General features: G+C 72.0%; 46 protein-coding genes and 2 pseudogenes (1 of these 48 only partly in view). 27 read left to right on the plus strand and 21 right to left on the minus strand.

Translation table 11 applies throughout. The features are described from left to right. Nucleotides 1-683, minus strand: partial view of an ATP-dependent RecD-like DNA helicase gene (locus AB0M11_RS11375; RefSeq protein ID WP_365703866.1) — the start only. Its footprint begins 1588 nt before the window's first position; only the first 683 of its 2271 coding nucleotides appear in the window; the start codon lies at nt 681-683; its stop codon lies off the left edge, out of view. Between the two features lie 117 nt (nt 684-800). On the opposite strand from AB0M11_RS11375, the gene AB0M11_RS11380 reads away from it, so the two are divergent. Together AB0M11_RS11380 and AB0M11_RS11385 are read left to right on the plus strand one after the other, a co-directional pair. Beyond that, nucleotides 801-1475 carry a DUF402 domain-containing protein gene (locus AB0M11_RS11380; protein ID WP_365703868.1) on the plus strand — a complete coding sequence of 225 codons (675 nt, stop codon included), beginning with the start codon at nt 801-803 and terminating at the stop codon, nt 1473-1475. A 57-nt stretch (nt 1476-1532) separates the two neighbouring features. Beyond that, a complete protein-coding gene (locus tag AB0M11_RS11385; RefSeq protein WP_365703870.1) occupies nt 1533-2120 on the plus strand; it encodes a DUF4328 domain-containing protein in 588 nt (195 codons plus the stop codon). Here the strand turns inward: AB0M11_RS11385 and AB0M11_RS11390 are convergent. From AB0M11_RS11390 to AB0M11_RS11400, 3 genes and pseudogenes are all read right to left on the minus strand, one after another. Continuing rightward, entirely contained in the window at nt 2068-2229 is a 162-nt protein-coding gene (locus AB0M11_RS11390) for a DUF397 domain-containing protein (RefSeq protein ID WP_365703987.1), read from the minus strand. The genes AB0M11_RS11385 and AB0M11_RS11390 overlap by 53 nt on opposite strands. Before the next feature lie 54 nt (nt 2230-2283). After that, a pseudogene (locus tag AB0M11_RS11395) lies at nt 2284-2451 on the minus strand (DUF397 domain-containing protein); the annotation flags it as partial. Between the two features lie 7 nt (nt 2452-2458). After that, a complete protein-coding gene (locus tag AB0M11_RS11400) occupies nt 2459-3295 on the minus strand; it encodes a helix-turn-helix transcriptional regulator (protein WP_365703872.1) in 837 nt (278 codons plus the stop codon). Between the two features lie 180 nt (nt 3296-3475). Between AB0M11_RS11400 and AB0M11_RS11405 the strand changes: the two genes are divergently transcribed. Continuing rightward, nucleotides 3476-3880, plus strand: a complete 405-nt coding sequence (locus AB0M11_RS11405) for an ATP-binding protein (RefSeq protein WP_365703874.1) — start codon at nt 3476-3478, stop codon at nt 3878-3880. Between the two features lie 70 nt (nt 3881-3950). After that, nucleotides 3951-4274 carry a hypothetical protein gene (locus tag AB0M11_RS11410; RefSeq protein WP_365703989.1) on the plus strand — a complete coding sequence of 108 codons (324 nt, stop codon included), beginning with the start codon at nt 3951-3953 and terminating at the stop codon, nt 4272-4274. On the opposite strand, the gene AB0M11_RS11415 is transcribed toward AB0M11_RS11410, so the two are convergent. Together AB0M11_RS11415 and AB0M11_RS11420 are read right to left on the minus strand one after the other, a co-directional pair. Continuing rightward, complete coding sequence (locus tag AB0M11_RS11415; RefSeq protein WP_365703876.1) at nt 4268-5008, minus strand: SDR family oxidoreductase; 741 nt, start codon at nt 5006-5008, stop codon at nt 4268-4270. The two genes, AB0M11_RS11410 and AB0M11_RS11415, sit on opposite strands and share 7 nt — an antisense overlap. A gap of 156 nt (nt 5009-5164) precedes the next feature. Beyond that, nucleotides 5165-5752 carry an NAD(P)H-dependent oxidoreductase gene (locus tag AB0M11_RS11420; protein WP_365703878.1) on the minus strand — a complete coding sequence of 196 codons (588 nt, stop codon included), beginning with the start codon at nt 5750-5752 and terminating at the stop codon, nt 5165-5167. A gap of 91 nt (nt 5753-5843) precedes the next feature. On the opposite strand from AB0M11_RS11420, the gene AB0M11_RS11425 reads away from it, so the two are divergent. From AB0M11_RS11425 to AB0M11_RS11445, 5 genes are all read left to right on the plus strand, one after another. Next, nucleotides 5844-6332 carry a MarR family transcriptional regulator gene (locus AB0M11_RS11425; RefSeq protein WP_365703880.1) on the plus strand — a complete coding sequence of 163 codons (489 nt, stop codon included), beginning with the start codon at nt 5844-5846 and terminating at the stop codon, nt 6330-6332. Between the two features lie 75 nt (nt 6333-6407). Then, nucleotides 6408-7241, plus strand: a complete 834-nt coding sequence (locus tag AB0M11_RS11430; RefSeq protein WP_365703882.1) for a helix-turn-helix transcriptional regulator — start codon at nt 6408-6410, stop codon at nt 7239-7241. Between the two features lie 139 nt (nt 7242-7380). Further along, entirely contained in the window at nt 7381-8109 is a 729-nt protein-coding gene (locus tag AB0M11_RS11435; RefSeq protein WP_365703884.1) for a VOC family protein, read from the plus strand. 128 nt (nt 8110-8237) lie between these two features. Further along, a complete protein-coding gene (locus AB0M11_RS11440; RefSeq protein WP_365703886.1) occupies nt 8238-9020 on the plus strand; it encodes a VOC family protein in 783 nt (260 codons plus the stop codon). Nucleotides 9021-9151: 131 nt separating this feature from the next. After that, the gene (locus AB0M11_RS11445) at nt 9152-10060 is read left to right on the plus strand and encodes an MBL fold metallo-hydrolase (protein WP_365703888.1); all 909 of its coding nucleotides are present in this window, start codon (nt 9152-9154) and stop codon (nt 10058-10060) included. A 131-nt stretch (nt 10061-10191) separates the two neighbouring features. On the opposite strand, the gene AB0M11_RS11450 is transcribed toward AB0M11_RS11445, so the two are convergent. After that, complete coding sequence (locus tag AB0M11_RS11450) at nt 10192-10383, minus strand: hypothetical protein (RefSeq protein WP_365703890.1); 192 nt, start codon at nt 10381-10383, stop codon at nt 10192-10194. A 166-nt stretch (nt 10384-10549) separates the two neighbouring features. Here AB0M11_RS11450 and AB0M11_RS11455 point away from each other — a divergent pair, with 166 nt between their 5' ends. The 7 genes from AB0M11_RS11455 to AB0M11_RS11485 all read left to right on the plus strand — a co-directional run bounded on the left by AB0M11_RS11455 (nt 10550) and on the right by AB0M11_RS11485 (nt 18209). Further along, the gene (locus tag AB0M11_RS11455; RefSeq protein ID WP_365703892.1) at nt 10550-11593 is read left to right on the plus strand and encodes a LacI family DNA-binding transcriptional regulator; all 1044 of its coding nucleotides are present in this window, start codon (nt 10550-10552) and stop codon (nt 11591-11593) included. Then, nucleotides 11590-13152 carry a sugar ABC transporter ATP-binding protein gene (locus AB0M11_RS11460; protein WP_365703894.1) on the plus strand — a complete coding sequence of 521 codons (1563 nt, stop codon included), beginning with the start codon at nt 11590-11592 and terminating at the stop codon, nt 13150-13152. Before AB0M11_RS11455 ends, AB0M11_RS11460 begins: the two co-directional genes overlap by 4 nt. After that, entirely contained in the window at nt 13142-15088 is a 1947-nt protein-coding gene (locus AB0M11_RS11465; RefSeq protein ID WP_365703896.1) for a substrate-binding domain-containing protein, read from the plus strand. Before AB0M11_RS11460 ends, AB0M11_RS11465 begins: the two co-directional genes overlap by 11 nt. Before the next feature lie 83 nt (nt 15089-15171). Then, nucleotides 15172-16074 (plus strand): ribokinase, encoded by a 903-nt coding sequence (locus AB0M11_RS11470; protein ID WP_365703898.1) that lies wholly within the window; start codon nt 15172-15174, stop codon nt 16072-16074. Beyond that, the gene (rbsD, locus tag AB0M11_RS11475; protein ID WP_365703899.1) at nt 16071-16460 is read left to right on the plus strand and encodes a D-ribose pyranase; all 390 of its coding nucleotides are present in this window, start codon (nt 16071-16073) and stop codon (nt 16458-16460) included. The genes AB0M11_RS11470 and rbsD overlap by 4 nt, the downstream gene beginning before the upstream one ends. Before the next feature lie 219 nt (nt 16461-16679). Further along, complete coding sequence (locus tag AB0M11_RS11480) at nt 16680-17195, plus strand: peptidase inhibitor family I36 protein (RefSeq protein WP_365703901.1); 516 nt, start codon at nt 16680-16682, stop codon at nt 17193-17195. Between the two features lie 39 nt (nt 17196-17234). Then, nucleotides 17235-18209: a hypothetical protein gene (locus AB0M11_RS11485; protein ID WP_365703903.1), complete on the plus strand. Its 975-nt coding sequence runs from the start codon at nt 17235-17237 to the stop codon at nt 18207-18209. Nucleotides 18210-18241: 32 nt separating this feature from the next. Here AB0M11_RS11485 and AB0M11_RS11490 read toward each other — a convergent pair whose 3' ends face one another. From AB0M11_RS11490 to AB0M11_RS11500, 3 genes are all read right to left on the minus strand, one after another. After that, nucleotides 18242-19255, minus strand: coding sequence for a winged helix-turn-helix domain-containing protein (locus AB0M11_RS11490; RefSeq protein ID WP_365703905.1), 1014 nt, complete (start codon nt 19253-19255; stop codon nt 18242-18244). 384 nt (nt 19256-19639) lie between these two features. Continuing rightward, complete coding sequence (locus AB0M11_RS11495; protein ID WP_365703907.1) at nt 19640-20707, minus strand: MerR family transcriptional regulator; 1068 nt, start codon at nt 20705-20707, stop codon at nt 19640-19642. A 46-nt stretch (nt 20708-20753) separates the two neighbouring features. After that, nucleotides 20754-20948, minus strand: coding sequence for a hypothetical protein (locus tag AB0M11_RS11500; RefSeq protein ID WP_365703909.1), 195 nt, complete (start codon nt 20946-20948; stop codon nt 20754-20756). Here AB0M11_RS11500 and AB0M11_RS11505 point away from each other — a divergent pair. Then, nucleotides 20929-21084: pseudogene (locus AB0M11_RS11505) on the plus strand (transcriptional regulator); the annotation flags it as partial. The gene AB0M11_RS11500 and the pseudogene AB0M11_RS11505 overlap by 20 nt on opposite strands. Further along, nucleotides 21071-21298 carry a DUF397 domain-containing protein gene (locus AB0M11_RS11510; protein WP_365703911.1) on the plus strand — a complete coding sequence of 76 codons (228 nt, stop codon included), beginning with the start codon at nt 21071-21073 and terminating at the stop codon, nt 21296-21298. The pseudogene AB0M11_RS11505 and the gene AB0M11_RS11510, both read left to right, overlap by 14 nt. Nucleotides 21299-21317: 19 nt before the next feature. On the opposite strand, the gene AB0M11_RS11515 is transcribed toward AB0M11_RS11510, so the two are convergent. From AB0M11_RS11515 to AB0M11_RS11535, 5 genes are all read right to left on the minus strand, one after another. Next, a complete protein-coding gene (locus AB0M11_RS11515) occupies nt 21318-21710 on the minus strand; it encodes a hypothetical protein (protein WP_365703913.1) in 393 nt (130 codons plus the stop codon). Next, complete coding sequence (locus tag AB0M11_RS11520; RefSeq protein WP_365703915.1) at nt 21707-21988, minus strand: Arc family DNA-binding protein; 282 nt, start codon at nt 21986-21988, stop codon at nt 21707-21709. Before AB0M11_RS11520 ends, AB0M11_RS11515 begins: the two co-directional genes overlap by 4 nt. Nucleotides 21989-22067: 79 nt before the next feature. Beyond that, on the minus strand, nt 22068-22865 hold the full coding sequence (locus AB0M11_RS11525; protein WP_365703991.1) for a sugar phosphate isomerase/epimerase family protein: 798 nt from the start codon (nt 22863-22865) through the stop codon (nt 22068-22070). A 32-nt stretch (nt 22866-22897) separates the two neighbouring features. Further along, nucleotides 22898-24052 carry a dihydrodipicolinate synthase family protein gene (locus AB0M11_RS11530; protein WP_365703917.1) on the minus strand — a complete coding sequence of 385 codons (1155 nt, stop codon included), beginning with the start codon at nt 24050-24052 and terminating at the stop codon, nt 22898-22900. After that, complete coding sequence (locus AB0M11_RS11535) at nt 24049-25206, minus strand: Gfo/Idh/MocA family oxidoreductase (protein ID WP_365703919.1); 1158 nt, start codon at nt 25204-25206, stop codon at nt 24049-24051. The genes AB0M11_RS11530 and AB0M11_RS11535 overlap by 4 nt, the downstream gene beginning before the upstream one ends. Before the next feature lie 251 nt (nt 25207-25457). Between AB0M11_RS11535 and AB0M11_RS11540 the strand changes: the two genes are divergently transcribed. Beyond that, nucleotides 25458-26504, plus strand: coding sequence for a LacI family DNA-binding transcriptional regulator (locus tag AB0M11_RS11540; protein ID WP_365703921.1), 1047 nt, complete (start codon nt 25458-25460; stop codon nt 26502-26504). A gap of 280 nt (nt 26505-26784) precedes the next feature. On the opposite strand, the gene AB0M11_RS11545 is transcribed toward AB0M11_RS11540, so the two are convergent. After that, nucleotides 26785-27183: a hypothetical protein gene (locus AB0M11_RS11545; protein ID WP_365703923.1), complete on the minus strand. Its 399-nt coding sequence runs from the start codon at nt 27181-27183 to the stop codon at nt 26785-26787. A 390-nt stretch (nt 27184-27573) separates the two neighbouring features. Between AB0M11_RS11545 and AB0M11_RS11550 the strand changes: the two genes are divergently transcribed. From AB0M11_RS11550 to AB0M11_RS11565, 4 genes are all read left to right on the plus strand, one after another. Further along, nucleotides 27574-28509: a bifunctional helix-turn-helix transcriptional regulator/GNAT family N-acetyltransferase gene (locus tag AB0M11_RS11550; protein ID WP_365703925.1), complete on the plus strand. Its 936-nt coding sequence runs from the start codon at nt 27574-27576 to the stop codon at nt 28507-28509. 17 nt (nt 28510-28526) lie between these two features. Next, complete coding sequence (locus AB0M11_RS11555; protein WP_365703927.1) at nt 28527-29327, plus strand: sugar phosphate isomerase/epimerase family protein; 801 nt, start codon at nt 28527-28529, stop codon at nt 29325-29327. A 497-nt stretch (nt 29328-29824) separates the two neighbouring features. Beyond that, nucleotides 29825-31615 carry a glycoside hydrolase family 3 protein gene (locus AB0M11_RS11560; protein WP_365703929.1) on the plus strand — a complete coding sequence of 597 codons (1791 nt, stop codon included), beginning with the start codon at nt 29825-29827 and terminating at the stop codon, nt 31613-31615. Between the two features lie 101 nt (nt 31616-31716). Beyond that, the gene (locus AB0M11_RS11565) at nt 31717-32325 is read left to right on the plus strand and encodes a hypothetical protein (RefSeq protein WP_365703931.1); all 609 of its coding nucleotides are present in this window, start codon (nt 31717-31719) and stop codon (nt 32323-32325) included. Between the two features lie 13 nt (nt 32326-32338). Here AB0M11_RS11565 and AB0M11_RS11570 read toward each other — a convergent pair whose 3' ends face one another. Next, nucleotides 32339-32734, minus strand: coding sequence for a hypothetical protein (locus tag AB0M11_RS11570; RefSeq protein WP_365703933.1), 396 nt, complete (start codon nt 32732-32734; stop codon nt 32339-32341). A gap of 125 nt (nt 32735-32859) precedes the next feature. Next, nucleotides 32860-36615 (minus strand): ABC transporter ATP-binding protein, encoded by a 3756-nt coding sequence (locus tag AB0M11_RS11575; RefSeq protein WP_365703935.1) that lies wholly within the window; start codon nt 36613-36615, stop codon nt 32860-32862. Nucleotides 36616-36852: 237 nt separating this feature from the next. On the opposite strand from AB0M11_RS11575, the gene AB0M11_RS11580 reads away from it, so the two are divergent. From AB0M11_RS11580 to AB0M11_RS11590, 3 genes are all read left to right on the plus strand, one after another. Continuing rightward, nucleotides 36853-37134 (plus strand): hypothetical protein, encoded by a 282-nt coding sequence (locus AB0M11_RS11580; protein ID WP_365703937.1) that lies wholly within the window; start codon nt 36853-36855, stop codon nt 37132-37134. Between the two features lie 119 nt (nt 37135-37253). Continuing rightward, on the plus strand, nt 37254-38099 hold the full coding sequence (locus AB0M11_RS11585; protein ID WP_365703939.1) for a serine hydrolase: 846 nt from the start codon (nt 37254-37256) through the stop codon (nt 38097-38099). A 111-nt stretch (nt 38100-38210) separates the two neighbouring features. After that, nucleotides 38211-39266, plus strand: coding sequence for an esterase-like activity of phytase family protein (locus AB0M11_RS11590; RefSeq protein ID WP_365703941.1), 1056 nt, complete (start codon nt 38211-38213; stop codon nt 39264-39266). An 85-nt stretch (nt 39267-39351) separates the two neighbouring features. Here AB0M11_RS11590 and AB0M11_RS11595 read toward each other — a convergent pair whose 3' ends face one another. From AB0M11_RS11595 to AB0M11_RS11605, 3 genes are read right to left on the minus strand one after another with little or no spacing between them, the layout of a single operon-like run. Next, the gene (locus AB0M11_RS11595; protein WP_365703943.1) at nt 39352-42669 is read right to left on the minus strand and encodes an N-6 DNA methylase; all 3318 of its coding nucleotides are present in this window, start codon (nt 42667-42669) and stop codon (nt 39352-39354) included. A gap of 31 nt (nt 42670-42700) precedes the next feature. Then, the gene (locus AB0M11_RS11600) at nt 42701-43381 is read right to left on the minus strand and encodes an RloB family protein (protein WP_365703945.1); all 681 of its coding nucleotides are present in this window, start codon (nt 43379-43381) and stop codon (nt 42701-42703) included. Beyond that, nucleotides 43381-44652, minus strand: coding sequence for an ATP-binding protein (locus AB0M11_RS11605; RefSeq protein WP_365703947.1), 1272 nt, complete (start codon nt 44650-44652; stop codon nt 43381-43383). The genes AB0M11_RS11600 and AB0M11_RS11605 overlap by 1 nt, the downstream gene beginning before the upstream one ends. Before the next feature lie 251 nt (nt 44653-44903). Here AB0M11_RS11605 and AB0M11_RS11610 point away from each other — a divergent pair, with 251 nt between their 5' ends. Then, nucleotides 44904-47288: a glycosyltransferase family 39 protein gene (locus tag AB0M11_RS11610; RefSeq protein WP_365703993.1), complete on the plus strand. Its 2385-nt coding sequence runs from the start codon at nt 44904-44906 to the stop codon at nt 47286-47288. Nucleotides 47289-47389: the final 101 nt, after the last annotated feature.

Consider the following 47389-nt stretch of genomic DNA (forward strand, 5'->3'; position numbering starts at 1 on the left):
GCCTTCACCCGCTCCGGACTGTCGTGCGGTATCCCCACGGACTGGGCGATCTTGTCGGCGGTGAGGAACCCGATGCCCCACACGTCGGCCGCGAGCCGGTACGGCTGGTTCTTCACCACGGAGATCGACGCGTCGCCGTACTTCTTGTAGATCCGCACGGCGATGGACGTCGACACCTCGACGGTCTGCAGGAAGAGCATGACCTCCTTGATCGCCTTCTGCTCCTCCCAGGCGTCGGCGATCTTCTTCGTCCGCTTCGGCCCGAGGCCGGGCACCTCGACCAGCCGCTTCGGCTCCTCCTCGATGATCCGCAGGGTGTCCACGCCGAAGTGCTGGGTGATCCGGTCCGCGAACACCGGCCCGATCCCCTTGACCAGCCCCGACCCCAGATAGCGCCGTATCCCCTGCACCGTGGCGGGCAGCACGGTCGTGTAGTTCTCGACGGTGAACTGCTTGCCGTACTGGGGGTGCGACCCCCAGCGGCCCTCCATCCGCAGCGACTCCCCCACCTGTGCGCCGAGCAGCGCACCGACGACCGTGAGCAGATCGCCGGCGCCTCTGCCGGTGTCGACGCGCGCGACCGTGTAGCCGTTCTCCTCGTTCGCGTACGTGATGCGTTCGAGCACGCCTTCGACGGTGGCGAGCCGTCGTTCGCCTGTGGGGGGTGCCGCCTGGTGAGCCATGATCCGACGGTACTGGCGGGGACTGACAGCCGGGGAGGAGGTGCGGAATTCAGCACGCCGCCCGGACGCAACCCCGGCGGCGGCACCACGCGTCATGATGCCGGGGGGGGGTGCGCCATGCGACGGTTCCGACCGGGTGAGACCGCTGTCCGGCGTGACGTGTTCCGCGGGAAGGTGTGGAGCGCACAAGCGCTGCATGTCGTCGAGGACAACGCCGAGGCACTTGTCGTGGGATGCCGGCCCGGCGCGGACGCGCTGGCCCCGACGACCTGGATCGAGTGGCTGCTGACCGGGGACGAGGAGACCAGGATCAGAGCCTTGCCCAACCTGGCCGACGGCAGCTGGCGGCTCGGCCGCTGGACATGGCGCGACACGGCACACCTGCAATGGGTCCCGCCGGACACCTGGTTCAGCGTGAACGCGTTCTACGACGTCTCGGACGGCCACCGGCTGACGCACTGGTACGTCAACTTCCAGCGGCCCATGCGCCGCACGGATCTCGGCTTCGACACCTTCGACCTCCTCCTGGACCTGGTGGTGGCGCCCGACCTGTCCCGGTGGGACTGGAAGGACGAGGACGAGTACGCCCACGGCCGCCGGCTCGGCGTGGTGAGCGAGGCGGATCACCGGGCCGTCGAGCAGGCCCGCGGGCAGGCGGTGGTCATGATCCAGGAGCGTGGCGGGCCGTTCGTCGCAGAGGCGAAGTGGCGGATCTGGCGCCCCGATCCCGACCGGCCGGCTCCGTCACTGCCGGCCGAAGCCCCGACTTTCGGTCTCGACCGGGCCCTATGATCACTCCGCCCCGGCGTCCGCCGCGGCGAAGGACACCACCGAGACAGGCCGAAGACGATGACGAGCGCTGCCCGCACGGCTCCCCGGTTCCTCGCCCGCTCCGCGCAGGCGCTGATCGCGGCGGCGGCCGTGGCGGACGTCTTCCGCGCGGTCGCCCTACGGGACCACTACCTGCACCCCACCGATGCGTCCCAGCACAGGTCCGGCCTCATCTCCATGGTCTTCGTCTATCTGATGACCCTCGCGACCGTGCTGTTCCTCGTCTGGCTCGCCCGTTCCCGGCGCAACGCCCACGAGTCGGCCCACGAGGCCGCGGTCCCGAGTACGGGCTGGATGATCGGCGCCTGGTTCATACCGGTGGTCAACCTCTTCGCCCCGCGCCGGATCGTGCTCGACATCGGGCGCGCCGGCTCTGTGTCGTGGGAGAAGCGGGAGACGACGCTGGTGAATCTCTGGTGGGCCGCCTGGGTCGCGCACGCGCTGGTGGCCTTGGTGGCCAGCCGAGTTGCCCCCGGCTCGATGCCCTGCCTCGTGGTGACGGAGACGCTGATGCTCGCGGCGGCCGTGCTGGCGGTGCTGGTCATCGAGCGCGTCACTGCGCTGCAGGCTGCGGCGCCTGACGTCCAGGTGAGCCTGCGCGCTTGATCTCCGCGAGGAAGGCGGCGAAGGCTCCCGCCGGGAAGGCGAGGGCGGCGCGGCCGGGGGCTTTGGAGTCGCGGACGCGTGTGTGGGTGGGGGCGGTGGCTATCTCCACGCATTCGTTGCCGTCACCCGGGCCTGAGTAGGACGACTTCCGCCAGCCGGACGTCTTGAGGTCATCGACGAAGGCGGCGAAGGCTTCGGAGGGGAAGGTGAGGGTGGCTCGGGTGGGGGCTTTGGAGTCGCGGACGGCCGCGTAGGTGCGGGTGGTCGCAATCTCCACGCAGTCGTTCCCGTCGTCCGGGCCCGAGTAGGACGACTTGCGCCAGTTGTCCATGGGTTCCTCACAGCTCTTTCGCCAGCCGGTTGACGAAGTCGCGCGACCGTTCGGGATCGAGTGATACAACTTCCACCTTACGGAAGCGGGTTCGAAAGGCGTTGAGTTGCGCTTCGGAATCGATGAAGGCTGAGCCGTGAGGCACATCGCGCACCACCGTGTCCAGTTTCGGCACGGGGCCGCCGACATACTTCATGGTGCTTGCCGCCTGAGTGAAACCGTCCAGGTCGAAGGGGATGACGCGCACGGCGATGTGGTCCGCGTCGGAGAGTTCCAGAAGCCTGTTGAGCTGAGCCAGAGATGCTGCGCGATCGCTGACCCTGATACGCAGGGCAGCCTCGTGGATCACCAATGCGTACGGAGTGGTGATCTGTTGACGCCTCAGCCGGTGATGCACCCGCAACTCAAGTTCTTCATGGGTGAGTTCGGGCACCCGGGAGGAGAAGACCGCTCGGGCGTAGTCCTCCGTCTGCAGCAAACCGGGAACGTACAGGACCGCGACCTCGTGCAGGTACGTGGCGTTGTACTCCAGTTCGGCGAGGTCTAGGAACGACGTGGGTAGCAGACCTCGGTACTCCTCCCACCAACCTTTCGTGCGATCGGCGGCCATCTCAACCAGGGCGTCGATGAACTCCCTGTCCGTACAGGCGTAATGGGACGCCAGTCGACGCACCCGTTCCTCACTCACACCCGTGAGTCCCAGCTCGATGTGGCTGATCTGGACCCTATTCGCCCCGAGAAGGGCCGCCGCCTGCGCCCCGGTCATGCCGGCCGCCTCACGGAGCCTGCGCAGCTCAACGCCCAGACGCACCTGACGGGCTGTTGGCTCACGCCTCTGGACCATGGGTTGCACTCCTCTTTCGGGGGCGGATCACACGATCAGCTTGCCACGGGTAACAGATTACCCCTACCGTCAGTGACGCAACGCACACGCAGCGGAAGTGCACCGCCTCGTCCTGCCACGACGGCCGCGGCAACGCCACCCTGCGGGAAACTCCCCCATAACCACCGGAGTTGATGACGCATGCCTGAAGCCTGGGAGTACACGCTTACCATCCCCAACGACCTCCGCGCGGTCACCGTCAGCCGACACACGCTCAGACTGGTCCTCACGGCGCATGAACTCGTCCCCTTCCTCGACGTCGCCGAACTCGTCGCCACCGAGCTGGTCTCCAACGCCGTACGGCATACGAACGGACCCGCCGCTCTCCGCATCCGCTGGTCACCGCCCGGCACCCTGCGGATCGGCGCGTGGGACGCGGACCCCGAACCGCCCGAGCCGCCGGTGCCGTTGGAGCGGCTCGGGGAGGTGGAGGAGGGGCGGGGGCTGGCGCTGGTGCGGGCCTGTTCGGATCTGTGGGGCTGGCAGCCGCTGTCGCGGTTCGGCAACCGGGGGAAGTACGTGTGGTGCGAGGTGGCCGCGGCGTAGGCGCACGGAAGCCCGTAAGGTCACCGGCATGTCTCTGCGTCTCCGTATGCGTCAGGCACTGCCCGAGGCGATGCGTGCCCGCGACAAGGTCGCGGTGAGTGCCCTGCGCGCGACGCTCGCCGCACTGGACAGCGCCGAGGCCGTGCCCGTGGGCGAGACGGAGCTGCGGGGCCTGGCCCTGGAGGCGTCGCCGGTCGGGGCCGGTGCCACCGAGGCGGCCCGGCGTGAGCTGAGCGAGCACGACGTGGTGCGTGTCGTACGGGCGGAGGCCGACGAACGGCTGGCGGCCGCGGCGCAGTTGACCGCCCCCGCGCACGCCGACCGGGCGGAGCGGCTGCGCGCGGAGGCCGCCGTACTGCTGCGCTTCGCCGACGGGGCCGCCGACGGCTACTGAGCGCTCGCGGCGGGACGGACCACGATCTCGTTGACGTCGACCTGAGGGGGCTGGGAGACCGCATAGGCGATGGCGTCCGCGATGGCGGTGGCGGGGAGTGCCACGGCACGGTAGGCCTTCATGGCCTCACGGGCGGCGGGATCGGAGATCGAGTCGGCGAGTTCGGACTCGGTGACGCCCGGGGAGACGAGGGTGACCCGGATGTCGCCGGCGGACTCCTGCCGCAGGCCTTCGGAGATCGCGCGGACGGCGAACTTCGTGGCGCAGTACACGGCGGCCGTGGGCGAGACCTCGTACGCCCCGACGGAGGCGATGTTCACGAAGTGCCCGCCGCCCTGGGCGTGCATCACGGGCAGGGCGGCGGCGACACCGTGCAGGACCCCCCGGACGTTGACGTCGATCATCCGGTCCCACTCGTCGGTCTTCAGCGCCGCCAGCGGCGAGAGCGGCATGACACCGGCGTTGTTGACGACCACGTCCAGGCGGCCGTAGCGCTCGCGGGCGGCGGAGACGAAGGCCCGGACGTCGGCGGCGTCCGTGACGTCGAGTCGGCGGAAGGCCGCGATGCCGCCCGCAGCGGTGATCTCCTTGGTGAGCATGTCGAGACGGTCGGTGCGGCGCGCTCCGAGGAGCAGACGGTGGCCCTCGGCGGCCAGCCGGCGGGCCGTCGCCTCGCCGATCCCGCTGCTCGCTCCGGTGACCGCCACGACCTTGGCTGTGTCTGTCGTTGTCATGCGGCCGAGTCTGCGCAGGTCGCAGGCGGCCGACCAGGGTGGCTGTCGCCTGGGTGCGGTACACCCAGGCAGCAGGCCGCCCGTACGGCCCGCTTCAGCTCCCCTCCCCGCGGCGTCCGTCCACGCCCTGTCACGTGTTCGGCCACGGACCGGGCCTCAGGCAGCCGTGGCCGTCGGCGCCTTGGCCTCCCGCACCCCGCGCAGCGCGCCGGACCAGGCGATCACCTGGTCGAGCATGCCGCTCACGGCGGTGTCGAGGCCCTCCTGGGGGACGAAGGTGCCGGTGTGGAACGAGGGGTGTGTCGAGATGGTGGGCTGGGCGCGGACCGTGGCCACCTGGAGTTCGGCGAGGACGAGCCGCAGCGCCTCGGCGGCCCGCGCCCCGGCGACCCAGCCGCCGTAGCTGATGATCCCGGCGGCCTTGTCGTTCCACTCCTTGTAGACGTAGTCCAGGGCGTTCTTCAGGGCTCCGGGGTAGGAGTGGTTGTACTCGGGGACGAGGAACACATAGCCGTCGAAGCTGTCGATGAGTGCACCCCAGGCGCGGGTGTGGTCGTGCCGGTACTGCTGGAAGTTCGGGTTGCCCGGCTCGTCGAGGTTGCCGAGGTCGTGGTCGGCGAGGTCGACGAGTTCGTAGGCGGCTCCCCCGTGGGCGCGGGCGGCCTCCAGCGCCCAGGCGGCGATCTGGTCGCCACGCCGTCCGGGGCGGGTGCTTCCGAGGATGAGCGCGATGCGGAGTGTCATGGTCCTCCTCCGAGGAGAGTTGATGCGTCAACTCTAGGCAGAATGGAGTTGAAGTGACAACTCCGCTGGTCGCTGCGGTATCGTGGGCGATATGACGGAGGCTCGATCACTGGATCCCGGGGAGTGGGAGTTCTGGGACATCTGGATGCGCGCGCAGCGCCTGCTCACCAGGGAGCTGGAACGTGGTCTGCAGCGTGACTGCGACATCTCGAAGGCCGAGTTCAGCGTGCTGGTGGTGCTGTGGCAGGCCGCCGGCCGCGAGATGCGTGTCGGCGAGCTCTCCGAGTCGCTCGACTGGGACAAGAGCCGCGTCGCCCATCAGCTGACGCGCATGGAGAAACGCGGCTTCGTCAGACGCACGCAGTACGGGGTCGACGGTCGCCGGGCGGGGATCGGGCTGACCGCCGAGGGGCGCCGCGCCGCCCAGAGTGCCGTCCTCGTGCACGGCGCCAACATCCGCCGCCACTTCCTCGACCACCTCACCCCCGAGCAGACATCGGTCATCCGGGCATGGAGCGAGCAGGCGGTCGATCGCCTCGAACCGCACCGCGGCGAGGCTGCCGGCGACGGCGCGTCCTAGACCACGCCCCGCACCGCGCTCAGGACGCCGCCGGTACGGCCCTGGGCAAGGTCGGACACGCCCTAGCCTGACGGCATGACCGAGAACCACCTGGGAGAGTTCCTGCGCGCACGCCGGGCGGCCCTGCGGCCGCGGGACGTCGGCATGGCGAGCCACGGTGTGCGCCGGGTCGCCGGGTTGCGCCGCGAGGAGGTCGCGGTGCTGGCGGGGGTGAACGTGGACTACTACACCCGCCTGGAACAGGGCCGCGAGCGCCACCCCTCGGCCTCCGTCGTCGACGCACTCGGCCAGGCCCTGCGGCTGGACGCCGACGCCCACGCCCACCTGCACCGGCTGGCCGGGACGGTGCCGGGCGACCGGTTCGGCCCCACCACGGACCGGGTCAGTCCCGCCCTTCGCCAGCTGCTGGACGGCTACCCGGGCGCCCCGGCGTTCGTCGTCGACCTGACCCTGGACATCCTGGCGGGCAACGCCCTGGCCGACGCCCTGCACTCCCCCTTCGAGCGGGCGGACAACCTGGCCCGCATGGTCTTCCTCGACCCGGCGGGGCGGCAGTTCTACACCCGGTGGGGCGACACGGCGCAGACCACCGCGGGCCACCTGCGCCAGGCTGCCGGACTCGCCCCCGACGCCCCACGGCTGCGGGCCCTCCTCCACGCCCTCACCGAACACAGCGCGGACTTCGCCCGCCTCTGGGACACCCACGCCGTGCACGGCAAGACCCTGGACGCCAAGCACCTGCTCCACCCCGACGTCGGCCACCTGACCCTCACGTACCAGGCCTTCGACGTGCGCGACGCTCCAGGCCAGCAACTCGTCGTCTACCAGGCCGCGCCCGGCAGCCCCAGCGCCGATGCCCTCGCACTGCTGGGCTCGCTCCACGCGACCTCGGACCGGACCGCCGGATAGCAGCGCCGGCACGCCCCACCGGCCGCCGAGACCGCCCGGCCGGAAATCCGGATGCGGGTGACGCGCGGCCGCCCCTACGCTGCCCCGCGGGAAGGGCAAGGCGACGTATCGGCCGTCAGTGGATCGGAGATGCCCCGACATGACCAGTCAGCTGTTGGCGATCTGCTTCAACGCGACCCGCCCGTCGGACCTGGCGCGCTTCTGGTCCGGGGTCCTCGGCTGGGAACCGGCCGACGGTCCGGACGACGACGTCGCGATCCAGTCCCCCGACACCACCGGGTTCCGCATCCGTTTCCTGCCCGGCGCACAGCCCAAGACCCGCCAGAACCGGGCCCACTTCGACCTGACGAGCGGCTCCCCTCAGGAGCAGCGGCAGACGGTGGCCAGGGTGTTGGAGCTCGGCGGCAGGCACATCGACGTGGGGCAGCTGCCGGAGGAGGAGCATGTCGTCCTCGCCGATCCGGACGGCAACGAGTTCTGCGTCATCGAGGCAGGCAACAAGTTCCTCGCCGACACCGGCTTCATCGGCGCGCTGGCCTGCGACGGCACCCAGGAGGTCGGCTACTTCTGGAGCGAGGCGCTGCGCTGGCCGCTGGTCTGGGACCAGGACGAGGAGACCGCGATCCAGTCGCCCGACGGCGGCACGAAGATCACGTGGGGTGGTCCGCCGGTGCCGCCGAAGACGGGTCCGAACAGGCTCTTCTTCGAGCTGGGCAGTCCCGCGGGCACCGACGGGGAGGCAGAGATCGACCGCCTGCTCTCCCTGGGCGCGACCCGCCCGGACGGCGCCGCGGGCGCCGGCGACCGCGACGCCGTGCTGCTGCTCGACCCCGACGGCAACGAGTTCCGCGTGCGGAGAACCCCGTAGCGGGACTCTGGCTGCCGGCCCCGCGCGGGTGAGCCGAGCGTAAGGGCCAGGTCGTTCCGGTGGCGGGAAATCGTCGATACGGTGATGGTGGGCGGCGGGGACTTCTTCGTGCGCAGGGAGAGCTGCAGATGCCCGAGATCACCACTCCGTACCCGACCGGCACCCCGTGCTGGGTCGATCTGATGGCGCAGGACCAGCAGGCGGCGCTGGACTTCTACCGTGACCTGTTCGGCTGGCAGGGCGAGGTCGGCGGGGCCGACTTCGGCGGGTACGCGGTCTGCACGCTGCACGGCAAGCCGGTGGCGGGCATCGGCGCGGCCATGGCGCCGGAGGGGCAGCCGGAGCCGCCGACCGTGTGGACCACCTATCTGGCCAGCACCGACGCCCAGGCCACCCAGGACACCATCGTCTCGGCCGGTGGCACGCTGATCGCCCCCGTGATGGACGTCGGCGGCATCGGCCGGATGCTGATCGCCGCCGACCCGCAGGGCGCGGTGTTCGGGGTGTGGCAGCCGGGCGAGTTCCACGGCGCCGGGGTGGTCAACGAGCCGGGCGCGCTGATCTGGAACGAGCTGAACACCAGCGACGTACCCGGCGCCACCGGCTTCTACGGCGAGGCCTTCGGGATCGAGATCGAGCCGATGGAGGGCGCCGACGGGACCTACTGGTCGCTGAACGTCGGCGGCCGGGGCGTCGGCGGCGCCGCCCGGCTCGGCGACGACCGGCCCGGCGTCCCCCCGCACTGGCTCACCTACTTCGCGGTCGACGACGTCGACTCGACCGTGGACGCCCTGGTCAAGCGGAACGGCACGGTCATCGCACCGCCGTTCGAGATGATGGCCGGCCGCATGTCCGTGGTCGCCGACCCGCAGGGCGCCACCTTCGCGGTCTTCAAGCCGAAGCCCATGTGAGCGGCCGGGCGACGTCCCCGGCAGAGCAGCCCCTTGCCGCGATCACCAGACCCTGGCCCCCTTCCGCTTTCCGTCCCGCTGGGGATACCCCTGAGGTGACCGGCGGTACGAGAGCGGAGGAGGACGGGGTCATGGGGACCGAAGAGGCCGCAGACGGCTGGCGGGTGGACGGGCGCTGCACGAACTGCGACGTGGCGCGGCAGCTCGCCCCGGGGCTCGTCGGGGAGGTGGCGGGGCGCTCGGCCGTACTGCGCCAGCCGCGCGACGACGCGGAGGCGGCACGGCTGCACGCGGCGGCGCACGCCTGCCCCACCCGGTCGGTCCGGCCCCCGGGCGGGCGGCTGGACCCGGCCCGGGATCCGTTCCCGATGCCGCTGGACGACGGTGCCGCCACCGGCACCGGCACCGTGCTGCTGTGCGGGCACAACTCCCCGCACACCGCCGGCGCCAACTCCTACCTGCTGCGCCGTCCCGACGGCACGTCGATGATGATCGACACCCCCCGGTGGAGCCCCGCGCTCGCCGCCCGCCACGAGGCGTCCGGTCCCGTCACCGACGTACTCCTCACCCACCGCGACCACGCCGCGCACGGCCGTCGCTACGCCGACCGGTTCGGTGCCCGGCTCTGGATCCACGAGGGCGACCTCGACGCCGCCCCGGACGCCGACCGGGTGCTGCGCGGCACCGAACCGGCCGAGATCGGCGCCGGTGTCCTCGCCCTCCCCTTTCCCGGGCACACCCGGGGCAGCGTGGTCTACCTGGCCGACGAGCGGTACTGCTTCAGCGGCGACAGCTTCTACTGGTCGCGCACGACCGCGGACATCGAGGTGGTGGACAGCGTCACCTGGTACTCCATCCGCGAACTGGCCGCCTCGCTGAACCGGGGCGCCGACCGGCTGCGCTTCGAGTGGCTGCTGCCGGGGCACGGCGACCGCCGCCGTCTGTCCCGCGCGGACATGACCGCCCGGCTACGGAACCTGGCGGCCCGCACGCGGGAACTCCCGCCCCGCCCGGTGGACTTCACCGCGGTGCGCTGGTGAGCCTCCTGCCCGGCCCGACAACCGGCCCGTCACGTCCGGTCCCGTTCCCCACCCCGCGGTACCCCGCGGTGACAGGACAGGGCTGCGACGAGAGGACCCTGGACGGCGCCGCGCAGGGAGCCGCCCGGTGATCAGTCCTCGCCGCCGCCCGCCCCGGGGCGGCGGCGCACCAGGCCCCTGACCCAGGCCGACAGGAACACCAGGTACGCGGCGGCGACGCCGAGCGTCCAGACCGGCGTGAGCCCGCCGCCCGTGATCACGGCCACCTCCGGCACGGCGACGAACAGCAGCAGCACGCCGTCGCGGATCTCCGTCCGGGTCATGCGGGAATTCCACAGGTCAGACCGCGAGTGAGCCGGTCCCGGCGGCGCGCCCATCGGTCACGATTGGATTTCGGCCACCTCCGGCCCCTTGCCCGTCCCCCGTGTAATCGATTCCAATCCTCCGTACACAATCGTGTAATCGATTCCACGAGGAGGTGGAGCGGCGATGGCGAGCATCAAGGACGTCGCTGCCGAGGCGGGGGTCTCCGTCGCCACGGTGTCGCGGGTCCTGAACGACCATCCGTCGGTCAGTGACGACGCCCGGACGCGGGTGCTGGCGGCCGTCGCCGTGCTGGGCTACCGCCCGAACGCCGTCGCCCGCTCCCTGCGCACCGACCAGACCCGCACCCTCGGCCTGGTCATCAGCGACGTGCTGAACCCCTACTTCACCGAACTGGCCCGCTCCGTCGAGGAGGCGGCCCGCGCCCTCGGCTACAGCGTCATCATCGGCAACGCCGACGAGCGGCCGGACCTCCAGGACCACCACGTGCGGACCCTGCTCGACCGGCGGATCGACGGACTGCTGGTCTCCCCCACCGACGGCGGCTCGCCGCTGATGCTGGAGGCGGCGCGGGCCGGGACGCCCATGGTGTTCGTCGACCGGTGGATCCCGGGCGTCGACGTGCCGGTGGTCCGGGCGGACGGGCGGGCCGCGATCCGCGATCTCGTCGCCCACCTGTGCGGGCTCGGGCACCGGCGGGTCGCGATCATCGCCGGGCCGGCGGCCACCACCACCGGCAGCGAGCGTGTCGAGGCCTTCCGGGAGGCGCTCGCCGAGTACGGCGTCCCCCTCCCCGACGCCTACATCGGCCAGGGCGACTTCCAGGCCGAGAGCGGACGGCGGGTCACCGAGGGGTTCCTCGACCTGCCCGAGCCGCCCGAGGCCGTGTTCGCCGCGGACAACCTGATGGCGCTGGGCGCGCTGGACGCGATCCGGGCGCGGGGGCTGCGGGTGCCGTACGACATGGCACTCGCCGCCTTCGACGACATCCCCTGGTTCGTGCACACCGACCCGCCCGTCACCGCCATCGCCCAGCCCACCGGCGAGCTGGGCCGCGCCGCCGTGCACGCGCTGATCGACCGGATCGAGGGGCGGCCCCCGCGGTCCGTCACCCTTCCCGCCCGGCTCGTCGTCCGCCGCTCCTGCGGCGAAGGCCGCGACGAGAACCGCGGCCAGAACCAGACCCCTGTGCAAAGGAGCACGTCGTGAGCGACCCGGACGAGTTGCTGCGCATCGAGGGCATACGCAAGTCCTTCCCCGGGGTGGTCGCGCTCGACGGCGTCGACTTCGACCTGCGCCGGGGCGAGGTGCACGTGCTCCTCGGTGAGAACGGCGCGGGCAAGAGCACCCTCATCAAGATGCTCTCCGGCGCCTACACCCCCGACGCGGGGCGGATCCTGGCCGGCGGCGAGGAGGTGCGCATCCATGGTGCGCAGGACTCCGAGCGGCTCGGGATCGCCACCATCTACCAGGAGTTCAACCTCGTGCCCGACCTCACGGTCGCCGAGAACATCTTCCTGGGCCGGCAGCCGCGCCGCTTCGGGATGATCGACCGCAAGCGGATGGAGGCCGACGCCGAGGTCCTGCTGCAGCGGGTCGGCGTCGACGTGCCGCCCCGCGCGCGGGTCCGTGACCTCGGCATCGCCCGGCTCCAGATGGTCGAGATCGCCAAGGCGCTCAGCCTGGACGCGCGGGTGCTCATCATGGACGAGCCGACCGCCGTCCTCACCTCGGAGGAGGTGGAGAAGCTCTTCGCGATCGTGCGGCAGTTGCGCGCGGACGGGGTCGGGATCGTCTTCATCACGCACCACCTGGAGGAGATCGCCGCGCTCGGGGACCGGGTGACGGTCATCCGGGACGGGAAGAGCGTGGGCCAGGTGCCCGCCACCACCCCGCAGGACGAGCTGGTGCGGCTGATGGTCGGACGCTCGATCGAGCAGCAGTACCCGCGCGAGCGGACCGAGGCCGGGGCCGCGCTGCTCTCCGTCCAGGGGCTGACCCGCGACGGGGTCTTCCACGACGTGAGCTTCGAGGTGCACGCGGGCGAAGTCGTCGGGATCGCCGGGCTGGTGGGCGCCGGTCGCACGGAGGTCGTCCGGGCGGTCTTCGGGGCCGACCCGTACGACAGGGGAGCCGTGCGGGTCGCCGGTACGGCGCTCAGGCGCTCCGACGTGAGCGCGGCCCTGGCGGCCGGGATCGGGCTCGTCCCGGAGGACCGCAAGGGCCAGGGGCTGGTGCTCGACGCCTCGGTCGAGGAGAACCTCGGCCTGGTGACCCTCCGGAAGGCGACCCGGGCCGGGATCGTCGACCTCAAGGGGCAGCACCTCGCCGCCGAGCGGATCGCCGGGCAGCTGGGCGTGCGGATGGCCGGGCTCGGCCAGCAGGTGCGCACCCTCTCCGGCGGCAACCAGCAGAAGGTCGTCATCGGCAAGTGGCTGCTCGCCGACACCAGGGTGCTGATCCTCGACGAGCCGACGCGCGGCATCGACGTGGGCGCCAAGGTCGAGATCTACCAGCTGATCAACGAACTCACGGCCGCCGGGGCCGCCGTGCTGATGATCTCCAGCGACCTGCCGGAGGTCCTCGGGATGAGCGACCGGGTGCTGGTGATGGCCCAGGGCCGGATCGCGGGCGAACTGGCCGCGGCCGAGGCCACCCAGGACGCCGTGATGGCACTCGCCGTCAGCACCCCCGCCGCCCTCGCCACCCCTGGCACCCCGGCCCCCACTTCCACCACAACCGACAAGGAGGCCGGACGTGGCCACTGACACGCTCAAGAACCAGAACGCGGGCGCCGGTGGCGTCTCCGGCGTGCGCCGGCTGCTCCTCGACAACGGCGCGCTCACCGCGCTGATCGTCCTGGTCATCGCCATGTCGGCGCTGTCCGGGGACTTCCTCACCACCGACAACCTGCTCAACGTCGGCGTCCAGGCGGCCGTGACGGCCATCCTCGCCTTCGGCGCGACCTTCGTGATCGTCGCGGCGGGCATCGACCTGTCGGTCGGCTCGGTGGCGGCCCTGTCGGCCACCGTGCTGGCGTGGAGCGCCACCTCGCACGGGGTGCCGGTGTTCCTGGCCGTCGTCCTCGCCGTGGCCACCGGCGTCGTGGCCGGTCTGGTCAACGGCTTCCTCATCGCGTACGGCAAGCTGCCGCCGTTCATCGCGACGCTCGCGATGCTGTCGGTGGGGCGCGGTCTGGCGCTGGTGATCTCGGCGGGCTCCCCCATCGCCTTCCCCGGCTCGGTCTCGCACCTCGGTGACACCCTCGGCGGCTGGCTGCCGGTGCCGGTGCTGGTCATGGTCCTCATGGGGCTGATCGCGGCCTTCGTGCTCGGCCGGACCTACATCGGCCGCTCGATGTACGCGATCGGCGGCAACGAGGAGGCCGCCCGGCTGTCCGGGCTGCGGGTGAACAAGCAGAAGCTCGCCATCTACGCCCTGTCCGGGCTGTTCGCCGCCGTCGCCGGCATCGTGCTGGCCGCCCGGCTCTCCTCGGCGCAGCCGCAGGCCGCCAACGGCTACGAACTGGACGCCATCGCGGCCGTCGTGATCGGCGGCGCCTCGCTGGCCGGCGGCACCGGCAAGGCGTCCGGGACGCTGATCGGCGCGCTGATCCTCGCGGTGCTGCGCAACGGCCTCAACCTGCTGAACGTCTCCGCGTTCTGGCAGCAGGTCGTCATCGGTGTCGTCATCGCGCTGGCCGTGCTGCTGGACACCGTGCGCCGCAAGGCCGGGGCCACCCCGCTCGCCGCCGGCACCGGCGGCGGCAAGGGCAGGCAGGCCGGGACGTACGCGCTCGCCGCGGTCGTCACGGCGGCCCTGGTGGCGGCGACCTCGCTGCTGCACACCGGCTCCTCCTCCACCACTCCGAAGATCGGCCTGTCCCTGTCCACCCTCAACAACCCCTTCTTCGTGCAGATCCGGGCCGGTGCCCAGGCCGAGGCGCGCAGGCAGGGCGTGGACCTGACCGTGACCGACGCCCAGAACGACGCCTCGCAGCAGGCCAACCAGCTGCAGAACTTCACCAGTTCGGGGCTCGGCGCGATCATCGTGAACCCGGTCGACTCGGACGCGGCGAGCAACTCCGTGAAGGCGGCCGACAAGGCGGACATCCCGGTGATCGCCGTGGACCGCGGGGTGAACAACGCGAGGACGGCGACGCTGGTCGCCTCCGACAACGTCGCCGGCGGCGAGCTGGCCGCGAAGACGATCGCCGAGAAGCTCGGCGGCCGGGGCAGGATCGTGATCCTGCAGGGCCAGGCCGGCACCTCGGCCGCCCGGGAGCGGGCGCAGGGCTTCGCCGAGGGCCTCAGGGCCTACCCCGGCATCCAGGTGGTGGCCCAGCAGCCCGCCGACTTCGACCGCACCAAGGGCCTCGACGTGATGTCGAACCTGCTCCAGGCGCACCCGGACGTCCAGGGCGTCATCGCCGCCAACGACGAGATGGCGCTCGGCGCGATCAAGGCGCTGGGTTCCAAGGCCGGTTCGTCGGTCTCGGTGGTCGGCTTCGACGGCACCCCGGACGGCCTGACCGCGGTGAAGAACGGCACGCTGTTCGCGTCGGTGGCCCAGCAGCCCAGCCAGCTGGGGAAGATCGCCGTGGACAACGCCCTCAAGTCGATCAAGGACCAGAAGATCCCGTCGGCGATCAAGGTGCCGGTGAAGGTGGTCACGAAGGACAACGTGGCCGGTTTCACGGGCTGAGCCCCCAAGGGGGCGGCCGGGCGCTTGAATGGAGCCCCCGGCCGCCCTCCCGTCCGTCGTCCAGCCGTTTAGGGAGTCAACTGATGTACGACTACGACCTTCTGGTCGTGGGTTCGGCCAACGCCGACCTGGTGATCCGTGTCGAGCGGCGGCCCGGCGCGGGGGAGACCGTGCTCGGCGGCGACCTCGCCACGCACCCCGGCGGCAAGGGCGCCAACCAGGCGGTCGCGGCCGCCCGGCTCGGTGCGCGAACCGCCCTGCTGGCCCGGGTCGGCGACGACGCGCACGGCAGGCTGCTGCTCGACTCGCAGCGGTCGGCCGGGGTGGACACGGTGGGCGTGCTGGTGGGCGGGGCGCCGACCGGGGTCGCCCTCATCACCGTGGACCCGTCCGGCGACAACAGCATCGTGGTCTCCCCGGGCGCGAACGGCCGTCTCACCCCGGCGGACGTACGGGCCGCGGTGAGCCTCTTCCACGCCTCCCGGGTGGTGTCCACGCAGCTGGAGATCCCCCTGGAGACGGTGGTGGAGGTGGTGCGGAGCCTCCCTCCCGGCAGCCGGTTCGTGCTCAACCCCTCCCCGCCGCGGCCGCTGCCGGGCGAGGTCCTGGCGGCCTGCGACCCGCTGATCGTGAACGAGCACGAGGCGCGGGTGATCCTCGGCGAGGCGTGCGTGAGCGACGAACCGGCCGACTGGGCGCGGCTGCTGCTCGCCAAGGGACCGAGGTCGGTGGTGGTGACGCTGGGCGCGCGGGGCGCGCTGGTGGCCGACCGGCACGGCGTCGAGTCGGTGCCGTCCGTGCGGGTGGACGCGGTGGACACCACGGGCGCCGGGGACGCGTTCACGGCGGCCCTCGCGGTACGGCTGGGCGCGGGCGAGCCGCTCGGCGCGGCGGCGGCGTACGCGGCCCGGGTCGGGGCGGCGGCGGTGACCAGGCGGGGCGCGCAGGAGTCGTACCCGACGGCGGCGGAGGTGGCGGCGCTGTGAAGCGGGCGGGCATTCTCAACCGTCATCTCGCGGGCGCGCTGGCCGAGTTGGGGCACGGGGACGGGGTGCTGGTCTGCGACGCCGGGATGCCGGTCCCCAGGGGGCCGCGGGTGGTGGACCTGGCGTTCCGGGCCGGGGTGCCGTCCTTCGCGGAGGTGCTGGAGGGGCTGCTGGCCGAGCTGGTGGTGGAGGGCGCGACGGCGGCGGCCGAGGTGTGCGAGGCCAATCCGGCCGCCGCCGCGCTGCTGGCCGGGCACTTTCCCGACCTGGCCCTGGTCCCGCACGAGCGGCTGAAGGCCTTGTCGGGGGACGCGCGCCTGGTCGTACGGACCGGGGAGGCGCGGCCCTACGCAAACGTGCTGCTGCGGTGCGGGGTGTTCTTCTAGGGCGTGGCGGCCGGCCGGCGGAGCATCGGGTTCCCGCGCCGTACCTGGGACTTTTCATCCCGGTGAAAGGTGATGGCCGCCCTCTGCCCCGATTGGCAGCATCACTCGACAGCGTCGCGCATCACCCCTCGTGTCCCCTGGGGCGCACGGCGCCGTGCCGCGGCGTCGACGCGCCGACGGCACTCCACGTGCGAACAGCCTGAGAAAGAGGGACATTGCATGAGATCCTTCCGTTCAGCCGCAGCACTCGCCGCCACCGTCCTGGCCGTTCTCGTCGGTCTCTGCCTTCCCGGCAGCGCCGCCGCGGCCGACGGCCACTCGGCCGTCCGGGCGGCGGGGCCGGCCGCCGCCGCGCCGCAAGCGGTCCGGGGCGCCGCCTCCGCCGCCGTCTCCCCGCAGGCCATCGGGGACTGCCCGAGCACCTACTTCTGTTTCTGGGTCAACTCCGGTTACAACGACGGACCGGGCAAGTTCTCCGGTGCCAACACCAACTGGGGTGACTACAGCCACTCCAGCTGCTCCGGCGGGACGTGGAACAACTGCGCCTCCTCCGGCTACAACCACGGCACCAGCGGTCTGGGCGTCGAGGTGTGGAACGGCACGGGCTACACCGGGCTCTCCGCCTGCCTGCCCAAGGACTGGTCCAACAACAACTTCGCCAACCTCGTCTGGCCGGATTCGAGCACCAGCTTCAACGACTCGATCAGCAGCAACTACTGGACCTCGGCCTGCTGACCGGGAACCCTCCGGCCACCGGATGACGGGCGACCACCCATGACAGAGCTCCCGCGCCGCCGTGCCCGGCGCGCACCGACCCGCCTGCTGCCCCTGCTGATCCTCGCCGTGACCCTGGTCTGCGCCGCCGCGACCGCGTGCACCGGACCGAGCGCGGCCGCATCCGCCGGGGCGGCCACGGCGGCGCGGGAGCCCTCTCACGCCGCCGCCGTCCTCACCGAGGACGCCGCCGGCCTGCGCCGGCGCTGGCAGCTGTTCAGTGCCCTGCAAATCCTCACCCAGCGCTGCATGCGCGACCGTGGGCTGCGCTACCTGGTCACCAGCGCGGGCCCGCTGCCACCGGCCGGAGCGACCACGGCCGAGACGATCGGCTCCCGCTCGGCTCCCGGCTACGGCGTCTCCACCGCGCTCGGCCGGATGAACAGCGGTCCCACGGCCCAGGACCGGTACGTCCGTTCGCTGTCCGCGGCCGAACAGGCCCGCTACACCACCGCGCTCGACGGCCCGGCCGGCCGGACGGCCCCGCTGACGCTGCCCAGCGGAGCGAGCGGGTCCTACGCGACGGACGGCTGCGTGGCCAGGGCTCGGGCCGGACTGTACGGCACCGTGCGGGCCGCGCTGGAGGACACGCTCGTGCCGCAGGACGTCGGCCATCTGCTGGAGCGGTACCTGACCACCGACTCCTCCTACCAGAAGGCGCTGAAGCGATGGCAGGAGTGCATGGCCGGGACCGGTCACGCGGCGCAGACTCCCGCCGCGCTGATCCAGTCGTTGCAGGCCAAGGCCGTCCAGGGGGCGAGCGCACCGCAGTTGGCGCGGGAGCAGCGGGCCGCGGCGACGGCCGACCAGCGCTGCGACGCGCAGAGCGGCCTGCGCGCGACGGCCGCCGCGCGGCGCGACGTCTTCCTGCGCGGCCAGCCCGCGCGGACGCGGGATCGGCTGGAAACGGTCTGGCAGCACCGGCAGCGGGCCCTCGTCCGGGCGGCGGCCCTGCTCGGCCAGGACGCCGGGTGAAGTCCCCGCACCGGGACCGGTGCGGGAAACGCTCAGGTGGCCCGGGGGGCGAGAGGGTCCTGCGGTGCCTGACGTGACGTCGCCCTGAGCATCGCGGCGCCGAGCGGGGTGAGGGTGTGCAGGACGGCGTTGTGGCGGCGCTGGCTGACGACCAGGCCGGCGTCGCGCAGGACGGTGGTGTGGCGGGTGGCGGTCGGCACCGACACTCCCAGGAACCGGGCCAGTTCGGAGGTGGTCGCGCCGAGCGCGAGGGATCGCAGCGCGGCCGCGCGGGTCCGGCCGAGCAGCGCGGCGAGGGAGGCGTCGGGCGGGACGTCGGGGGCGGTCGCGCGCAGGCCGTGCACGGGGTAGACGAGGATGGGCCGGAGGGTGTCGTCCGCCATGGAGATCGGTGACTGCCAGCAGAAGTACGAGGGAATCAGGCGCAGTCCGCGCCCTGCGAGGTACAGGTCCCTGTCCTCGACGTAGTCGACGTACAGCACCGGCGGCTGCCAGCGGACGGCGGGCGAGAGGCCGCGCAGCATCGCGTCGAGCCCGTTGTCGAGGGCGTCCCGGGCCCGCAGGGCGCGTTCCCCGGCGACGCCGACGGCGACGCGGCTCTCGTGGGGCGCGATCACCGTGTCGTGGTAGGCACGCAGGAGCTTCGCCAGTTCCTCCCGGGTCTCCCGCTCCACCAGCCGGGGCGCCCAGTCGGGGGCACCGGTGAGCCGGTCCAGCAGCCGGATCTCGTGGGCGACCCGGACGGGCGGGGTGTCGACGACCGCCGCGAGCCCCGAGTCCAGGCCGTCGGCGGCCTCGTGCGGGGTGAGGAAGTCGGGCAGGTAGCGGGCCCGGGGCAGCATCGGGACCAGCAGCCGTCGTACGGCCACCCCGAGCGGGGTGCCGGAGAGGGTGGTCCGGGTCTCCCGGTACCAGTCGGCGTACGCCCAGCGGCCCCGCGAGGTCTGTAACCGGTGCAGGCTGCAGGTGATCTCCCAGAGCGGGTCGGGGGCGCTCGCCACCCGGACCCGGACCAGGTCCTCAGACGTGAAGTGGATACGCAGCACGAGAACCGCCCCCCGAGTCGGACCGCCGTCCCGCCCAGAAAGCAGCGTGCGGCACACGGCTGTCGGAGACAACTCAGGAATCGGCCGCGTCGACGCGGCACGGGCCCGGACATGCTTCGAGGGGGCCCGGTCCACCGACCGAACCCCCTCGGCTTTCCCCTCCGTATCAGGACCCCCGTGATCCCCCCGGATCCCCCTCCGAAAATCCTGATGCCACATACGACCAGCGGGGCGGGAAAGGGTTGTACGCCGATCCGGGATTTCTCGGTCTCCGTCCCATGGCGTGGACCGCCTCTCCGTGTGCCGTGCCCGGCCACGTGCTTCGTTCCGACGGCAGACCGGACCGCCCGGACCGGACGGGACGGAACGGGGGTGAACGTGCTGTCAGTCCTCCAGCCGGACCGGCATCAGCAAGGAGAAGGCGCCCTCGTCGTCGGGGCGGCGGATCGCGATCGGCGCCGTGGGCGTGCCGAACTCCAGAATCAGCTGCTCACGGGCCCCGGCGGCCAGCGCTGCCAGCAGGAACTCACGGTTCACGGCGACGCGGTCCGCGTCCTCGTCGTCATCGGCGCAGAGGGTCACCGCACCGTCGTCCGCCACCCTCAGCACGCTGAGGTCATGCGCTCCGGCCTCTCCGGAACGGACCGGACCGGTCTCCAGAGCCCGCCGGAAGGCCGCCACCTCGACGACGGCGCGGCGTCCGCCGGCCCGGGGCAGCAGCCGACGGTAGTCGGGGAAGTCATGGTCGAGGCACCGACCGGCCGCCTGCCTGTCCCCGCACTCCAGTGCCACGCGGTCACCGTCGACGGAGAGCCGCACCGGTCCCTCGCCGTCCGACAGCGCCCGCATCGCGTCGGCGAGCGGGGTGGGCACGATGACCTGCACCCGGCTCCCGTCATGCCCGGCGATACCGGCCCGCGCGACCGCCATGCGGTACCGGTCGGTGGCCACGGCGTGCAGGCTCTCGCCGTCGATGTCGAGCAGAACCCCGCCGAGCATCGGCAGTTCGGGATCGGTGCTCACCGCGAAACGAACCGTGTCCAGCGCGGCCGCCAGTTCCGGCGCGGCGACGGACAGGCGGACGGTGGCGATGCGGAGCGAGGTCATGACGTTCTCCCGGTGATCGAGCAGTGCGCGGAGCGTGGAGAACTCGCCGCGGGCATCGGACAGCCCCTGTTCGAGACGGCGCAGGTGTGCCGTGAGCAGTTTCCGGACCAGATCGGTGTCGGCGCCGGACCAGCCGGCCAGCACCAGCCGGATGTCCGCCAGCGGCATCCCGGCCCGGCGCAGGCAGGCCAGCAGCCGCGCCTCTTCGAGCTGCCCGGGTTCGTACCAGCGGTAGCCGCTCACCGGGTCCACCCAGGCGGGGACCAGCACACCGGCACGGTCGTAGAACCGCAGGGCGCTCACGCCCAGGCCGCTGTCACGGGCCATCTCTCCGATGCTGCGCATGTCGTTCTCCACACCCCGCACTCTGGGCCCTGCACAAGGTCGAGGGTCAACCGGACGGCAACCGTGCACCGCGGCTGTCGGCGACACGCTTGACGTCTCTCAGTGACTCACTCAGCCGCCGGGCGAGGTAACGGAGTTCCTCGCCGGTCAGGCGGTGCTCCGTCAGGAGTGCGTCCGCATGGTCCAGCAGGCCGTCCGCCATGCCGAGTTGCAGACCCTTCGAGGGTTTCCTGAGCGGCAACCTGATGGATGATCCGGCACTGGTGAGCGTCTGCCAGACCGCCTACGCTCTGGCCCTGAGCGACGCCTTGTCGCAGCAGGAGTCACTGGCCCTTGTCAGAGCGGCAGCAGAGGAACACGTACATGGCCAGCAGTGAGCACATCGTCTCCGACGCATCCGCCATCACCGGGTGGTACAAGTCCAGCTACAGCGGCGGTGACCAGGGCGAGTGCCTCGAAGTAGCCCGTGGCCACGCCGTCGTACCCGTCCGCGACAGCAAGGCGGGGTCCACCGGCCCGGCGCTGGTCTTCTCGTCCGACGGCTGGGCCGCGTTCGTCGGGGCCCTGCGGGACGGGCGTATCAGTCGCTGACGCCCCGGAAGTGCAGAGCTCAGCGGTTCAGGTCCATGACGCCGACGCCGAGTCCTTCGTACGGCTCCGGTTCCACGGAGGCGATCAGGCCGCCCGTGGGGAGCGTCTGGTTCGGGCGCGCGGTGTGCACTGCGGCGGAAACACCGAAGTCGACGCCTGCGCGGTGCAGTTCGGCGATGGTGACCGCCATGGAGTAGTCGTCGTCGACGAGATGGAGTACGTCCACCAGCACGCCCACGTGGTCGACGATCCCGGCACGTTGACGCTCGGCCTCCAGGAGACACAGGACAGGCACCCACAGACGCATGTCGTCACTGGCGGCAGCGGCGTGGATCAGGCCGGAGACCTGCTTGTCGCCTCCCATCGCCAGGAGGGTGGGGGTGTCGAGGACGTAGTGCTCGGTCCAGCTCAAGGGTTCGGCTCCGTCCCGGACGAGGCGGCACGGTGTGCGGCGGCGGCCTCCCGCATCTTGCGCCGCATCTCGGCGGACTCCTCGTCCGAAACGTAGTGACCGAAGCGCTCGGCAAGCAGCGCGCGCGTGCGGTCGGCCCGTTCCTTGATCTGCTCGGGGGTCAGCGTCTGAGCGGCTATGTCCTGCATGAGGGCACGGAGGCTGGTGCCTCGCGCCTCGGCCACGGCGGCCAGTTGGTCACGGACTTCGGCGGGCACACGGATCATGACGTCGGACATGCATCGAGTATACGGCACGTATACACCACGTGCGGCGGCGGCCAGAGAACAGGTCCGCTTCTTCGGCCGCCTCGCCGGACTACGCCGTGTGGGTCAGGAAGCGTTCCGCCGTCTCCGCCAGCACCTCCCGCCCGTCCCGCGCCCACAGCCCGTCGTTGAAGAGCTCCACCTCGATGGCGCCGGTGTAACCGGCCGCCTCCACGTACCCCTTCCACTCGCGCATGTCGATCGCGCCGTCGCCGATCTGCCCGCGGCCGTTGAGGACGCCCTCGGGCAGCGGGGTGGTCCAGTCGGCGAGCTGGAAGGTGTGGATGCGGCCGCCCGCGCCGGCCCGCGCGATCTGCTCGGGCGCCCGGTCGTCCCACCAGATGTGGTACGTGTCGACGGTGACGCCGACCTGGTGGGCCGGGAAGCGTTCCGCGAGGTCCAGGGCCTGGGTGAGGGTGGAGACCACGCAGCGGTCGGCGGCGTACATCGGGTGGAGCGGCTCGATGGCCAGGCGGACGCCGTGCTGTTCGGCGTAGGGGCCGAGTTCGGCGAGGGCGTCGGCGATGCGGTCACGGGCGCCGGGCAGGTCCTTGGAGCCGGCCGGCAGGCCGCCGGAGACCAGGACCAGGGTGTCCGTGCCGAGGGTCGCGGCCTCCTCGACCGCCCGCCGGTTGTCGGCGAGGGCGGCCGCCCGCTCGTCCGGGTCGATCGCGGTGAGGAAGCCGCCCCTGCACAGCGTGGTGACGGTCAGTCCGGCCTCGCGGACCAGCTTGGCGGCCGCCTCGACGCCGTACGACTGCACCGGTTCGCGCCACAGGCCGACGGCCGGTACCCCCAGTTGCCCGCAGGCGTCGACCAGTTCGGGCAGTGACAGCTGCTTGACGGTCATCTGGTTGATGGAGAAACGGGACAGGTCGCCGGTCACTGGCTGACTCCGTACAGGGCGAGGAGGGTCTTCATGCGGTCCTCGGCCAGCTTGGGGTCCGGGAACAGGCCCAGCCCGTCGGCGAGTTCGTAGGCACGCGCGAAGTGCGGCAGCGAGCGCGCCGACTGGAGGCCGCCGACCATGGTGAAGTGGGACTGGTGGCCGGCCAGCCAGGCCAGGAACACCACGCCCGTCTTGTAGAACCGGGTGGGGGTCTGGAAGAGGTGCCGGGAGAGCTCCACGGTGGGGTCGAGGAGACCCCGGAAGCCCGCCGTGTCACCGGTGTCCAGGATCCGCACCGCCTCGGCCGCCAGGGGTCCCAGCGGGTCGAAGATGCCGAGCAGGGCGTGGCTGAAGCCCTGCTCGTCGCCCGCGATCAGCTCGGGGTAGTTGAAGTCGTCGCCGGTGTAGCAGCGGACGCCCTGCGGCAGGCGGCGGCGCAGGTCGACCTCGCGCTGCGCGTCGAGCAGGGAGACCTTGATGCCGTCGACCTTGTCGGGGTGGGCGGCGATGACCTCCAGGAAGGTGTTGGTGGCCGCGTCCAGGTCGGACGAGCCCCAGTAGCCCTCCAGCGCAGGGTCGAACATCGGGCCGAGCCAGTGCAGGACCACCGGCTCGGCGGCCTGGCGCAGCAGGTGGCCGTAGACGTCGAGGTAGTCCTCGGGCCCGGCGGCGGTGGCGGCGAGCGCCCGGGAGGCCATCAGGATGGCCTGCGCGCCGGACTCCTCGACGAGCGCGAGCTGCTCCTCGTAGGCGGCGCGGACCTCGGCGAGGGTCGCCGGGCCGGTGAGCTGGTCGGTGCCGACGCCGCAGGCGATCCGGCCGCCGACGGCACGGGCCTCGGCGGCGCTGCGGCGGATCAGCTCGGCCGCGCCCGCCCAGTCCAGGCCCATGCCGCGCTGGGCGGTGTCCATCGCCTCGGCGACCCCCAGGCCGTGCGACCACAGGTGGCGGCGGAAGGCGAGGGTGGCGTCCCAGTCGACGGCGGCCGGCGAGTCGGGGCTGGTGTCCGCGAAGGGGTCGGCGACGACGTGCGCCGCCGAGAAGACCGTGCGGGAGGTGAAGGGGGTGCCGGGGGTGAGGGCGAGGGGTTCGGTGCGCGGCTCGTAGGTGCGCAGCGACCCGTCCGGGGCGGGGAGGTGGAGGGTCACAGCTCGATCTCCGGGACCTCGATACGGCGGCCCTCCGCCGAGGACCTCAGGCCCAGCTCGGCGAGCTGCACGCCGCGGGCGCCGGCCAGCAGGTCCCAGTGGTAGGGGGCGTCGGCGTAGACGTGCTTGAGGAACAGCTCCCACTGGGCCTTGAAGCCGTTGTCGAACTCGGTGTTGTCGGGGACCTCCTGCCACTGCTCGCGGAAGGCGTAGGTGGCCGGGATGTCCGGGTTCCAGACCGGCTTGGGGGTCGCGCTGCGGTGCTGGACACGGCAGTTGCGCAGGCCGGCGACCGCTGAGCCTTCGGTGCCGTCCACCTGGAACTCGACCAGTTCGTCGCGGTTGACGCGGACCGCCCAGGAGGAGTTGATCTGGGCGACGGCGCCGCCGTCGAGCTCGAAGACGCCGTACGCGGCGTCGTCGGCCGTCGCGTCGTAGGGCTTGCCGTTCTCGTCCCAGCGCTGCGGGATGTGGGTGGCGGTGAGGGCCTGGACGGACCTCACCCGGCCGAACAGCTCGTGCAGGACGTACTCCCAGTGCGGGAACATGTCGACGACGATGCCGCCGCCGTCCTCCGCGCGGTAGTTCCAGGAGGGGCGCTGGGCCTCCTGCCAGTCGCCCTCGAAGACCCAGTAGCCGAACTCCCCGCGGACCGACAGGATCCGGCCGAAGAAGCCGCCGTCGATGAGCCGCTTCAGCTTCAGCAGGCCGGGCAGGAAGATCTTGTCCTGGACGACGCCGGACTTGACGCCCTTGGCGTGCGCGAGCCGGGCCAGCTCCAGGGCACCGTCCAGGCCGGTGGCCGTCGGCTTCTCGGTGTAGATGTGCTTTCCGGCCGCGATCGCCTGCTTGATGGCCTCCTCGCGGGCGGAGGTGACCTGGGCGTCGAAGTAGATGTCGATGGTGGGGTCGGCGAGGACGGCCGCCAGGTCGGTGGAGATGTGCTCGTCCGAGAGGCCGTGGCGGTCGGCGATCTCGCGGAGCGCGTGCTCGCGGCGGCCGACCAGGACCGGCTCCGGCCAGAGCACCGTGCCGTCGCCGAGGTCGAGTCCGCCCTGCTCGCGCAGGGCGAGGATCGAGCGGACGAGGTGCTGGCGGTAGCCCATGCGCCCGGTGACGCCGTTCATGGCGATACGCACCGTCTTGCGGTTCACGTGTTTCCCTTCGTCCGCGTGCGTCTCAGCAACGCAGCAAGCGCTTTCTATATGGTCTGAAGCTAGCCTTTGAACCCTGGTCTGTACAAGACCGTGACGGGGTCGAGTTGTTCGAGGGGGCGAACAACCGGAGTGAATGGCCTTATGGTCTGCACGGCAAGGGGGCTTCCTATGAGCAAGCTGTTGATCGGGCTGCCGATCAGGCTGCGTACGACGACGTACGACGAGACGCGTGACCGGAGGACGACGAGATGACGGTGACCCTGGCGGACGTGGCGGCCCGCGCCCAGGTCTCGCCCGCGACGGTGTCGCGCGTACTGAACGGCAACTACCCCGTGGCGGCGTCCACGCGGGAGCGGGTGCTGCGGGCGGTGGACGAGCTGGACTACGTCCTCAACGGACCGGCGAGCGCGCTCGCGGCGGCCACCTCCGACCTGGTCGGGATCCTGGTCAACGACATCGCCGACCCGTTCTTCGGGATCATGGCGAGCGCGATCCAGGCGGAGATCGGCGGGCCGGGCGGCCGGGCGGGCGGCGAGCGCCTGGCGGTGGTGTGCAACACCGGCGGGTCGCCGGAGCGGGAACTGACGTATCTGACGCTGCTGCAGCGGCAGCGGGCGGCCGCGGTGATCCTCACCGGCGGGGCGATGGAGAACGCGCCGCACGCGGCGGCGGTGGCGGCGAAGCTGCGGAAGCTGGCGGACGCCGGGACCACGGTGGTGCTGTGCGGGCGGCCGCCGGCGCCGGACACCGACGCGGTGGCGCTGACCTTCGACAACCGCGGCGGCGGCAAGCAGCTGACCGAGCACCTGATCGGCCTCGGCCACCGGCGGCTCGGCTACATCGCGGGGCCGGAGGAGCGGACGACCACCCGGCACCGGCTGGAGGGCCACCGGGCCGCGCTGGCCGACGCGGGGATCGAGGAGGACCCGCGCTGGACCGTGCACGGGCGGTACGACCGGCGGGCGGGGTACGAGGCGACGCTGGAGCTGCTGCGGCGGGATCCTTCGCTCACCGCGGTGGTGGCCGCGAACGACTCCGTGGCGCTGGGGGCGTGTGCGGCGCTGCGGGAGTCGGGGCTGCGGATCCCGGCGGACGTGTCGGTGGCGGGCTTCGACGACCTGCCGTTCAGCATCGACGCGGTGCCGTCGCTGACGACGGTGCGGCTGCCGCTGGCCGAGGCGGGGGCCAGGGCCGGGCGGATCGCGATGGGCCGCGAGGAGCCGCCGCCCGGGGGGATCGCGACGGTGCGGGGGGAGCTGATGGTGCGGGGGTCGTCGGGGGTGCCGCGCGACTGAGCGCTCCGCCGGGAGTGGCGCACAGCCCGGAGGGCCGCGAAGCGCTCCGTCGGGAGGGCCGCATGTGGCGGCCGACGGCTGCCGGGTGCGGCGGCGTCGTGGCTGGTCGCGCAGTTCATCGCGCCCCTTCGGGGCGCTTCACGCAGGGCGGGACCCTCACCGGGGGCACGGCTCAGATGCCCCGGACACCACTCGCCCGGCACACGGATCCGGGTGCCCGAAGGTCGGGCACCCGGATCCGTCCTTTGTTTTCAGGGAGGTTCAGACGCGAAGGCCTGGCTCAGTCCCAGCCGCCCCAGCCGTAGTCGTCGTCGTCCCAGCCGCCCCAGTAGCCGCCGTGACCGTGACCGCCGTAGCCGCCATAGTCGTCATAACCGCCGTAGCCGCCATAGCCGCCGTGACCGCCATAGCCGCCGTGACCGCCATAGTCTCCGCCGCCATAGCCTCCGCCGCCGTAGCCGCCTCCGCCGTGGCCTCCGCCGCCGTAACCGCCGCCGCCATAGCCGCCACCGCCGCCGTGGCCACCGCCACCGCCGCCGTGACCGCCGCCGCCACCGCCGTTGTCCTGGTAGGAGACGACGTGGTCGGGTGCCGCGTGGGTGGCCGCACTGGCGACTCCGGCTCCGGCGGCGAGCGCCAGGACAGGTGCCGTAATCGCAGCGATGGCGACCCTCTTCATACGTGTGGTGTGCGCGCGCATGGTTTCGCCCCTCTCGGAGGGTGTGGGTGTGTAACGACGGCCGCCATGTCAGGAGGGCCGACCGCCCTGCGTGCGCTCCAGGGCCTGCGCGCAGCCCTGAGCGCGTCCGCCGCCCGCGGTGCCGTTCTCCGCATTCGTCCGGGCTCTGCGGCGGACCACGTCACGTCCTGGTTGAAACGGACATTAGTGACGTTCATGTATAAAGCTACGGCGCGTGCGCGACGAAGTCAAAAGCAGGACCAGCACCAGGCAAAAAGAACAAGTAAAGCTCGCGGGGCCGCCGTTCGGGCCGACGGGTTCCGGCCGGGCGGGGTCCGGGGATAGCCTCGGAGCACGGTGTCTCTGACTCAGTCAACCATCGGGGAAGCCATGACCGTCCAGGACGTCCGTGCCTTCAACCGCTTCTACACCAACCTCGTCGGCGCCCTCGACTACGGCCGCCACCTCTACGCCCCGTACACCCTCACCGAGGCCCGCGTGCTGTACGAGCTGGCGCACGCCGCCGACACCGACGCGGCCGACCTGCGCGCCGATCTCGCGCTGGACGCCGGGTACCTGAGCCGCATCCTCAACAAGTTCGAGGAGTCCGGCCTGATCGAGCGCGCACCCTCGCAGAAGGACCCACGGCGGCGGCGCGTCTCGCTCACCCCGGGCGGCCGGGCCGCCGCCGACCTGCTGGACGAGCGGGCCCGGGAGTCGGTCGGTTCGCTGCTGGGCGCCGTCGACCCCGGTGACCGGGCCCGCCTCGCCGAGGCCATGCGCACCATCCGCGCCATCCTCGGCGACGGGCACGCCGCTGACGGTCCCGGCGAGGTCGTGCTGCGCGAGCCGCACCCCGGCGACCTGGGCTGGATCGTGCAGCGCAACGCCGCCCTGTACGCGGCCGAACACGGCTGGAACACCGACTACGAGGGGCTGGTCGCCCGGATCGTCGCCGACTACGCCGAGGACCACGACCCGCACCTGGAGCGGACCTGGATCGCCGAGTGGGCCGGGCGGCCGGTGGGCTGCGTGATGTGCGTACGGGACGACGCCCCGGGCACCGCGCGGCTGCGGCTGCTGCTCGTCGAGCCGGAGGCGCGCGGGCTGGGCATCGGCGACCGGCTGGTCACCGCCGTCACCGACTTCGCACGCGGGGTCGGCTACCGCGAACTGGTGCTGTGGACCAACGACGTGCTGTCCGCCGCCCGCCGCATCTACCAGCGGCACGGCTTCGTCCTCACCGCGGAGAGACCGCACCGTTCCTTCGGCAAGGACCTGGTCGGCCAGGACTGGCGACTGGACCTGCACGCGACCGGTGAGTGAGAAGTAGGTTGGTGGGCATGAAGTTCGCCTTCTCCACCCTCGGGGTGCCCGGTCTGCCGGTGCCGGAGGTGCTGGCGCTCGCCACGGCGCACGGCTACCACGGCGTCGAACTGCGCGCCCACCCGGAAGAGCCCGTGCATCCCGGCCTCGGCCCGGCCGCGCGGTCCGACGTGGCCGCCGAGTTCAAGGCGACCGGTGTGGACATCCTCGGCGTCGCCGGGTACGCGTGGGTCGCGGCGCCCGGCGAGGACGCCCCGGTCCTCGACGAGACCCGCCGGCTCCTCCAGCTCGCCCACGACCTGGGCGCCTCCTACGTCCGTGTCTTCCCCGGCGCCGACCCGTCCCTGCCCGCCGCCGAGTCCGACGCGATCGCCGCCCGGCGGCTCGGCACGGTCGCGGAGGACGCCGCCGCGCTCGGCGTCCGGGTCCTGCTGGAGACCCATGACTCGCACGGCACCGGCGCCGCCGCGATCCGCGTCCTCGGCCCGGTCGGCCACCGCATGGTCGGCGCGCTCTGGGACGTCATGCACACCTGGCTCGGCGGCGAGCAGCCCGCCGAGACCTACGCGGCCCTCGCCCCGCACCTCGGCTACGTCCAGGTCAAGGACATCGCCTCGGCCGACGACACGGCCCCGCTCCCGCTCGGCGCCGGCGTCCTCCCGCTCGCCGACTGCGTGGAGGTGCTCTCCCGGCACGGCTGGGACGGCTGGCTGTGCTGGGAGTACGAGAAGCGCTGGTACGAGTCCGCCGCCCCGCTGCCCGGCCTGCTGACGGCGGGCCGGGAACACCTGACCCGGCTGCTCACCGAATCGGCCTGAGCGGGAGCCCCCACCCCGGGGCCGGCCCTCCTGTCCATGGGGTGCACCGGTGGTGCGGTGGGTGCGGGTGAGTGGGGGCTTGTCGCGCGGTTCCCCGCGCCCCCGACGGGACGCTCCAGCCGACGCCCGCCCCAAGCACCCCGCCAGGCCCCCTGCTTCCCCTGCCGGGGCACTGCGGCCGACGATCTCGCTTCCCGTTTCCGCGCATGGTCGGCCGGTCGGGAACCCGTCCCGCGCCGGGGCCGTCCAAGCCGCAGGCTGTCGGATGAGTCTTCGTGGTGCGGTGTCGGCACTCGCTGCTGGTTGCGGTCGCCGGCGTACCCTCTCCGCCGCATCACGGCCGTCGGCCCGCCGCCATCGACGTGCCCCCCCTCCAATGCGCCGATGGCGGCCCCTTTCCCGTTACCGTGCATGTCCTTGACGGAAAGAAACTTCCCGCACACGGATGAGCGCACGGAAGTTTCCTTCAGCCGGTTCCCCCACCGGAAGGAGCGCACGTGCCCTCCAGACGTACCGTCCTCGCCGCGACCGCGGGTGTCACCGCCGGACTGGCCGTCGGCACCGGCGCGCACGCCCTCGGCGCCGACGACACGCTCCGCGCCCTCATCGCGCGCATGACGCCGGAGGAGAAGGTCGGCCAGCTGTTCGTGGTGCGGGTCTACGGGGACTCCGCCACCGACCCCGACCAGGCCGACGTCGACGCCAACCTCAAGGAGATCGGCGTCCGCACCGCCGCCGAGCTGATCGGGACGTACCGGGTCGGCGGGATCATCTACTTCACCTGGACGCACAACACCCGCGACCCCCGGCAGATCGCCGAGCTGTCCAACGGGATCCAGCGGGCCTCACTGGCGCAGCCGCGCGGGCTGCCCGTGCTCATCGCCACCGACCAGGAGCACGGCGCGGTCTGCCGGATCGGCCGGCCCGCCACCCTGTTCCCGGGCGCCATGGCCATGGGTGCGGGCGGCTCCCGGACCGACGCCCGCACCCTCGGCCGGATCTCCGGCGCGGAGCTGCGGGCGATGGGTGTCCGGCAGGACTACTCCCCCGACGCCGACGTGAACGTGAACCCGGCCAACCCGATCATCGGCGTACGGTCCTTCGGTGCCGGTCCGGAGGCGGTGGGGGCGCTGGTCGCCGCCGAGGTGGCGGGGTACCAGGACGCGGGCGTGGCGGCCACCGCCAAGCACTTCCCGGGGCACGGCGACACCGCCGTCGACAGCCACACCGGCTTCCCGGTGATCACGCACAGCCGGGAGCTGTGGGAGAAACTGGACGCCGTGCCGTTCCGGGCGGCGATCGCGGCCGGCGTCGACTCGATCATGACCGCGCACATCCAGTTCCCGGCCCTGGACGGCTCCGGCGACCCGGCCACCCTCTCCCACCCCGTGCTCACCGGCATCCTCCGCGACGAACTCGGCTACGACGGGGTCGTGGTGACCGACTCGCTGGGCATGGCGGGGGTCCGCACCAAGTACGGCGACGACCGCGTCCCCGTCCTCGCCCTGAAGGCCGGCGCCGACCAGCTCCTCGACCCGCCCACCCTGGACATCGCGTTCCACGCCGTCCTGAAGGCCCTGCAGGACGGCGAGCTGACCGAGTCCCGGCTGGACGAGTCGCTGCTGCGGATCCTGCGGCTGAAGTCCCGGCTGGGGCTGCTCGACCGGCCGTACGTCAACGCCAAGGACGTCGGCCGGGTGGTCGGCACGGCGCGGCACCTCGCCGCCGCCGACCGCATCGCCGAACGCACCACCACCCTGCTGGTCAACGAGGGCGGGCTGCTCCCCCTGTCCCGCCGCACGCACGGCACGGTGCTGGTCGTCGGCCCCGACCCGGACTCGCCGTCCGGCACGACCGGCCCGCCGACCGGTGTGCTCGCCGCCGCCCTCACCGGACTGGGCTTCACGGCGACCGCGCTGCCGACGGGCACGGAACCGTCCGCGGCGACCGTCGACCAGGCGGTCGCGGCGGCACGGACGGCGGACGCGGTGGTCGTCGGGACGTGCAACGTGACGGCGGGCGGCGGGCAGCAGCGGCTGGTGGAGCGGCTGGTCGCCACCGGCAGGCCGGTGGTGGCGGTGGCGGTGCGCAATCCGTACGACGTCGCCCACCTCCCGTCCGTCAGGGCCTGCCTGGCGACCTACTCGTGGACCGACGTCGAACTGCGGGCCGCGGCGCGGGTGATCGCGGGCCGGGTGGCGCCGCGCGGCAGGCTGCCGGTGCCGGTGCAGCGGGCGGACGATCCGGCGCAGGTGCTGTATCCGATCGGCCACGGGCTGACGTACTAGACGTACGCCACGGAAACCCGCATAACGCCCTAAAAGGCGGAAAGTCTCCCGTACAGTCGTCATGGCCCGTGATCGCGGGCCACGCCGGCAGGGGGGTCGGTATGCGGAACAGACGTTGTGCGGGGGTTCTGGTGGCGCTGACCGTCGTGCTGCTGCCGACGGGCTGCCGGGGGACGACGTCGTCCGGAGCACCGGCGGGCAGTGCGCGGCCGACGGCGAGCCCCGCCCCGTCCGGGTACGGCACGCGGTTCCTCGCGGTCGGCGAGTGCAGCTCGTTCGGGACGGCGCGCTTCACCGAGGTGCCCTGTTCGAGCGAACGGGCGGCGGCCCGGGTGACGGCCCGGCACGACGGCGCCGTCGCCGACGGGCCGGCGTGCCCGGCCACCACCGACTTCGTGCTGCACATCGGCGCCCAGGGCACGGGCGGCGCCGGGCGGATCCCGCAGGGCTACGCCTGCATGCGCGACCTGCAGCCGCCGCATCCCGGCGACCCCGGCGGGGGCGGCGGGCCGCGCACGATCGTCGGGGACTGCCTCTACGGCTCGGGCCACGGCCAGGTGCGGGAGACCGCCTGCGACGGCTCGGGGAAGCGGAAGCCGGTATACCGGGTGGTGCGGGCGGTGGCCTCGCGGGACGCGTGCCCGGCGTCCACCGCCCTGTACGTCCAGCTCGGCGGCGCCCAGCCGGTGGGCTGCGCCCGGCGCGTGTGACCGCCTGGGCCGCTCAGCAGAGGATCCATCCCGAGCTGACCGAGCTGCGCCCCACCGAGCCCTTCACCCACACGCACCGGTGCCCGGCGTGCACGGTCACCGGGCCCGCGTGGTGGGTGTACCTGCCCTTGTCGACGACCGGGCGGTTGCCGCGGGCCTGGACACTGACGGACATCGGCTGTCTGCCGCCGGACGACGTCTTGGAGAGCGTGATCGCGCAGACGTAGCCGCCCTGCCGGTAGACGTGCACGGTGCCGGTGGCGAAAGGCAGGGTCCGCACCTCGCGCCCGGCGCAGTTCGCGGCCGTCACGGCCTGGGCCTCGGCCGGTGCCACGAGGGCGAGCGCCCCGGAGACCGTCAGCGCGGCCGCACCGAGCGCGAGCCACCGGCGTATCGCACCACTGTCCACAGTCGTCCCCTCCCGTACCGCGGCTGTGCACCATCCAACTCCGTACTGATGTACGGACGCCGCACAGGTGTCGGATGGTTGCACGGCCGCGTCTCCCCGGGTCCCCGGGGAGAGGCGGGCCGGGGTCAGCGGGTCGTCGCGCCCACCGGCTCCTCGGGCTCCTCGGGCTGGCCGACGAAGGTGCGCCACAGCTCGGCGTAGCGGCCGTCGAGGGCGAGCAGTTCGTCGTGGGTGCCGTCCTCGGCGACCCGGCCGTGGTCCATGACCACCACCCGGTCGGCGCGGGCCGCGGTGGTCAGCCGGTGGGCGACCACGAGCGTCGTACGACGGCCCGTCAGGCGGTCGGTGGCCATGTTGACCTGGGCCTCGGTCGCCAGGTCCAGGGCCGCCGTCGCCTCGTCGAGGAGCAGCACGTCGGGGTCGACGAGTTCCGCGCGGGCGAGGGCGATCAGCTGGCGCTGGCCCGCCGAGAGGTTGCGGCCGCGTTCGGCCACCTCGTGCAGGTAGCCGCCGTCGAGGGTGGCGATCATCTCGTGGGCGCCGACCGCGCGGGCCGCCGCCTCCACCTCGGCGTCGGTCGCGTGCGGGCGGCCGTAGGCGATGGCGTCCCGGACGGTCCCCGGGAAGAGGTACGCCTCCTGCGGGACGACCCCGAGCCGGTGCCGGTAGGAGGTGAGGTCGAGGTCGCGCAGGTCGGTGCCGTCGACGGTGACCCGGCCCGCGGTGGGATCGTAGAACCGCGCGACCAGCTTGACGAGGGTCGACTTGCCGGCGCCGGTCTCGCCGACGAAGGCGACGGTCTGTCCCGCCGGGATGGTCAGGTCGATGCCGCCCAGGGCTTCCTCGCCCTCGTCGGCGGCGCCGTACGCGAAGTGCACGTCCTCGAAGGCGATGTCGCCGCGGAGCGAGGTCACGCCGAGGGGGGCCGCCGCCGACCGGGTCGACGTCGGCTCGCGCAGGAGTTCCTGGATGCGGCCGAGGGAGACGGTGGCCTGCTGGTAGCCGTCGAAGACCTGGGAGAGCTGCTGGACGGGGGCGAAGAACAGGTCGATGTAGAGCAGGTACGCGACCAGCGCGCCGGTGGTGAGGGTCGCCGCCTCGACCCGGTGGGCGCCGGCCATCAGCACGCTCGCCGCGGCCACCGACGACAGCAGCTGGACGAACGGGAAGTAGACCGATATCAGCCACTGGCCCCGGATACGGGCCTTGCGGTAGCTCTCGCTGCGCTCGGTGAAGCGCCGGCCGCTGTCCCCCTCGCGCCGGAAGGCCTGCACGATGCGCAGCCCGGACACCGACTCCTGGAGGTCGGCGTTGACCACCGAGACCCGCTCTCGGGCGAGCTCGTACGCCTTCACGCTCGCCCGGCGGAAGAAGAACGTCGCGACGATCAGCGGGGGCAGGGTGGTGAAGACGACGAGGGCGAGCTGGACGTCGATCACCAGCAGGGCGGCCATGATCCCGAAGAAGGTGACGACGGAGACGAAGGCGGTGACCAGGCCCGTCTGCAGGAACGTGGACAGCGCGTCCACGTCCGTCGTCATCCGCGTCATGATCCGGCCGGTCAGCTCCCGCTCGTAGTAGTCGAGCCCGAGCCGCTGGAGCTGGGCGAAGATCTTCAGGCGCAGGGAGTAGAGGACCCGCTCGCCGGTACGGCCGGTCATCCTCGTCTCGCCGATCTGGGCCGCCCACTGGGCGAGCACCGCGAACAGGCCGAGCAGCGAGGCCGCCCAGACCGCGCCGAGCGCCATCCTGCTGACGCCCTGGTCGATGCCGTGCCGGATCAGGATCGGCAGGAGCAGGCCCATGCCGGCGTCCACGGCGACCAGGCCGAGGCTGGCGAGCAGGGGCAGCCCGAAGCCGCGCAGCAGGCGGCGCAGGCCGTAGGAGTCCTCGGGGCGTACGGCGCCGGCCTCGTCGATGTCGGGGACGTCGGTCGCCGGGGGCAGCGCCTCGACCTGGGCGAGGAGTTCGGGGGTGGCCGGGGTGCCGGCGAGGGCCAGGTCCCGGGGGGTGCGGTCGCCGGTCCACAGCCGGGGGGTCACTCCGCGCTCGGCGTCGAACTCGGCGTCCAGCTCGTCCCGCACGGAGGTGTCCTCGCGCGAGACGGCCGGGAGGGTGTGCCCCGGGGAGACCCCGCCCAGTTCGTCGGGGTCGGTGAGCAGCCTGCGGTAGAGGGCGGACCGCTGCTGGAGCTCCTCGTCGGTGCCGATGTCGGCGAGCCGGCCGCCGTCGAGGACGGCGATGCGGTCGGCGAGGTTCAGGGTGGAGCGGCGGTGCGCGATGAGCAGGGTGGTGCGGCCCCTCATGACGTGCGCGAGGGCCTCGTGGATCTCGTGCTCCACGCGGGCGTCCACGGCCGAGGTGGCGTCGTCGAGGACGAGCAGGCGGGGGTCGGTGAGCAGGGCGCGGGCCAGGGCGATGCGCTGGCGCTGGCCGCCGGAGAGGGTGAGGCCCTGTTCGCCGACCTTGGTGTCGTAGCCGTCGGGCAGTTCGGCGACGAAGCGGTCGGCCTGGGCGGCGCGGGCGGCGGCGAGGATCTGCTCCTCGGTCGCGTCGGGACGCCCGTAGGCGATGTTGTTGCGGACCGTGTCGGAGAAGAGGAACGAGTCCTCCGGGACCAGGCCGATCGCGGCCCGGAGGGAGTCGTGGGTCAGCTCGCGGACGTCGTGGCCGCCGACCAGGACGGCGCCGTGGGTCACGTCGTAGAAGCGCGGCAGCAGCAGGGAGACCGTGGACTTGCCGGAGCCGGAGGAGCCGACGACGGCGAGGGTCTCGCCGGGCCGGATCTCGAAGCTGAGCCCCTGGAGGACGGGGTGCTCGTGGTCGTACCCGAAGGACACGTCGTCGAACTCGACGGTCGCGGGCGCGTCGGCGGGGAGGGTCTTGGTGCCGTCCGTCATGGTGGGCCGGGTGTCGATCAGCTCCAGGACGCGTTCGGTCCCGGCGCGGGCCTGCTGGCCGACGGTGAGGACCACGGCGAGCATCCGGACCGGGCCGACCAGCTGGGCCAGGTAGGAGGAGAAGGCGACGAAGGTGCCGAGGGTGATGTGACCGCGCACGGCCAGCCAGCCGCCGAGCGCCAGCATCGCGACCTGGCCGAGCGCCGGGACGGCCTGGAGGGCCGGGGTGAACTTGCTGTTCAGCCGTATGGTGCGCAGCCGCCCGGCGAAGAGCCGGCGCCCGACCTCCCGCAGCTTCCCGGTCTCCTGCTCCTCCTGCCCGAACCCCTTCACCACGCGGACACCGCTCACCGCGCCGTCCACCACGCCGGCGACGGCGGCCGCCTGAGCCTGGGCGTACCAGGTGGCGGGGTGGAGCTTGCTGCGGCTGCGCTTGGCGATCCAGTACAGGGCGGGGGCGACGGCCAGGGCGACCAGGGTGAGCGGCGGCGACAGCCAGGCCATGATCGCGAGGGAGATCAGGAAGAGGAGGACGTTGCCGATCGTCATCGGCAGCATGAAGAGGAGGCCCTGGATCAGCTGGAGGTCACTGGTGGCCCTGCCCACCACCTGGCCCGTGGACAGCTCGTCCTGGCGCCGCCCGTCGAGCCGGGTGAGGGTGGCGTACATCTCGGTGCGCAGGTCGTGCTGGACGTCGAGGGCGAGCCGGCCGCCGTAGTAGCGGCGCACGAAGGTGGCCGCGTAGACGAGGACGGCGGCGCCGATCAGGGCGGCGGCCCAGGGCCCCATGGAGCGGCTGTGGTCACCGATCACGTCGTCGATGATCACCTTGGTGATCAGCGGTACGACGGCCAGCACGGCCATGCCGGCCAGCGAGGACCCGAGCGCGAGCACGACGTCCCGGGGATGCCGCCAGGCATACCCCGCCAGCCTGCGCGCCCAGCCGTCGCCCTGCCCCCGCTCCCCCTGCTGCGCTACCACCCGGATGCCCTCCGTCCGCCCTGGTCTTCCGCAGCTCACAACACGAAACGAAGCGGATTTCATCCCTCCGCAACAATGCCGGGCGACCGGAGGGAGAATCCGGAGCGCCCTGCCGCCGCGTGTCCCACGAACGGCCTGCGTCGCTGGCAGGGGCAGCGGCGCGATGACAGGGTGCAATGAGCCCCGCCCGCACCCGGGCCGCCTGAGTCACGGCGGCGGCCGTCATGGAGGAAGCCCATGCTCCGCGCGAGAACGTGCGCCATGCTCCTGAACCAGATCCACGGACTGAAGAAGATCGTCGCCGACGACGGGAAAGAGGTCCGCCGTCTCCAGGCCGAACTCGCCCGGCTGAGGGCCGAGCCGCATCCGGATCCGGCGAAGATCGCGCAAGTGGAGGCAGAACTGGCCGCAGCCCAGCAGAAGTTGTCCGACGACCAGGACGCCCTGACCGACGTCCAGAGCGACTACGACGAGCACTGCGGCGGCGGGACGGCCGCCGGCGGGACCACCGAGGGGTGACCGACGTGACCGGGGCGGCTCGGACCGCCGGAAGCCGGAGCGTCCGGCGCGAGTGATGTTTGGTAAAAGGGGCGCCCGCTCGTACAACCATTCGCGCGAACTCGTGTGTCAACACGGGCATGACTCACAGACGACAGAGAGGGCTGGCCGCCGCCGCGCTCGGCACCGGCTTTCTCATAGCCGGTGTGGCCGTGGCCGCGCCCGCCTCGGCCGCCGCGCCCGCCGTCAGCTGCACGTCGACCAAGGCGGCCCTCGCCACGAAACTGAAGAAGGACATCACCGCGGCGATCGCGAACCGCAAGGGGACGATCGCCGTCGGCCTGTACGACCGTTCGACGAACACGACCTGCGCCCTCCGCTCCACCACGCACTACGACTCGGCCAGCACGGTCAAGGTGACCGTGCTGGCCACGCTGCTGTGGGACGCGAAGAAGCACAACCGGTACCTGACCACCACCGAGCAGACGCTCGCCAAGGCCATGATCACCAAGTCCGACAACGACGCGACGACCAAGCTGTGGAAGCAGCTCGGCCTGACGAAGATCAAGGGCTTCCTGAGCGCCGCCGGGATGACGCAGACCACCCCGGGTGCCGACGGCTACTGGGGCCTGACCCAGATCGACGTGCACGACGAGCAGAAGCTGCTCGCGCTCGTCACCGCCAAGAACACCGTGCTCAGCGACAACTCGCGGGCCTACATCCTGAAGCTGATGGGGCAGGTGATCTCGTCCCAGCGGTGGGGCACACCGTACGGCGCCCCGTCCGGTGTCGCCGTGCACGTCAAGAACGGCTGGCTGCAGCGCGCCACGCACGGCTGGCGGGTGCACAGCCTCGGCACGTTCACCGGCGGCGGCCACGACTACCAGATGACCGTGCTCACCCAGGACAACAGCACCATGAAATACGGCATCGACACCATCCAGGCCGTCGCGAAGGTCGTGCACAAGGACCTCGCGGCCTCCTGAGCCGGGGCGGCGGTCCGCGGCGCCGAAGCCCGGTCCCGGCGGCCGGAAACCGACCCTTTCCTTCATGAGGCGGTCTCCACGCGGTCACCGATCCGCCCTACGGTGGCCGCCATGCGCCTGCGAACCGTACTCGCCACCGTCACCGCCGGCCTGGCGGCGGCCACCTGCCTGTCCGCCGCCGGGCCCGCCGACGCCGTCGCGACCCGCACCGACGCGCCCCCCACCGCCTCCGCCCACGCCTGTTCGCCCGCGGTCTCCCTCGACGGCTTCTCCGACGCCCTCGACAAGACGACGTTCGGCGGCTATTTCGTCGGCAACCTCTCCGCGCTCGCCGTGGACCGGGACGGCTCCCTGGCCGCCCTCGCCGACCGGTCCTACCTCTTCGACCTGGACGCGAAGACCCTCGCGCCGAAGAAAGTCGTCGGACTCGCCGACGAGAACGGCGCCGCGCTCGACTCCGAGGGCCTGGTCGTGGACCGGGACGGCACCCGCCTGATCACCTCCGAGACCGAACCGTCCGTCCGCCGCTACTCGGCGGACGGCAGGATCCTGGACCGCCTCCCGGTGCCCTCCTCCCTCCTGGTCTCCCCGGCCGGGCGGGCCACCGCCAACCAGACCTTCGAGGGGCTGACGCTGCTGGACGGCGGCCGCACCCTGCTGGCGTCCATGGAGGACGCGATCTCCGGCGACACCGCCGGGATCGTCCGCTTCCAGACCTGGCAGCGCACCAGGGGCAACCACTTCGAGCTGTCGGCCCAGTACGCCTACCGCACCGACGACCCGACCCTCGGCGTCCCCGAGGTGCAGGCGCTCCCCGACGGCCGGCTCCTCGTCCTGGAGCGCGGCTTCACCTCCGGCGTCGGCAACACCGTCCGCCTCTTCCTGGCCGACCCGCGGCACGCCACCGACACCAGCGGCGTCGAGAACCTCACCGGCCAGGCGGGCGTACGGCTGATCAGGAAGACCCTGCTCACGGACATCGCGAGCTGCCCGTCCCTGGGCGCCACGGCCAAGCAGCCCCAGCCCAACCCGCTCCTCGACAACATCGAGGGCATGGCCGTCACCGGCCGCGCGAAGGGCGCGTACCAGGTCCTCCTGGTCAGCGACGACAACCAGAACGCGGCACAGACGACGCGGTTCTACCGGCTGTCGGTCCGCGTGCGCTGACCCGCCCGGCGATCCCGCGGAGGGCTGCCCGCACCGGCCGCACGACGCGGGCCCGGCGACGTACGGGTCCGCGCCTGCGTGGCCGTCAGACGCGGGCGGTCTTGGTGAGGTTCTCCACCAGAATGCGCTTCACGAGGCGGAGTTTCGTGAGCTGGGCCTGGCGTACCGCCCTGTCCCGGGCCAGTGCGGCGATGCGTTCGGTGAAGGCTTTCTGGGCCGCTGGACTCGGTACGTGGAGTTCCACGTCGAGCAACTGGGACGGGTTCACGGGGCGCAGGCCGCCGTCGGACCGTGCCACCGTGTAGACGCTCTCCTGGGCTTCGGGCAGCATCAGCCACGCGACCAGGTAGTCCGCGGACAGGCGGCCTGCGTCGGGCCTGATACACAGGACGCCGGGGCTGTGTCTCGCCTGACCTGCTTCGCCTCGCCACACGGCGGCGCGGAAGGTCCGTCCCGTCGCGTCGGCAGGAGCGAACAGGACGTCTCCTGGACGCAGGGTTGCCGGCAGCCTCTGCCGATGTGGTGCGGGGCCGGCTTCGGCGGTCTGCCGGGCAGGCGGCGCGATGACGCGCCCTGTCAGGTCGGCCGGACGGAGAACCTGTATCCCGGAGCTGTCCCCCGCACTGGCGGCGATGGCGGGCCGTACCAGTTCGGCCACCTCCCGCAACGGTCGCCGCCGCGTCTGGCCTGCCTCGTCGGAGTCGACTGCGGTGAGCAGCGCGAGCAGTTCATCGACGTCCGTTTTGGCGAGTTCCCCTTCGACGTCCTTCTCCGCCTCAATCAGGGAGTGCACCACATCGGCGACCGTGGTCCGATCGGCGAGCAGGTGTGCGCCGTCGGCCATGACCTCCCAGGCGTTCCGCCGGGACCAGGGGTAACTCGGGGCCGGACCGGCCTCCGTCGCTCCCTTCAGCTGCTGCTCTATCTCGCGGAACGACAGTCCGTACTTCTCCCACCAGTTCTCATAGGCACGGACCAGCTCCTCGCGTCGGCTCCGCAGAAGGTCGTCGAGCTTGCGCTGCAGTCCTTGACGAAGGATGTCGAGTACCGTCCGGCGCTCTTGGCCGTCGGCGGCCAGGGCACTTCGGGCAACTGTCAGCCGCGCCTGCGCGCCGTCTTCCAGACGCTTGACCAAGACCGTGTTCTGCACGCGCTCACGCTTCAGCCGAGCCAGTTCCGCCCGCTGCTCCTCGTCTGCGGCAGCAGTCTCCTCCGCAGAGGATTCGCCGCCGCTCTCACCGTCCTCCCTTTCGCCGCCGGCCGGCCGAGCCCTGAGTTCCCTCCAGCGTTCGTCGAGTTCAGCCCTGCGCGCGTCCGCCGCCGCCAACGCCTCCAGGAAGTCCGGAGCCACGGCCGCCATCAGCTTGTGCCGGTACGCCGCACGCCGCTCCTCGGACGACGGTCGGCGTGGCCTGGCGGTGCTCGGGTCGGGCTCGGGCTCAAGCTGCGTCTCGATGTCCTGGACCCAGCCGTCGAGCACCCCCGCGAAGCCTCTCTCGGCGAGCGCCAGCAGGTCGTACCTGGCCTCACGCCACCACTCGGCCACCGCGCCGGCAAGCGCGGACCGCTCGACGAGACCGATGTCGCCGAGGCTGGCCAGGAAGGACTCGACCAGCGACTCCCGCGCCGCCCACAAGGCCGCCCGGCGCCGGGACGGCAGCAGTCCTGTCGGCCCCTCGGCGGCGGTGGCCAGTGCCTCCAGGTGCCCGGCCTCCGCCTCCCACCACTCGGTGAAGGCCGCGCCGAACCGCTCCTCGCGGGGGCGGGCCAGACCAGCGAACCGATCGGTGTCCGGCCGCTGTCCCTTCGGCAGGAAGTCGACGTATTCCGGGTCGACGGGAAGGCGCTCCTCGAAGAGGTCGGTCACTGCTATCCCGTAGGCGGCAAGCAGTTCCCGCTTCGCCTCGATCTCCGCGCGGGGCACCCCGCCCACCAGATGCGCCCGCACGTCCTGCGGCTCCGGAGTCGGCGTGCTGTCCACATAGCGGCGGACGTTGAGGTTGTCGTCGTTCTCCCGGAGTTCCTCACGCCCGACCAGACGAGAGAATCCGGGCACTTCCGAGAACGCGTGGAAGACAGACGTGATCTTCTCGGACTGCTCGGCCGACAACACGTTCTGTGCGCGTTCCGCCAGGAATTCACGGTCCGCGTTGATGAACAGCACCTTGCCCGCCCGCGCCGGGTCCTTCTTCCCCGGCGGACGCAGCACCAGGACACAGGCCGGGATGCCGGTGCCGTGGAAGAGGTTCGGAGCGAGGCCGATCACGGCCTCGATCGTGTCGTCGTCCAGCATGCGTGTACGGATCGTGCGTTCCCCGCCGCCCCGGAACAGCACACCGTGCGGCATGACCGTGACGACCACGCCGCCCGCGCCCTCCCGCCGGGTCTCCCAGAGCATGTGCTGGACGAACATGAGGTCGGCCTTGCCCCGCTCACCCGCCACCCCGTACGCCGCCCGCTGCTCCCGGTACGCCAGGTCGTCCAGCGAGTAGTCCATGGAGAAAGGCGGATTGCTGAGCACTCCGTCGAACCGGTCCGCGTCCGACGCCGGCACATGGGCCGGCGCGCTGAGGGTGTCGCCGGTGCGGAGGTCGAACCGACGCGCCCCGTGGAGGACCAGGTTCACCGTCGCCGTCGCCCACGAGCCGCTGTTGGCGTCCTGGCCTGCGAAGAACATGTCCGAGGCGTCACCGTCGTGTTCCTCCACGTACTCCTTGGCGGCGACGAGCATGCCGCCCGAGCCCACACACGGGTCGTAGATCCGCATGCCCGGCCCGGGGCGCAACAGGTCCACCATCATGCGGACCACCGGGCGCGGTGTGTAGAACTCGCCCCCGGCACGGCCTCCTGAGTCCGCGAACGCCTTGATGAGGTACTCGTACGCGGCGCCCAGCACGTCGGGGGACTCGACGTCACGTGTGCTCAGCCGCACGCGGTCGAAGTGCCCGATGAGCGACTTCAGCCGTTGATCGGCGCGTGCGGCCGACGACCCGCCGTAACCGCCGACACGGCGGAAGTCGAGGTGGCTGAAGAGCCCTTGGAGCTCGGGGTTCCGGTCTTCCAACGCCTGCAGCGCCGGATGCAGGCTGCTCTCGGCGATGTCGTGCGTGGCGGAGGATATCTCCGGCCAGCGAGCGACCTTCGGCACGAAGAGCACCTCCCGTTCGCGGTAGACCGACTCCTGTTCCAGGTAGTCGGCCAGCGCCCCGCCGGTAAGACCCAGTTCTCCGGTCGCGTACTCCTCGATCGCCTCACGCGCCACGTCGAACTCGTCGTTGGCCCCCTTCAGGAACAACAGGCCGACGATGTAGTCCTTGTACTCGGAGGCGTCCATCGACCCCCGGACGATGTCGGCGGCGGCGAAGAGGTGCCGTCCCAACTGCGTGAGCGTGAGCTTGGCCACGAACGGCTCTCCCCTACGGCCAGAAGCGGTGTCAGTACGAGGTGATTCCGAGTCCCTGTTCCACGAATTCGTGGACATTGGTGTACGGGTCCCGGTTGACGAGCGCCACGTGTTCACCGTGCTCCGCGTTCATCCGAAGGGCTCGCTTCCTGGCCTCCGGGTAGCGCCCGACGACCTGGTGCGGCAGCACCACCTTGATGTTGGCTCCGTCCTTCGGATCCCTCGCGAACGGCAGCCTCGCGGTCGCCTGCCCGCAGACTCCGCCGAACGTGCCGGTGACCGGCTTGTGGTGCAGCAGCCGCCAGACCTCGAAGCAAGGATGGGAGAAGGCCACTTTCACGTCCCCTTCGCGGGCCTGCTTGAGCGCGGTCTCGATGCCCTCGTGCTCGTCCCGGTCGAACAGGCACCAGACCTGCGGCCAGTACTCCTTCGCCAGTCCGCTCCTCCTGGCCTGCCGCTGCTCGCTGCTCATCAGGTCGACCGCCGCCTCGACGAGTTTGAGGGGCTTGCGCTGGGAGCCCGGGGCGGAGGCGTTCGCGATCCGCACCTCGACGGTGATCACCGGGTCGGCCGGCTCACCGCACGCCTTGATGATGTCGATGTAGGAGGGTTCCGTGACCAACCCCTCGGTGAAGACGTGGACGACCCTCTTACGCCGCCCACGCCGCTGCGCGGGGCCCAGCGAGGCCTTGCCTTTCTTCGCCTTCCCCATCAGTTCTGCCCCGCCTCGGACCCGTCCTGCTCCCGGTCGGCGAGCAGGCGCCGGGCGATCTGGCCTTCCAGAAGGGACGGAACCGCACCGAAGGCCCCCGCCAGGTACGACTTCATCAAGTCCTCTTCCCTCCCCGGGGACGCCGCGGTCAGCGGATACAGTTCGGTCGCCCCGTCCGCGTCCTTCTCCGTCAGCCATACCTGGCCGGGTTCGAGCAGCCGACCGCCACTCGGGGTGGTGAGGACTGTCGGGTCGTGCGACGTGAAGACCAGCTGGGCGCCGTCGGGATTGGCGTACGGGTCGTTGAAGAGCCGGACGACCTCGGCGGCGAACCGCGGATGCAGACTGGCGTCCAGTTCGTCGACGAGCAGTACGGCCCCTTCGTCGAGTGCCAGGAGCAACGGGCCGAGTAGGGCGAACCAGGACCGGGTGCCGAGGGACTCGGTCTGCCAGTCGAGGGCAGCTTCCCCCGCGGCCGAGCGATGAACGAGCCGGACGGTCGACCGGCCTCTGCCGTCGTCCACCACTTCCGTCCCGGTGATGCCCAGGTCGGCCACGCGCAGGAGGTCCTCGATCCGGCGGGCGCGAGCTCCGGAAAGTTCCTCGCGGGTGAACGCCTCACGCTGGTCCCGCTCGACCTCCGGATCGATCAGCCACAGGTTGCGGCGGAACCAATGGAAGAGAGGCGACAGCTGCGGGTGGTTGTCGGTGCCCGCGGTGGAGAGCAACAGGGCGTTGGCGCGGGTGCGCCGGGCGAGCTGTGCACGGTCCTTGACCCGGTTTCCCGGCCAGTCGTACACCTCGGCGCGGGAGGCGTCCCGGTCCAGCCAGACCTGCCGGTGTCCGCGCGGATAGCTGTGCAGCCATTCGGCTTCCACCCGGCTGGCGCCCAGCTCGAATCCGTACGTCCAGCGGATCCCGTCGAGGAGGAGGTCCACTTCGAAGAAGCTCGGTTCTTTGTTCCCCTTGGGGTCAAGCGCGAAGACCGAGCGCGGAACACCGTCGTACGAGGCCCAACGGGCATAGGAGTCGAGCACCGCGCTCCGCATGTCCACGAGGGCAGCGAGCACGTTCGACTTGCCGGAGGCGTTGGCGCCGAAGATTCCGATCAGCGGGAAGACACCGATCGGCCGGCCACCTGCCGGACTCACCGAACGGGCGGGAAACGGCTCCGCGTCCTCGGGCATCACGGAGTCGTCGGACGTCACGAAGGACAGCTCCTGCTCGTCGCGCAGTGATCGCACGTTCGCGACACGGAACCTCAGCAGCACGCTGTCCTCCTTTCCCGTTTCAGCGTAGTCGCCCGGTCGGACAGGCCGGCCCAGCCAACCGCGCTGGCCTCGGGGAACATACCCGCTGCGACCGGTGCCGCGTGGCCGAACGAGTGATCACGACGCGCGGGTGCGGCCGGGTACCGCTCACCGGCCCCACCGGCCGCCCTCTTACCGATATCTCATCCACCCACAGCTCGCACCCAGGATCGGCACAGCCCCCGCCCATCGGGCGCCCGCATGGTGGGATGGTGACATCTGCCACCGATCCCGTCCCCCATTCGCCCGTGTCCCCCGACTGGGGCCCGCCCACGGCGACCGCCACGGCGCCTGAGCCGGCGACCCCCGCGGCCGCCCCGCCGGACCGGGCCCCGCGCTGGTCGCTGCCCGCGCTGCTCGCGATCCTGGCCCTGGCGGCGGTGCTCTACTCCTGGAACCTCTCCGGTTCCGACATGAACACCTTCTACAGCGGCGCCGTCTGGGCCGGTACGAAAAGCTGGAAGGCCTGGTTCTTCGGCTCGCTGGACCCGGGCAACTTCCTGACCGTCGACAAACCGCCGTTCGCCCTCATGGTCATGGGCCTGTCGTGCCGCGTCTTCGGCTTCGGCACCTGGCAGATGATGGCGCCCGAGGTCGTGGTGGCGCTCGCCACGATCTGGATCCTGCATGCCACGGTGAAGCGGGTGTGGGGGCACGGCGCGGCGACGGTCGCCGCGCTGGTGCTGGCGCTGACCCCGATCACGGTCGCCATCAACCGGGACAACAACCCCGACACCCTCCTGGTGTTCCTGATGGTGTCGGGCGCGGCGCTCGCGTTCCGCGCCACCCGTGACGACCGGCTGCTGCCCCTGCTCGGGTCGGCGGTGTGCTTCGGCCTCGCCTTCAACACCAAGCTGCTCGCGGGCTGGATCGCACTCCCGGCCGTCTTCGCGCTCTACCTCTACGCGTCCCGGGCCACCTGGGCCAAGCGCGCCGTCCACCTGCTGCTGGCCGCCGTCGTGCTGGCCGTCTCCAGCTTCTGGTGGGCGGTCGCGGTCTCCCTGGTCCCGGCCTCCGACCGGCCGTACATCGGCGGCTCCACGGACGGCTCCGCCTGGAACCTGATCATGGGGTACGACGGTCTCGGCCGCGTCTTCGGCGGCGAGGGCAACGGCGGGGGCGGCGGAGGAGGCGGCGGCGGCTTCTCCGGGTCGGCGGGGCTGGGCCGGATGTTCAACGACATCCTCGGCGGCCAGATCTCCTGGCTGCTCCCCTTCTCGGTGATCGCCCTGATCGGCGGTCTGGTGCTGTGCGGCCGCGCCCCGCGCACCGACCTGAGGCGGATGGCGCTGGTCCTGTGGGGCGGCTGGACCCTGCTCCACTACGTGATCTTCGCGACTGCGCAGGGCACCATGCACCCGTACTACACGACCGCGCTCGCCCCGGGCATCGCGGTGCTGTGCGGCGGCGGTGGCGTGATGCTGCTGCGGGCCTTCCGCACCGACAAGCGGTGGATCTGGGTCCTCCCGGCCGCCTTCGGCGTCACCGGCGTCTGGGCGATCGTCCTGCTGCGCCGCGCCTCCGGCTGGAACACCTGGCTGTGGCCGACGGTCGGCGTGCTGACCGTGGCCGGCATCGCGGGCATGATCCTCTTCCGGGCCGGCGGCTCGGCCACCAGGGCCCGGCTGCTGGCGGCCTCGCTGGCGGCGGCCGTGATCGCGGCCCTGGCCGGCCCGACGGCGTACGCGGTCTCGGAGCCGTTCGGCAGCTCCGCCGGGGGCGGCATGGGCGGCACCAACCCGACGGCGGGCCCCTCCACGGGTTCCGGTTTCGGCGGCGGACCGGGCCGTGGCGGCGGCAACCGGGGCGGTTTCCCCGGCGGCGGCGAGCTGCCGGGCGGCCGGCGCGGGAACAACCAGGCCGGGGGTGAGACGGGCGGCGGCTTCCCGGGCGGCGCCAACAGCGGGGCGCCGAGCGGTGGCACCAACGGCGGCGGCTTCCCCGGTGGCGGCAGCGGCCAGACGGCGCCCGGCGGAGGAACCGGCGAGTTGCCGGGCGGCGGCACCGGCAACGGCGAACTGCCCGGCCGAGCCGGTGAGATGCCCGGCGGGGGAACCGGCAACGGCACCACGCGCGGCGGCTTCGGCGGCGGCATGGGCGGCGGCTTCGGCGGCGGCATGGGCCGCGGCGTCGACAGCGACCTGATCGCCTACCTGAAGAAGCACCAGGACGGCGCCACCTGGCTGCTGGCCGTCTCCAACTCGCAGTCCGCGGCGCAGATCGAGCTGAGTTCGCGTGAGCCCGTGATCTCCATGTGGGGCTTCACCGGATCCGACCAGGCGATGACCGTCGCCAAGCTGAAGGAACTGGTCAAGGCGGGCAAGCTGCACTACATCCAGCTCGGCGGCGGCATGGGCGGTGGCATGGGCGGCAACAACAGCGTCAGCTCCGCGGTGACCGCCTGGGTGCAGAAGTACGGCACGCCGGTGAAGGAGAGCGCGTACAGCAAGACCACGACGAGCGACTCGACCTCGAACTCGAAGTCCGCCGGCTCCTCGTCGTCGTCCTCCTCGTCGTCCTCGGCGTCGTCCTCGTCGTCCGCCTCGCAGAGCAGCACGTCGACGCTCTACCGGCTGGACCCGTCGGACGTCGGCTGACGGAGCCCGACAACAGGAGCGGGCCCCCGCCCCACCGGGGGGGGGCGGAGTTGGACTGCCGCGCACCAGCCAGGGGCCCGGAAGCCGGGGGATTACCCCCC

The sequence above is a fragment of the Streptomyces sp. NPDC051987 genome (genome assembly GCF_040680735.1).
Lineage (GTDB): Bacteria > Actinomycetota > Actinomycetes > Streptomycetales > Streptomycetaceae > Streptomyces.

Coding starts and splice junctions, on each gene's coding strand:
- AB0M11_RS11380 (WP_365703868.1), top strand. CDS start 801: ATGCGACGGTTCCGACCGGGTGAGACCGCTGTCCGGCGTGACGTGTTC.
- AB0M11_RS11385 (WP_365703870.1), top strand. CDS start 1,533: ATGACGAGCGCTGCCCGCACGGCTCCCCGGTTCCTCGCCCGCTCCGCG.
- AB0M11_RS11400 (WP_365703872.1), bottom strand. CDS start 3,295: ATGGTCCAGAGGCGTGAGCCAACAGCCCGTCAGGTGCGTCTGGGCGTT.
- AB0M11_RS11405 (WP_365703874.1), top strand. CDS start 3,476: ATGCCTGAAGCCTGGGAGTACACGCTTACCATCCCCAACGACCTCCGC.
- AB0M11_RS11410 (WP_365703989.1), top strand. CDS start 3,951: ATGCGTGCCCGCGACAAGGTCGCGGTGAGTGCCCTGCGCGCGACGCTC.
- AB0M11_RS11415 (WP_365703876.1), bottom strand. CDS start 5,008: ATGACAACGACAGACACAGCCAAGGTCGTGGCGGTCACCGGAGCGAGC.
- AB0M11_RS11420 (WP_365703878.1), bottom strand. CDS start 5,752: ATGACACTCCGCATCGCGCTCATCCTCGGAAGCACCCGCCCCGGACGG.
- AB0M11_RS11425 (WP_365703880.1), top strand. CDS start 5,844: ATGACGGAGGCTCGATCACTGGATCCCGGGGAGTGGGAGTTCTGGGAC.
- AB0M11_RS11430 (WP_365703882.1), top strand. CDS start 6,408: ATGACCGAGAACCACCTGGGAGAGTTCCTGCGCGCACGCCGGGCGGCC.
- AB0M11_RS11435 (WP_365703884.1), top strand. CDS start 7,381: ATGACCAGTCAGCTGTTGGCGATCTGCTTCAACGCGACCCGCCCGTCG.
- AB0M11_RS11440 (WP_365703886.1), top strand. CDS start 8,238: ATGCCCGAGATCACCACTCCGTACCCGACCGGCACCCCGTGCTGGGTC.
- AB0M11_RS11445 (WP_365703888.1), top strand. CDS start 9,152: ATGGGGACCGAAGAGGCCGCAGACGGCTGGCGGGTGGACGGGCGCTGC.
- AB0M11_RS11450 (WP_365703890.1), bottom strand. CDS start 10,383: ATGACCCGGACGGAGATCCGCGACGGCGTGCTGCTGCTGTTCGTCGCC.
- AB0M11_RS11455 (WP_365703892.1), top strand. CDS start 10,550: ATGGCGAGCATCAAGGACGTCGCTGCCGAGGCGGGGGTCTCCGTCGCC.
- AB0M11_RS11470 (WP_365703898.1), top strand. CDS start 15,172: ATGTACGACTACGACCTTCTGGTCGTGGGTTCGGCCAACGCCGACCTG.
- AB0M11_RS11480 (WP_365703901.1), top strand. CDS start 16,680: ATGAGATCCTTCCGTTCAGCCGCAGCACTCGCCGCCACCGTCCTGGCC.
- AB0M11_RS11485 (WP_365703903.1), top strand. CDS start 17,235: ATGACAGAGCTCCCGCGCCGCCGTGCCCGGCGCGCACCGACCCGCCTG.
- AB0M11_RS11495 (WP_365703907.1), bottom strand. CDS start 20,707: ATGCGCAGCATCGGAGAGATGGCCCGTGACAGCGGCCTGGGCGTGAGC.
- AB0M11_RS11510 (WP_365703911.1), top strand. CDS start 21,071: ATGGCCAGCAGTGAGCACATCGTCTCCGACGCATCCGCCATCACCGGG.
- AB0M11_RS11520 (WP_365703915.1), bottom strand. CDS start 21,988: ATGTCCGACGTCATGATCCGTGTGCCCGCCGAAGTCCGTGACCAACTG.
- AB0M11_RS11525 (WP_365703991.1), bottom strand. CDS start 22,865: ATGACCGTCAAGCAGCTGTCACTGCCCGAACTGGTCGACGCCTGCGGG.
- AB0M11_RS11540 (WP_365703921.1), top strand. CDS start 25,458: ATGACGGTGACCCTGGCGGACGTGGCGGCCCGCGCCCAGGTCTCGCCC.
- AB0M11_RS11545 (WP_365703923.1), bottom strand. CDS start 27,183: ATGAAGAGGGTCGCCATCGCTGCGATTACGGCACCTGTCCTGGCGCTC.
- AB0M11_RS11550 (WP_365703925.1), top strand. CDS start 27,574: ATGACCGTCCAGGACGTCCGTGCCTTCAACCGCTTCTACACCAACCTC.
- AB0M11_RS11555 (WP_365703927.1), top strand. CDS start 28,527: ATGAAGTTCGCCTTCTCCACCCTCGGGGTGCCCGGTCTGCCGGTGCCG.
- AB0M11_RS11565 (WP_365703931.1), top strand. CDS start 31,717: ATGCGGAACAGACGTTGTGCGGGGGTTCTGGTGGCGCTGACCGTCGTG.
- AB0M11_RS11580 (WP_365703937.1), top strand. CDS start 36,853: ATGCTCCGCGCGAGAACGTGCGCCATGCTCCTGAACCAGATCCACGGA.
- AB0M11_RS11585 (WP_365703939.1), top strand. CDS start 37,254: ATGACTCACAGACGACAGAGAGGGCTGGCCGCCGCCGCGCTCGGCACC.
- AB0M11_RS11590 (WP_365703941.1), top strand. CDS start 38,211: ATGCGCCTGCGAACCGTACTCGCCACCGTCACCGCCGGCCTGGCGGCG.
- AB0M11_RS11600 (WP_365703945.1), bottom strand. CDS start 43,381: ATGGGGAAGGCGAAGAAAGGCAAGGCCTCGCTGGGCCCCGCGCAGCGG.